Annotated in this window: 47 protein-coding genes and 1 tRNA gene (1 of these 48 running past the window's edge); 19 read left to right on the top strand and 29 right to left on the bottom strand. The window is 35.8% G+C overall.

Features of this window, described 5'->3' with window-relative positions; translation table 11 throughout:
* From polA to QWT87_RS11805, 4 genes are all read left to right on the top strand, one after another.
* A protein-coding gene (gene polA / locus QWT87_RS11820) for a DNA polymerase I (RefSeq protein WP_302716258.1) crosses the window boundary here: on the top strand, positions 1 to 1,663 show its 3' portion. 1,175 nt of this gene lie to the left of the window's left edge; only the last 1,663 of its 2,838 coding nucleotides appear in the window; its start codon lies off the left edge, out of view; its stop codon occupies positions 1,661 to 1,663.
* 161 nt (positions 1,664 to 1,824) lie between these two features.
* Positions 1,825 to 1,974: a hypothetical protein gene (locus QWT87_RS11815; RefSeq protein WP_302716257.1), complete on the top strand. Its 150-nt coding sequence runs from the start codon at positions 1,825 to 1,827 to the stop codon at positions 1,972 to 1,974.
* Positions 1,975 to 2,064: 90 nt separating this feature from the next.
* Positions 2,065 to 2,283: a hypothetical protein gene (locus tag QWT87_RS11810; RefSeq protein WP_302716256.1), complete on the top strand. Its 219-nt coding sequence runs from the start codon at positions 2,065 to 2,067 to the stop codon at positions 2,281 to 2,283.
* Positions 2,284 to 2,448: 165 nt separating this feature from the next.
* Positions 2,449 to 2,799: a hypothetical protein gene (locus tag QWT87_RS11805; RefSeq protein ID WP_302716255.1), complete on the top strand. Its 351-nt coding sequence runs from the start codon at positions 2,449 to 2,451 to the stop codon at positions 2,797 to 2,799.
* An 8-nt stretch (positions 2,800 to 2,807) separates the two neighbouring features.
* Here QWT87_RS11805 and QWT87_RS11800 read toward each other — a convergent pair whose 3' ends face one another.
* The 19 genes from QWT87_RS11800 to QWT87_RS11710 form a co-directional block, all read right to left on the bottom strand.
* On the bottom strand, positions 2,808 to 4,046 hold the full coding sequence (locus QWT87_RS11800) for a hypothetical protein (protein WP_302716254.1): 1,239 nt from the start codon (positions 4,044 to 4,046) through the stop codon (positions 2,808 to 2,810).
* 228 nt (positions 4,047 to 4,274) lie between these two features.
* Entirely contained in the window at positions 4,275 to 4,553 is a 279-nt protein-coding gene (locus tag QWT87_RS11795) for an FEKKY domain-containing protein (RefSeq protein ID WP_456237185.1), read from the bottom strand.
* A gap of 71 nt (positions 4,554 to 4,624) precedes the next feature.
* Positions 4,625 to 4,915, bottom strand: a complete 291-nt coding sequence (locus tag QWT87_RS11790; RefSeq protein WP_302716252.1) for a hypothetical protein — start codon at positions 4,913 to 4,915, stop codon at positions 4,625 to 4,627.
* A 96-nt stretch (positions 4,916 to 5,011) separates the two neighbouring features.
* Positions 5,012 to 5,620: a protein phosphatase 2C domain-containing protein gene (locus QWT87_RS11785; protein WP_302716251.1), complete on the bottom strand. Its 609-nt coding sequence runs from the start codon at positions 5,618 to 5,620 to the stop codon at positions 5,012 to 5,014.
* Positions 5,621 to 5,782: 162 nt separating this feature from the next.
* The gene (locus tag QWT87_RS11780) at positions 5,783 to 6,178 is read right to left on the bottom strand and encodes an immunity 22 family protein (RefSeq protein WP_302716250.1); all 396 of its coding nucleotides are present in this window, start codon (positions 6,176 to 6,178) and stop codon (positions 5,783 to 5,785) included.
* Between the two features lie 58 nt (positions 6,179 to 6,236).
* Positions 6,237 to 6,956, bottom strand: a complete 720-nt coding sequence (locus QWT87_RS11775; protein WP_302716249.1) for a hypothetical protein — start codon at positions 6,954 to 6,956, stop codon at positions 6,237 to 6,239.
* Positions 6,957 to 7,153: 197 nt separating this feature from the next.
* On the bottom strand, positions 7,154 to 7,543 hold the full coding sequence (locus QWT87_RS11770; protein ID WP_302716248.1) for a hypothetical protein: 390 nt from the start codon (positions 7,541 to 7,543) through the stop codon (positions 7,154 to 7,156).
* 45 nt (positions 7,544 to 7,588) lie between these two features.
* On the bottom strand, positions 7,589 to 8,251 hold the full coding sequence (locus QWT87_RS11765) for a hypothetical protein (RefSeq protein WP_302716247.1): 663 nt from the start codon (positions 8,249 to 8,251) through the stop codon (positions 7,589 to 7,591).
* 26 nt (positions 8,252 to 8,277) lie between these two features.
* Positions 8,278 to 9,573, bottom strand: coding sequence for a DUF389 domain-containing protein (locus QWT87_RS11760; RefSeq protein ID WP_302716246.1), 1,296 nt, complete (start codon positions 9,571 to 9,573; stop codon positions 8,278 to 8,280).
* 202 nt (positions 9,574 to 9,775) lie between these two features.
* On the bottom strand, positions 9,776 to 10,444 hold the full coding sequence (locus QWT87_RS11755) for a hypothetical protein (RefSeq protein WP_302716245.1): 669 nt from the start codon (positions 10,442 to 10,444) through the stop codon (positions 9,776 to 9,778).
* Position 10,445: 1 nt separating this feature from the next.
* Complete coding sequence (locus tag QWT87_RS11750; protein WP_302716244.1) at positions 10,446 to 10,925, bottom strand: hypothetical protein; 480 nt, start codon at positions 10,923 to 10,925, stop codon at positions 10,446 to 10,448.
* A gap of 17 nt (positions 10,926 to 10,942) precedes the next feature.
* On the bottom strand, positions 10,943 to 11,455 hold the full coding sequence (locus QWT87_RS11745; RefSeq protein ID WP_302716243.1) for a hypothetical protein: 513 nt from the start codon (positions 11,453 to 11,455) through the stop codon (positions 10,943 to 10,945).
* Positions 11,456 to 11,501: 46 nt separating this feature from the next.
* Entirely contained in the window at positions 11,502 to 13,217 is a 1,716-nt protein-coding gene (locus tag QWT87_RS11740) for a HAMP domain-containing sensor histidine kinase (protein ID WP_214588832.1), read from the bottom strand.
* Positions 13,218 to 13,223: 6 nt separating this feature from the next.
* Entirely contained in the window at positions 13,224 to 14,336 is a 1,113-nt protein-coding gene (locus QWT87_RS11735) for a histidine kinase (RefSeq protein ID WP_087706811.1), read from the bottom strand.
* A 115-nt stretch (positions 14,337 to 14,451) separates the two neighbouring features.
* Positions 14,452 to 15,537: a porin gene (locus QWT87_RS11730; protein ID WP_302716242.1), complete on the bottom strand. Its 1,086-nt coding sequence runs from the start codon at positions 15,535 to 15,537 to the stop codon at positions 14,452 to 14,454.
* Positions 15,538 to 15,548: 11 nt separating this feature from the next.
* On the bottom strand, positions 15,549 to 16,097 hold the full coding sequence (kdpC, locus tag QWT87_RS11725) for a K(+)-transporting ATPase subunit C (RefSeq protein WP_302716241.1): 549 nt from the start codon (positions 16,095 to 16,097) through the stop codon (positions 15,549 to 15,551).
* 101 nt (positions 16,098 to 16,198) lie between these two features.
* On the bottom strand, positions 16,199 to 18,238 hold the full coding sequence (gene kdpB / locus QWT87_RS11720) for a potassium-transporting ATPase subunit KdpB (protein WP_268053280.1): 2,040 nt from the start codon (positions 18,236 to 18,238) through the stop codon (positions 16,199 to 16,201).
* A gap of 299 nt (positions 18,239 to 18,537) precedes the next feature.
* Positions 18,538 to 20,232: a potassium-transporting ATPase subunit KdpA gene (gene kdpA / locus QWT87_RS11715; RefSeq protein WP_302716240.1), complete on the bottom strand. Its 1,695-nt coding sequence runs from the start codon at positions 20,230 to 20,232 to the stop codon at positions 18,538 to 18,540.
* Between the two features lie 684 nt (positions 20,233 to 20,916).
* Positions 20,917 to 22,242: a sigma-54-dependent transcriptional regulator gene (locus QWT87_RS11710; RefSeq protein WP_302716239.1), complete on the bottom strand. Its 1,326-nt coding sequence runs from the start codon at positions 22,240 to 22,242 to the stop codon at positions 20,917 to 20,919.
* Between the two features lie 146 nt (positions 22,243 to 22,388).
* Between QWT87_RS11710 and QWT87_RS11705 the strand changes: the two genes are divergently transcribed.
* Positions 22,389 to 25,256: a M16 family metallopeptidase gene (locus tag QWT87_RS11705; protein WP_302716238.1), complete on the top strand. Its 2,868-nt coding sequence runs from the start codon at positions 22,389 to 22,391 to the stop codon at positions 25,254 to 25,256.
* 31 nt (positions 25,257 to 25,287) lie between these two features.
* On the opposite strand, the gene QWT87_RS11700 is transcribed toward QWT87_RS11705, so the two are convergent.
* Positions 25,288 to 27,426: a S46 family peptidase gene (locus QWT87_RS11700; RefSeq protein ID WP_302716237.1), complete on the bottom strand. Its 2,139-nt coding sequence runs from the start codon at positions 27,424 to 27,426 to the stop codon at positions 25,288 to 25,290.
* 315 nt (positions 27,427 to 27,741) lie between these two features.
* Here QWT87_RS11700 and QWT87_RS11695 point away from each other — a divergent pair, with 315 nt between their 5' ends.
* A complete protein-coding gene (locus tag QWT87_RS11695; RefSeq protein ID WP_302716236.1) occupies positions 27,742 to 28,218 on the top strand; it encodes a copper resistance protein NlpE in 477 nt (158 codons plus the stop codon).
* Between the two features lie 56 nt (positions 28,219 to 28,274).
* Here the strand turns inward: QWT87_RS11695 and QWT87_RS11690 are convergent, their stop codons facing one another.
* Positions 28,275 to 28,922 (bottom strand): MgtC/SapB family protein, encoded by a 648-nt coding sequence (locus QWT87_RS11690; protein ID WP_302716235.1) that lies wholly within the window; start codon positions 28,920 to 28,922, stop codon positions 28,275 to 28,277.
* Positions 28,923 to 29,007: 85 nt separating this feature from the next.
* Here QWT87_RS11690 and QWT87_RS11685 point away from each other — a divergent pair, with 85 nt between their 5' ends.
* Positions 29,008 to 29,709 (top strand): hypothetical protein, encoded by a 702-nt coding sequence (locus QWT87_RS11685; protein ID WP_302716234.1) that lies wholly within the window; start codon positions 29,008 to 29,010, stop codon positions 29,707 to 29,709.
* A 50-nt stretch (positions 29,710 to 29,759) separates the two neighbouring features.
* On the opposite strand, the gene QWT87_RS11680 is transcribed toward QWT87_RS11685, so the two are convergent.
* The gene (locus QWT87_RS11680; protein WP_302716233.1) at positions 29,760 to 32,060 is read right to left on the bottom strand and encodes a T9SS type A sorting domain-containing protein; all 2,301 of its coding nucleotides are present in this window, start codon (positions 32,058 to 32,060) and stop codon (positions 29,760 to 29,762) included.
* A gap of 98 nt (positions 32,061 to 32,158) precedes the next feature.
* On the bottom strand, positions 32,159 to 34,165 hold the full coding sequence (gene ligA, locus QWT87_RS11675; RefSeq protein WP_302716232.1) for an NAD-dependent DNA ligase LigA: 2,007 nt from the start codon (positions 34,163 to 34,165) through the stop codon (positions 32,159 to 32,161).
* 242 nt (positions 34,166 to 34,407) lie between these two features.
* Between ligA and QWT87_RS11670 the strand changes: the two genes are divergently transcribed.
* The 8 genes from QWT87_RS11670 to QWT87_RS11635 all read left to right on the top strand — a co-directional run bounded on the left by QWT87_RS11670 (position 34,408) and on the right by QWT87_RS11635 (position 48,956).
* Positions 34,408 to 37,515: a TonB-dependent receptor gene (locus QWT87_RS11670; RefSeq protein ID WP_302716231.1), complete on the top strand. Its 3,108-nt coding sequence runs from the start codon at positions 34,408 to 34,410 to the stop codon at positions 37,513 to 37,515.
* A 367-nt stretch (positions 37,516 to 37,882) separates the two neighbouring features.
* Entirely contained in the window at positions 37,883 to 38,626 is a 744-nt protein-coding gene (locus QWT87_RS11665; protein ID WP_302716230.1) for a glycerophosphodiester phosphodiesterase family protein, read from the top strand.
* Positions 38,627 to 38,924: 298 nt separating this feature from the next.
* Complete coding sequence (locus QWT87_RS11660; protein WP_302716229.1) at positions 38,925 to 41,888, top strand: SusC/RagA family TonB-linked outer membrane protein; 2,964 nt, start codon at positions 38,925 to 38,927, stop codon at positions 41,886 to 41,888.
* 11 nt (positions 41,889 to 41,899) lie between these two features.
* On the top strand, positions 41,900 to 43,351 hold the full coding sequence (locus QWT87_RS11655) for a SusD/RagB family nutrient-binding outer membrane lipoprotein (RefSeq protein ID WP_302716228.1): 1,452 nt from the start codon (positions 41,900 to 41,902) through the stop codon (positions 43,349 to 43,351).
* Positions 43,352 to 43,439: 88 nt separating this feature from the next.
* Complete coding sequence (locus QWT87_RS11650) at positions 43,440 to 45,023, top strand: calcineurin-like phosphoesterase family protein (protein ID WP_302716227.1); 1,584 nt, start codon at positions 43,440 to 43,442, stop codon at positions 45,021 to 45,023.
* 157 nt (positions 45,024 to 45,180) lie between these two features.
* Complete coding sequence (locus QWT87_RS11645; protein WP_302716226.1) at positions 45,181 to 45,894, top strand: 3-ketoacyl-ACP reductase; 714 nt, start codon at positions 45,181 to 45,183, stop codon at positions 45,892 to 45,894.
* 1,320 nt (positions 45,895 to 47,214) lie between these two features.
* Positions 47,215 to 48,042 (top strand): 50S ribosomal protein L11 methyltransferase, encoded by an 828-nt coding sequence (gene prmA, locus QWT87_RS11640; RefSeq protein ID WP_302716225.1) that lies wholly within the window; start codon positions 47,215 to 47,217, stop codon positions 48,040 to 48,042.
* Between the two features lie 71 nt (positions 48,043 to 48,113).
* A complete protein-coding gene (locus tag QWT87_RS11635; protein WP_302716224.1) occupies positions 48,114 to 48,956 on the top strand; it encodes an SH3 domain-containing protein in 843 nt (280 codons plus the stop codon).
* Positions 48,957 to 49,069: 113 nt separating this feature from the next.
* Here QWT87_RS11635 and QWT87_RS11630 read toward each other — a convergent pair whose 3' ends face one another.
* The 4 genes from QWT87_RS11630 to QWT87_RS11615 all read right to left on the bottom strand — a co-directional run bounded on the left by QWT87_RS11630 (position 49,070) and on the right by QWT87_RS11615 (position 50,584).
* Positions 49,070 to 49,315, bottom strand: a complete 246-nt coding sequence (locus tag QWT87_RS11630) for a hypothetical protein (RefSeq protein ID WP_302716223.1) — start codon at positions 49,313 to 49,315, stop codon at positions 49,070 to 49,072.
* 271 nt (positions 49,316 to 49,586) lie between these two features.
* The gene (locus QWT87_RS11625; RefSeq protein WP_273076889.1) at positions 49,587 to 49,919 is read right to left on the bottom strand and encodes a helix-turn-helix domain-containing protein; all 333 of its coding nucleotides are present in this window, start codon (positions 49,917 to 49,919) and stop codon (positions 49,587 to 49,589) included.
* Positions 49,891 to 50,142, bottom strand: a complete 252-nt coding sequence (locus QWT87_RS11620; protein ID WP_087706855.1) for a hypothetical protein — start codon at positions 50,140 to 50,142, stop codon at positions 49,891 to 49,893. Before QWT87_RS11620 ends, QWT87_RS11625 begins: the two co-directional genes overlap by 29 nt.
* A complete protein-coding gene (locus tag QWT87_RS11615) occupies positions 50,123 to 50,584 on the bottom strand; it encodes a transposase (protein WP_185209144.1) in 462 nt (153 codons plus the stop codon). The genes QWT87_RS11620 and QWT87_RS11615 overlap by 20 nt, the downstream gene beginning before the upstream one ends.
* 500 nt (positions 50,585 to 51,084) lie before the next feature.
* Here QWT87_RS11615 and QWT87_RS11610 point away from each other — a divergent pair, with 500 nt between their 5' ends.
* The 4 genes from QWT87_RS11610 to QWT87_RS11595 all read left to right on the top strand — a co-directional run bounded on the left by QWT87_RS11610 (position 51,085) and on the right by QWT87_RS11595 (position 57,388).
* Positions 51,085 to 53,262, top strand: coding sequence for a beta strand repeat-containing protein (locus tag QWT87_RS11610; RefSeq protein ID WP_302716222.1), 2,178 nt, complete (start codon positions 51,085 to 51,087; stop codon positions 53,260 to 53,262).
* A gap of 117 nt (positions 53,263 to 53,379) precedes the next feature.
* Positions 53,380 to 54,375 (top strand): T9SS type A sorting domain-containing protein, encoded by a 996-nt coding sequence (locus tag QWT87_RS11605; RefSeq protein ID WP_302716221.1) that lies wholly within the window; start codon positions 53,380 to 53,382, stop codon positions 54,373 to 54,375.
* A gap of 19 nt (positions 54,376 to 54,394) precedes the next feature.
* The gene (locus QWT87_RS11600; protein ID WP_302716219.1) at positions 54,395 to 55,279 is read left to right on the top strand and encodes a hypothetical protein; all 885 of its coding nucleotides are present in this window, start codon (positions 54,395 to 54,397) and stop codon (positions 55,277 to 55,279) included.
* 399 nt (positions 55,280 to 55,678) lie between these two features.
* The gene (locus QWT87_RS11595) at positions 55,679 to 57,388 is read left to right on the top strand and encodes a helix-turn-helix transcriptional regulator (RefSeq protein ID WP_302716218.1); all 1,710 of its coding nucleotides are present in this window, start codon (positions 55,679 to 55,681) and stop codon (positions 57,386 to 57,388) included.
* Positions 57,389 to 57,443: 55 nt separating this feature from the next.
* Here QWT87_RS11595 and QWT87_RS11590 read toward each other — a convergent pair.
* Together QWT87_RS11590 and QWT87_RS21265 are read right to left on the bottom strand one after the other, a co-directional pair.
* A tRNA-Lys gene (locus QWT87_RS11590) sits at positions 57,444 to 57,513 on the bottom strand.
* Complete coding sequence (locus tag QWT87_RS21265) at positions 57,496 to 57,615, bottom strand: hypothetical protein (protein ID WP_407933589.1); 120 nt, start codon at positions 57,613 to 57,615, stop codon at positions 57,496 to 57,498. Before QWT87_RS21265 ends, QWT87_RS11590 begins: the two co-directional genes overlap by 18 nt.
* Positions 57,616 to 57,671 lie beyond the last annotated feature (56 nt).

Genomic DNA, 57,671 nt, shown 5'->3' with positions numbered 1-57,671 from the left:
CGGGATGAGTTTTTCCTACAAAAAAGGTTTGTCGTATTATGTTCCTTTATCCGAAGATCAGGGAGAAGTCTTGCAGACGCTGGAAATTTTCAGACCGTTTTTCGAAAAAGAAGATCTGATAAAAGTAGCGCACAATCTGAAATTTGATTATAAAATCCTTAAAAGATACGATATTACGGTAAAAGGAGCCATGTTTGATACCATGATTGCGCATTACCTTTTAAATCCGGACGGAAGACACGGGATGGATTATCTTTCAGAAGTTTACTTAAATTACAAACCTGTTTCCATCGAAACCATCATCGGTAAAAAAGGAAAAAAACAGGGCAATTTCCGTGATGCGGATCTCAGAACCCAGACCGATTACGCTGCAGAAGATGCAGACGTAACCTTCCAGTTGTACGAATTGTTTGCGCCACAGCTTAAAAAAGAAAATTTAGAAGACTTATTCTTCAGTATAGAAATGCCTTTGATGGAAGTTTTGGCAAAGATGGAACTGGAAGGAATTTCTCTTGACGAAAAATGGCTGGCTCAGGAAAGTATTGATCTTGAGAACGATTTAAGACAACTCGAATCTAAAATATTTGAGATTTCGGGGGAAGAATTTAACATGAATTCTCCAAAACAGTTGGGTGAAATTTTATTTGAAAAAATGCAGCTCGACCCGAAAGCGAAAAAGACAAAAACCGGACAGTACGCAACTTCTGAAGATGTGCTTCAAAAATTGTCTTCAAAACACGAAATTATCAAGCATATTCTGGAATATAGAACCTATCAGAAATTAAAATCAACCTACGTTGATGCATTACCGTCTCAGATTGAAAAAACAGACAACCGTGTTCATACCAATTTTTCGCAAACTACGGCTGCAACAGGTCGTTTGGCGAGTGTAAACCCAAATTTACAGAACATACCGATCCGGACTTTAAGGGGTCAGCAAATTCGTGGCGCATTTGTTTCAGCAGAAGGAAAGAAAATTATTTCGGCCGATTATTCCCAGATCGAACTGCGTCTGATTGCCGAAATTTCCGGCGAAGACAATATGATTAAAGCATTTCAGAACGGGGAAGATATTCACGCTTCTACGGCGGCAAAACTGTTCAATATTCCGTTGGAAGAAGTTTCCAAAACACAGAGAAGTCAGGCAAAAACCGTAAACTTCGGAATTATTTACGGACAGGGCGCTTTTGCATTGGCAGAGCAGACCGGACTTTCCAGAACGGAAGCCAAACAAATGATCGAAGCCTATTTTGAAACCTATCCGAAACTGAAAGAATACATGGCGGAACAGGTAAGAAAAGCCCGTGAAGTCGGTTATGTGGAAACACTTTTAGGCAGAAAACGTCATTTAAAAGACATCAATTCCAATAATTTTGTGGTTCGCGGTCACGCGGAACGAAATGCGGTGAATGCTCCTGTTCAGGGAAGCGCAGCAGATGTGGTAAAAATGGCAATGATTAAAATTCAGAAAGAACTGGAAAAGGAAAAACTGCAGACAAAAATGCTGCTTCAGGTGCATGACGAATTAATTTTTGAAGCCCCGATTGATGAGGTGGAAGTTGCCAAAAACATCATTAAAATGGAAATGGAAAACGCCGTTGAAACGCAGGTTCCGCTATTGGTTGAGGTTGGAGTAGGGAATAACTGGCTGGAAGCGCATTAATATTAAAAAATTCTGAGATGCTTCGGCAAGCTCAGCAAGACATCGCTACGAATGAGCCGCTAAAATAAGGCTTTTAGTATTAGAGATGTTGCGCTAAGTTTGTTGAAGCATTTTTTATCAAACAATTACTTTCAAATGTAAAGCTTAGTAAAACTTAAACCGTGAAAAAAACAAAACTATATATTCTTATTGCATCTTTTATTATTGCAATTTCTGCTGTTTTCTTTTTTAACTTACGTGAAAAAGAACATAAAGAAAATGGTTCCGAAGTGAAAAAAAATACTAAGGAAACAAAAGAAAATGTAAAATAAGATTCTCTTATTGTTTTTACAAATTTTGTTAAAGATTTTAATTCTCATAAAGCTGAAAATATCGATAAATACATTGATGCTGATTTAGGGATGATGCTTTTTTATCATGACGGTCCATATCCTATTCTGAGAATAAATTCTACTTTAGAAGATGAAATTGACTGGTTTAATCAGGATGTTTTTGAAAATGTAGATTTTACAGATTCTCCCATGTATTTAGGCGATTTTGAATTTTCTAAAACAGGATTTTTCGTTAAACAAAATAAAGGTGATTTTTCCTTAAGAGATTTTGATAATACATATACATAACATTCAGAATCATTTTTTTAAGAAAACAGAAAACTTGAAACATCCTGTAATTTTTCTGCGATAGGAATTTCAAAAAATCAGGGTGGGACTTATCATTTTTATTTTAGACTTGAAGGAAAAAAACTTACGCTTCTTGGCTTAAGTACAGAATCGGTAAGTGATTATTTGTTTGCAAATCCTAAGGCAGCATTTATTCCGTTTAATAATAAAAGTGATATCGAAAATTATTTTAAAACTCAAAAATTATTCAGAGATAAAGATCAGAATGCTTATATCGACTTTGATAAAAAGGAAATTACTTATTATGATTTTCCGGATGATCCTTTTGTATTTGAATATTTCGAGATTGGCGAAATTAAAAATGATTCTGATAAAATAAAATCTGTAGAATTAATCTTCTACCCTGATAAATCAAACAAAGAAAACGGGTTTTTTACTTATTTTTCGAATAAAGGATCTTTTGTGGTTCCGTCAATGGGAGTGCGACCGCCTTATTTTTATGAACCTGTAAAATAATAGATTTTCTATATCAAACCTTTCCCCTTCATTTCCTGATAAACCAATCCAAGACAGCTTTGTCCTTCCGTATTTTCGTCCCAGTACATATCATGAACTTTGATGCTGTAGAGCATAATAAAATCAATAATGCTGAATTTTCCGATAGGATAAACCTCATAGTTGATATTAAACGGCTTATTGGAAGCTCCTTTAAAAGAGATTTCAGAGTCTCCGGCAATTCCGTCTTTTCTGAAGTTGGAACCTAAAGCATCGGCTGCAGAATACACATTCAACCATTTAAGCTGATCTCCGGGTTGGGTTTGACGATTGTCGTAAAATTCAGGATAATAAGAATTTACAAATTCATAAGGCGTTCCGATGGTAACGATGGCTTCGCAGTATTGTAAAGCGTTTTTAGAGGCTTTTACACCATAAGGAAAGACATAGTCCAACGCAAGAACACTTCCGAAACTGTAGGCGTGAAAATGAATTTTACAGTCCTTTTCATTTTCCGTAATGTAATCTACAAGATGTTCTAAATTTCCCTGAATCAGTTGTTTTTTTGCGCCGTGCTGCAAATAATCGTTGGCGCAGACGAAATTGGTGGCGAGATCTGTGATAATGGTATTGGCGTTTGGAACAAGCAATACCAAGAGCGCTGTAAATAATACGATCATTCGGGAAAGCGAAGTAAAATCAATGTTAATATGATGTTTTTCGGAAAGATCAATAAAAATTCCTTTCATCGAAATATATTTCAGGTCTCCGATGGGAATCTGCTTCCTCAGTTCAGTCATTTTTTCGTTTTCAAGAAACTGACCTGTTGCTTCGAGAACGGCAGGAAACATCAGAACTAAAGAAAGCGATAAAATTAAAAATATGGAGAAAACATACATTAACTGTCCCGGTCTTGAATAGTTTTTGGGGATAAAAATCCGTTTGATGATTAAAGGAAATTTCCTGATAACCAATGCGAAAAGCCAGAGACTTTTGTAAATCAGCGTTCTGCCTTTGAAATCTTCGGTGAGAATTTCGTTGTATTTGAAGTCGTAAAATTTGTAAACGGGATTTTCGGATGATTCTTTTTCGAAAATGCTTACAACAGTACTTTCCCTGCTTTTGCTGTAATGGATTTTTTCGATTATGGTTTCGTACTGGTAACCATTTGTATTGAAATTGATTTCATTTTTTAACCGTTCTGCATAATTTTCAACCGAGTTACTTTTTGAAATTCCCAATCCGGATATATAGATTCCTATTTTCATGGCTGAGCGTTTTTTAAAGAAGTAAAAATTAGATGAAAAGATGAATTAAAAATCCATACTGAATGACGATAAAAAAGAAATAATTTATCCTGAATTTTCAGATAACCGATGTTGAGATAATTTCATGTTTATAGTTTTTAAGGTTATTAAAATCAATTTAAATAGCTGATTGTTAGTTTGTTTTAAATTTAGCAATTTTTTTCTTAGAAACTAGATTATTAATGAAAATTATTTTTGAGTAGATAATTCGGTTAATTTCAGTTTGTTGATTTCATTCTGCATTTTACTTTCCCAGCCTTTTCCATTCCTTTTTTCTAAGTACGGCTTTACTGTTTCGATATATTTTTCCTGAGCTTTACTATCAATTTCGTCTATGGTACAACCTGTATTTTCACTTTTAATTCCATACTTTTTTTGAATGCTGTCAATTTTTACATCCATTTTCCGGTCATTGTTTGATAATTCAAATCCTCCGGTAAATCTAAAAGTAACCTGATCATTTTTAATATCTTCTTTTGCCTGTTGAATGTATTCATTTTCACTTTTCGTAATCGACTTTCGGGTATTAAAGAAAGTGCTTAGATATTATAATAACCTATCCATAAAAGCATTATTCCGCACAAAATGGTGAAAGCCAGAAGAAATCTGTTTTTAGGATTTAAATTCTTAATTCTGACATGGCTTATTAACCATGAAATAAGAATAAAAAAAGCAATAATAAAAAGAAGATAATGCGGCTGACTTTCCGAAATAACGGTCAGGAAATCAAACTTCATCGGATAAAGGATAAGATAATTTCCTAAAGTATAAACAACGATAAGCAGGAATAAAACAGCTATATTGATGCGAAGTAACTTTTTAGAAATCATCTTATTAAGTTATGATAAAGCAAATGTAAGAAAAATCATTTCTGCTCATAAACATGATAAAAACAAAAACTTAATCTATTATATTGAAAATAAAATTTACTTTATAATTCTTATGATGGCAAGATCATCAGTAGGTTTCATTCCGTAATGATGTTCAAGTTTTTTTAATTTGAGGGAAAGCATTTCTTCAGATTCAACATTGCTTTTATCATAGAGAAGATAGTCTTTCGGATTGATTTTTTCGTTGTGATCTGTCTTTTTAATTGGGATGAAAGATGAAATTCCATCTGTAGCAATAGAAACATCTTCAAGCTTACTGAATCGTATTTTCTGAGTCTGATTGCCGTACCATTCTTCGAAATCTTCTTTCAAATGATAGGTAAGATAATCCGGTTTGTTGTCTCTTTCAAATTCTGTTGTTTTTCCATTGATACACACTAAACCGTCTCCGATACACATGATAATTCCTTCGTCCTTTTTGGTGTCGTAAAGAAGAATAATCAATGTTGTAAGAAGTTCTTTTTCATCAAGCATCAAAAGATTTTTGACGGTTGTAAGTTCTTTAAACAAATCTTTTAAAACAGCTTTTAAATCTTCTTCGGGATCAGAATTTTTATCCGGTTCGTATAATTCTTTATAACCTTTTTCAATGCAAATTTTACGCAGGATCTTCCCAAATAGTGCGGAAGCAAACTGACTTTCCATAGCAGTTGAACATCAATCCATTACAGCACAAAGAATCTTATTGCTCCCTATTTTCTTTGTGATGAGAAAATCTTCGCAATGATTAATGTGGTAATCGCCAATCTGAAGAACAGAATAAATGTTCATTAATAATTTGAAAAAGGTTATAAGTTTTTAAATATTTTACGCAGAATATTCAATTCCTCCGATGTAAACCAGAGAGAAAAAATCTGTTTCTACGGAAGTGGGTTTCGGAATCTGTTTATTCAGGAAAATAATGGAATTGATATCAAAATCAAGATTCAGTTCGTTGAGCCTGTTGATTAAAATCGGGAGCCACTGTTCGGCAAAAGAATAGTCTGCAAATTTTTCGTAAATGGTTCTGTTTCCGTCTTCATAGCCATATTCTACAAAATCGTGATCCAGCCAAATCGTATCCTGAGATTCTGCAAATTTTGAAATAAAAACATCATCAGAATCTTCTTCAAGATAAAAGTTTTCATCTTCTTCCACAAATTCATAAAAATCTTCCACGCTTTTGAAATTTCCTACCCAAAAGTCTAATGTGTCTGTAGTCATTTGCTTTTCTAATTTTAAATGTAATAAAGATCAAAGGTAGAATAATATTTGCAGATTTTTAAAACAGATATTTAAGTATTTCGTTGGCAATGGCAGAATCTTTTTTGGGAATTTGGGTGCAACGTGTCTGAAATTCATCACGCGAAATTTCTTTTTCGGAGTATAAATAGTGTTCAAACCATACTTTTCCTTTCGATTTCACAAACTTTTTATCGAGAGCCGGAGCAATTATGTAACGGTATTCTGAATGACAGTTCAAGCAGTTATTTTCATAGAAAACAATTCCGGGAGGAGAACTTTTAGTCTTAAAATTTTCCATCTCAATAATTAACGGCTTCTTTCGGGCAGAATTGTTCAGCTTTAATGTTTTAAAAATATCCAAAACCTGCTGAATATCTCCATTTTTATTTCTCATGTATAAACCCTGCGCAGAATCTGTTATGGGAATATAAACCGAAGCGAAACCTCCGTAATTATTTCGTGAAGTTTCAAAAAGAGCTTCTGTACTGTCAATTGGAATTTGCATGAAAATATGATCTTTCAAAGGTTCTTTGTATATTTTCGGATTATAAGATCCGTATTCTATCCAGATGGTATCTTCATCTTTTGAAAGGTAAGCAATGTAAGAATCGATCCCTTGTAGTTTGGTAAATTTCCAGTCAGACGAATATTCAAAACCTACTTCACCAACATTGAATTTCTCAGTAAAAACAGTTTCTTTTTTAGCACAGAATGTAAGCGTTAAAAGTATGGGAATAAATAAAAGGCGATTATTCATGGTTATAATGGTTTAAATTTTTAGAAATAATCAATTTGATTGTCCGTTTATTAACCTAAAGCTTCGACAGGCTCAGCTTGACATCGCTAGAAATCAAGCATTTAGTATTAGAGATGTCACACTGAGCTTGTCGAAGTGCCTATTATAGATGATTGATTTTCATATCATTGCATAATAATAGGTTGTTTAACGGATATTCAATAATCAATTGATAAAATAAGCATACTTAAAAAATAGTATAATATTGTTGAGCTCAGAACTAAAATACAAAGTATAACATTGAAAGTAAAATAGCCACGAATAATCGGAATGTTTTCCAAGAGAGTGTTAATCCCGAAAAGCATTAAGAAATAGCCGGGAACAGCAAAGTTGATCATCATCAAAAACAAGCAGTTTTCCAAACCTTTATATTCAAAGAAATCGGGAGTAATAATAATGATGTATAAACTTGCCAGAATGGTAATCATGAAAAGTACGGTTAAATATATTTTCAGCTTCAGCTGCTTATTTTCCCTCCTGAAAAATAGAAAATAATGGAAATTTGAAATTCCCAGTAAAGCGGTAAAAGAGATTAAAGTTTCCGGCATATTGAAAGGGGAGTATCAGTATTTAATTCAAGTGTGTAATTATTATTAGTCAAGTTTCTGAAAGTCTGATTGTAGTTTTTCAGAAATCAAATTCTCATGAATTAAATATTTTTTCATCATTTTCAAGAATCTCTTTGACTTTTTGAGAAATTTCTTTTCAAAATGCTCTTCACCGGTTTCTTTAAGATTAAAATATGCGCGATGAATGAAACGTCCTGAACCTTCATAATTTTTACTTGTAAATAAAGTTCCTACTAAAGAAAGGTAAGAAACAAAATTATACTGAAGGTGATTTCTTTTCAGATAATCTGTTGGAAGATTGGCGAATACATATGAAAACTCTTTAATAATATCAATTCCGCCAATTTGTTTTTCTCTTTCTATTACAAAATAATCGTCTGTGATTTCTCCTTCAAAATCGGCTTCTAAAACATAGTAACCTACAGGATCCCAATAACCAGCTTCAACATCCGCTGAATCGTAAAAAATTATTTTGGTATTAATGGTACTTGTATAAAAATGATGGTGAATATTAAATTGATGTCCTCCAAAAAAGATCTTCATTTCCTCTTTCTTGTAACCTTTAAGAAAATCAGGGTCATTTTCATTTTCTATATGAAATAATTTTTCAAAGCTATCGAATGCTTTTTCTTTAAGATGGTGCTTTTTACAAATTTCGACTAACTGTAAAGCAATATTATTTTTCATCTCTTGTATTAACAGTTAAAAATAGTCTATTTTTCGCTTGTATTCATCAAAATAACCTTATTCACTTTCAGCTTGTTTTGCAGCCAGGCTTTTAGTTTATCTTCGTCTATTTTTGCATCGGTCTTATACAAAAAGGCAGTTTCTACGCTTAATGAATCTTTGGTATAAAAATTTTGAAGTCTTCCGACAGCAAACTCTTTTACTTCAGGAAAAAGAATCTGGATTTCTTTATTTAATTCAGGATTATCCATTTTATATTCACCCAGTTCATTTTTCAGCTCCTTAATTTGCAGATCTTTTTCTGAAAAAGTGGTTTTCTGAAGATTGATTTCATTGAGGATTTCCGACTTGAGATCGGAGGTATTCTGTTTGATACTCAGCTTGGTATTGCTGATTCCGAAGTCTTTGAGCGAGTTATTGAGCTTTTTAATTTCCGCACTGTCAAACTTTTTGGTTAAAAATGCCAGTTCAATAGATTTCGGATTAGAATGATAATCTACCTTTTTATAAATAACCGTATATCCGTTCTTAGAAAATTCACTGTTAATAAACTTCTCCACATTCTGAGAATATTTTTTTTCGTTCAGTAAATTATAAGCAAGATAACAGCTTGGAACAATCATAACTACGATTAAAATAGAAATTCCGTAGCGGATTCTTTTTTCAACAGTTTTATCTGCGGTTTGTACCGCCTGATATTTCAGTAATTTAATGATTAAAAAAGTTGAAATACAGATGAAAAAGCAATTAATAGTATAAAGATAAAATGCTCCCGCCACAAACGAAAAATTTCCTGTAGCAATTCCGAAACCCACCGTACAAAGTGGAGGCATTAAAGCAGTTGCAATAGCAACTCCCGGAATAGGATTTCCTTTTTCAACTCTTGTAATAGAAATCGCACCCACTATTCCTCCGAAAAATGCAATTAAAACATCATATATAGTTGGAGCCGTTCTTGCGAGAAGTTCTGACTGTACCTCTTTAAACGGACTTAAATAAAAATAAATTGCGGAAACGGCAAGGCTTACAAAAGTAGCGATCAGAAGATTTTTTAATGATTTTTTCAACAGTCCGAAGTTAAAGGTTGCCAAAGCAAAACCAGCTCCTACAATAGGACCCATTAAAGGCGAAATCAACATAGCACCGATAATTACCGCAGTAGAATTTACATTTAATCCTACCGAAGCAATTAAAATGGCACAGGCTAAAATCCACAGGTTTGATCCTCTGAAGGATATATTATTCGTTACATTTTCAAGAACCAGTTTAGGATTTTCCTCCCCTGTATGAAGGTTTAAGAAATCAGAAATAGTATTTTTCATATCAGAAAGTGTATTTAAGAGACTTAAATTCAACCTGTGAATTGCCGAATTAAATTAAAGGCGGAATGAGTACTGTTTTCATTCCGCCTTTAGCAAATATACATAATTTCATATAATTTAATAATATTCCTGAGTACTTACTGAAATATAACAAGAAGAGATTTGGAGTTTTTTTTCATGAATCTGAAAATCGGATTTGTCATTAATCATCAATTCCATAAATTAAGATCTTATCAATTTCAGGAATATTCAAGTTTTCTTTTTTATTAATTCTGATGAGCTGCTCAGCAAAATATTGAAGTTCTTTTTCTGTATTTTCAATTGCTGTTCTCAACGATTCTTTATCTACTTCAATCTGATTCTCCGAAACCGGATAAGCATAACTTTCTTGGGGCATCGAATGTAAAAAATCGAAAATGATCTTATGTTCCTGTATTTCAACTTTCGGAGAGGGATGTCCTGTATAAAAACAATGATTCCCTTCGTCGGAAACAAGATCTTCCCATTCAGTAATGTGTTTAAGCCTTCCGCAACATTGTGGAAAATAGGTGTCTACATCATTAATCTTTAAAATGTAACCGCCGTCCATAGAACACACCAAATCATCAATTCCGCGATTTTCTTCAGTCTGCTGTATTTCAATTTCTCTGTAAATGATTTTCAACAGATCTGCATCAGAAATTTCACTTATTCTGTAAAAAGAAGAACTTTTAAAATAAGCTTTGAAACTTTCGGAAAAACCAGTCTTTAGATTTGCGGAAATATTATAATTTTCCCACTCATCAGAAAATTCCAAATAGGAACCGGAAGGCATTTCCAGATCCTCATCGTAATTTGAAAATTCAATAACGGGGATAAGTTCTATTTTCATATTAATAAAATCTTCGGCTTTTGCCTTCAAGTGTTTTTTCTAAAATGGAAAACTGTTCTTCAGAAAGATTTTTTAGTATAATTTGGCAGCTTCTGTTCATTAGATGATCAGGATAATAAACAAGTTTAACGCTTTTTTGGTCAATTTTATATTCTCTGAGCAAAACACCTCTTTTTGTATTTTTTCTGTTGGAATTTGAAAAAAATAAATTCGTAGTCCGTCCCGGAATAAAACCGAAACTTTTCAGAAATAAAAAAATTGAATTATCGTTAATCAACAGATCAAATGTACCCAATTCCATTCCCCAACTGAGAGAACCTTTGTCTGTAATTATTGTTCCGCTGATATTTTTAAGCTCAATTGAATTTTCCTGTCTGTAATTTTTAATGGTATTTTTCTTCTGAATGAAATAATAAATACCGACAATGATTGCAGAACAGATTGATGCAATAAAGAAGTAATAAATAGGCAGTTCAAACATATTTTCTAATCATTAAATTACTTATCAAATCGCCAATTATTAAGAACAATGGTAATGATTGGCTGCGGCCACATTTCAAAATTTTTTAATTTTGGTTTTATCGGAATAATAGAGGTTTCAAACCATCCTTTCTTTCCGACAACATTTATAATGGCATCATAATTTAAATTTTTGTCAAAAGGATTACTTACCGAAAGTGTCATTCCTTTGTTCTGTCTGCCAGAAACTTCCTGAGAAAATTCTATTTCTATGGTTTTCAAAGGATTCTTGTTTTCTTTCACAATCTTCATCGTTTGTACCTTATCATCTTTTACTTCTGTTTCAATAAAAAGATGTTCACCCGGATAAATTTGTAAAATATTATCTTTAACGAAATATTTGGATTTTGCAATTTCTTGCTGATAAAACGTAGTAGAATCAACTGCAATTTTTAAGGTAAACGCTTCACGAAATTCATTTTCATTTTGAGCTAAAACAAATTTTGAAATAATTAAAAAGAATAAGAAAAAAAATTTCTGAAAAATGTTCATGAATAGAGTTTTGTCGCAAATATACTAATTCAAACGAAAATTTTATTTAAACCATCGGCAACACAAAATAAAAAGTACTTCCCTGATTTAAAGAACTTTTAACGCCGATTTCTCCATTTTGTTTCTCAATGAAATTTTTGGAAATTGCGAGTCCTAAACCGGTTCCGTTCTGATGTTCTCCCGGAACCTGAAAATAGCGGTCGAAAATCTGTCGCTGGTATTTCTCTTCAATCCCTTTTCCGGTATCGGTAATGCTGAATTTAATTCCCGAATGTTCTTTTTCAACCAAAATCAGGATATTTTCATCCTGAAAAGAATGTTTAATCGCATTGCTTAGAAAATTATTCATTACCCAGACTGTTTTATCAAAATCAGCCAAAACAAAGTCCTTTTCATCCGTCAGAAACTGCGTCTGGATCGAAATGTTTTTCTGTTCCGCCAGTTTTTCCACATTTTTTACAGCAGTCTGTACCATTTCTTTTGGAGCGCAGCTTTCGATATTCAGGCGGATATTTCCGGTTTCCACCTGGGATAAATTCAACAGTTCTCCCGTAATATCAAGCAGCCTTTGTCCGTCTTCGTTAATGCTTTTTAATAATTCTTTCTGCTGATCATTCAGTTCCCCGAATTTTTGATTTTCCAAAAGCTGAACGCCCATTTTTATGGCAGAAATAGGAGTTTTTAATTCATGCGAAATGGTTGCGATAAAGTTGGTTTTTGCAAAATCCAGTTCTTTAAAAGGAGTAATATTTCTCAGCAGAATAACCTTTCCGATGTATTTTTTTTCCTTTTCTCCTGTTTTTGTAATATTGATTGGGATTACATCCTGCTCAAAATAATTTTCCTTATTGTCGGTTACAATTTTAATAGGATCTTTCTGCGGATGATTGATATTTTTCAGAAGTTCCCTTATCAGATCATTGTTTACAGCCACTTCATGAACCGTTTTCCCGATAATTTCATCTTTATTGAGATTCGTGATTTTAAGAGCCTCATCATTAATCATATAAATAAAATGATTTTCGTCCAGACCGATTACAGCATCGTGCATATTATTCACAAGGGTTTCAATCCGTTTTTTATCCATAAGCTGTTCAGATAAAGTGCTGCTTTCATATTCCTGAAGTTTTTCCGCCATGATGTTGAAAGAATTCGCAAGATCATTAAACTCTTCACTTCCCCGGAAATGAACCCTTTCGTTATAATTTTTATTCGCGATCTGACGGATGCTGAACGTAAGCTGACTGATGGGTTCTGCAATCGTCTGAGGAAGATTAAAAACAAGCGTGATCGCAATTAAAAAACAGATGGTTCCGAGACAGGCGATCCAGAACGTTGCATTTTCTGCCGTAATAATGGCAATATCGCTTTTTCGCTCAATTCCTTTCATATTGAGTGACATGATTTTCACCAGATCTTCACGAATCAGCTTTTCCTTTTCCGGTGAAGGATCATTGATGTAGCTGTTGAAATGAAGATTAAGATTCTGGGTAGCTTCCTTCTCTCCGAATTCCGTTAAATTTCTTTCCTGAAGAAGATTGTTTTTCTTAAAATCTTTAATGGCAACGGCGCTGTCGGTTTTCATTTTATCCAGAGCAAGAAGCATATTCTGAGAAAATTCCAGACTGTTGTAATTGGCGATAAGAATTTTTTCCGTATCAGATTTCAGTTTATTGATATAAAAAGACCCGATAACCGATAGCAAAACAATCAGCACAAATAAAAGACCTACTCCGAGGGTGAGTTTCGTTTTTAGTTTCATTGCATTCTAAGATAAAATAATAATGTCGATCTGTCTTTCATTCAGTCGGTTCATTAACGTGTAGATCCAGCTGTAGCCGAAAATTCTCTGCAGAAGATGAGCGTGTGGTTTTCCGATGCATACGGTGGTGATGTTATGCGCAATCACGTAGTCCAGAATTCCTTTATGAATACTGCTTTCCTTCTGCCGGATCACCTTGGCTCCCAATTCCTGAGCTAAATTAAAATTATTAATCAGAAATCGCTGCTTGTTCAGTGCAATTTTTTCAGGATTCTCTGAAGGTTTCTGGATGTAAAGAACGGTCCACGGACTGTTGTAATAACTTGCCAGTCTTGCCGTTTTCCGGATGATATTTTTGGCTATTTTCTCGTTGCTGCTGATGCACGCCAGAAATTTTATGGGTTTAAAATTTTCAGTTTTGATCTCCGTTTCTACCTTTCTTTCAACATGGGTTGCCACTTCTTTTAAAGCCAGTTCCCGAAGCTGCAAAATATGTCCGCTCTGAAAAAAATTGCTTAAAGCCGTTTGGATTTTCTCTTTTTTGTAAATTTTTCCTTCTTTCAGGCGCGTAAGAAGTTCGTCGGCGGTTAAATCGATGTTCACAACCTCATCCGCCAAAGCCAGAATTTTATCGGGAACCCGTTCCGAGACTTCTATTCCGGTGATCTTTTTTACTTCTTCATTCAGGCTTTCAATATGCTGAATATTCATCGCACTGATGACGTTGATTCCATTATCCAGAATTTCCAGAACATCCTGCCATCTTTTTTTATTTTTGGAACCTTCAATGTTTGTGTGAGCCAGTTCGTCCACCAAAACAACTTCGGGATGGGTATTAATAATAGTCTGAAGATCCATTTCTTCCAGATTTTTACCTTTATAAAAAGAAGACCGTCTCGGTATTTCTGGGATTCCGTCTGTTAAAGCGACAGTTTCTTCTCTTCCGTGGGTTTCAATGTAGCCGATTTTTACATCAATTCCGTTTCGCAAAAGAGCATGCGCTTCCTGAAGCATACGGAAGGTTTTTCCTACTCCTGCGCTCATTCCGATGTAGATTTTAAATTTCCCTTTTCTGGATTTCTGGATGAGTTCTAAAAAATCTTTTGCTGAAGAAGACATGGCTTTTATTGTTTTAATTTTATTTTAAAGGATTATCATCGTTATCAAAGTCATTACAAACCTCACAGGTTTTTAAAACCTGTGAGGTTTCCTGCTTTAGACTTAATAATTTCTCTTAAAACCAGGCAGCTAAACTGGTGGTGATGAAAAAATTTCCCTGGCTTAAATTGTCATTTTTTACAAAAATGGCATCTTTAGAAGTAAATCCTCTGGCTTCTGTACGGAAAACCACATTTTTCAGGATCTGATAATCTACATTTAAAGAATATCCGAAAGTCCGAAATCCATTAGGCGTTTCCGTAGCGATGATAACCCCGTTTTTGTCGCTGAAATATTCCACACGTCCCGCAAGACTCCACTGATCGTCAAACTGATACTTCATCAATACGTTTGGAGAATACCAAAGATTGTAGCTTTCACTTCCTTTTTCTTTCTGTTCGGCTCCGATATCAAAACCTAACGTCGTTGAAAAATGATCCGTCAACTGAAAATTTCCGTACAGATCATGGAAGTAGCGCATTCTTTTATCATCCTGCGGTTTATCGTTTCCTATGAATGAACTGCTGTTCAGTGTAATCTTATCGTTGGGTTTAAAAGTTATCTGATGCCCGAAAGAAAGACTTTTATTTCCTTCAGCTTTTGCAATTCTCTGCCATCCGTTTAAAACAAGACCGCTCAGAAACCATTTTCCGTTATCCGAAGTGTAAGAAATTTTGGCTCCGGTCTCGAAATAGGGAGAATTTTCTGCGGCGAGACTTCTGGTAAGATTAACGTTATCTTTTCCAATTGCGCTTTCCCAGCCAATGTGCGACGGCATAATTCCTGCATCAATCCACAGATTTTTTGTCTTGGAAATTTTAATTCCGATATTCGCTTCATTTACATATTTCAGAGCGTCCTGTTCCGCAGCCAGATTATCCTGTGCATAAGTTCCCGCCATCAGAGCGAGATTGGCGCGCATCCTGTCGTTTTCATAATTGGCTTTGATGAAGCCTAAATTGAGGTTAACTTCATTGTGCCTATTGTAGCTGTACAAAAAGTTCTGACGGTTTCCTCCGGAAGGTTCATTGAAATCATAGGTGTAAAAAAGTTCAGCGTAAGCAGAGATTTTCAGCTTGGCATCGGTTTTTGCAGAGTCTGTGTTTTGTGCCTTCGGTAAGAAAAATCCTGCAAGTAAGAATGCCGCAATATATTTTTTCATAAAATTTTACTTTATTTAAGCTGATCCAGAGCAATGTTAAGTTTCAATACATTTACTTTTGACGGACCGAAAATAGATGTTTCTGTTTGATTTTTGATAAGTTGTTCCAGTTTTTCTGAACTGATATTTCTGTTTTTTGCCACTCTTTTAACCTGATAAAAAGCGCCTTCCGGAGAAATATCCGGATCAAGTCCGCTTCCGCTTGCCGTTACCAGTTCTACAGGTACTTTTGCGTTCTGCATTTCGGGATTCATCATTTTTAAAGTGTCAATTCTTTTCTGTACGGTCTGAAGATATTCTTCGTTGCTTGGTCCTTTATTGCTTCCCGCACTTCCTGCCGCATTATAATCTACCGCAGAAGGACGACCGTGAAAATATTTCGGAGACGTAAAATTCTGTCCGATATTGGCGTAAAATTTCTGTCCTTTAAAATTAATAATTTCTGCATTTCCCTGAGTCGGTAAAACTTTAGAACCTGCGTAGACAATTCCTAAATATATTCCGACAATTACAAGCATCACCAATGTAAGTCTGGATGCTGATAAAATATGATTTTTCATTTGAATTAAATTTTTGAGTTGAGTGGATAGAAGATGGAAAAAGGATGACGGAAGTTAAAATTTTACGTTTCATTTCCAGCTTCCAGCTTCAAACTTCCAGTCTAATAAAAAAGACTTATAACTAAATCGATGAGTTTTATTCCAATAAACGGGGCAATAATTCCGCCCAGTCCGTAGATCAAGAGATTTCTTCTCAATAATGCGCTGGCTCCGATCGGTTTGTAAGCAACTCCTTTCAAAGCTAAAGGAATCAGGATCGGAATAATGATTGCGTTAAAAATAATCGCAGATAAAATCGCAGATTCAGGGCTGTGAAGATTCATAATATTCAGCTTCTGAAGTGCCGGAATAAACGTGATGAACAATGCCGGAATAATCGCAAAATATTTAGCAACATCATTCGCAATACTGAAAGTTGTTAACGTTCCGCGAGTCATCAGTAACTGTTTCCCGATTTCCACAATTTCAATAAGTTTCGTAGGATCATTATCTAAATCCACCATGTTTCCTGCTTCTTTGGCTGCCTGTGTTCCGCTGTTCATCGCTACGCCCACATCGGCTTGTGCAAGTGCGGGAGCATCGTTGGTTCCGTCTCCCATCATGGCAACGAGTTTTCCTTCCTGCTGTTCTTTTTTAATGTAGTTCATCTTATCTTCAGGTTTTGCTTCGGCGATAAAATCGTCCACTCCGGCTTTCTCAGCGATAAATTTTGCCGTTAAAGGGTTGTCTCCGGTTACCATTACCGTTTTCACGCCCATTTTTCTTAACCTCTGAAAACGCTCCTGAATTCCGGTCTTGATGATGTCCTGAAGCTCGATAACTCCCCATACTTTTTCATTAACAGAAACCACCAGAGGAGTTCCTCCGTTTTCGGAAATTCTGGTAACGGCTTCCTGTGTTTCGGAAGGGAAAATATTTCCCGCTTTTTCTGTCAGTTTTTTAATGGTGTCATAAGCTCCTTTTCGGATTCTTGTGTTTTCAAAATCGATTCCTGAAGTTCGGGTTTCAGCCGTAAAATCGATATAAACCGGATTGGGAACAAGTAAATCTTCGGATTTTAACTGGCTTAATTCGATGATCGATTTTCCTTCAGGTGTTTCATCCGCAACGGAACTCAGTGCCGAAGCTTTGATGAATTCATCAAGCTGAATTCCATTTGAAGGATGAAATTGGGTTGCTTTACGGTTTCCGATGGTAATGGTTCCTGTTTTATCCAAAAGCAGTACATCAATATCTCCCGCAGTTTCAACGGCTTTACCACTTTTGGTGATGACGTTGGCTCTCAAAGCTCTGTCCATTCCCGCGATTCCGATTGCAGAAAGCAGACCGCCAATCGTTGTGGGAATCAAACAAACGAAAAGTGAGATAAATGCCGCAATGGTAATCGGTGTCTGCGCGTAGTCTGCAAAAGGTTTCAGGGTAACGGTTACGATAATAAAGGTAAGCGTAAAACCTGCTAAAAGTATGGTTAATGCGATTTCGTTGGGTGTTTTCTGTCGGGAAGCACCTTCCACAAGAGCAATCATTTTATCTAAGAAAGATTCTCCCGGTTTGGTGGTTACTTTTACTTTTATTCTGTCGGAAAGGACTTTTGTACCGCCTGTTACGGAACTTTTGTCGCCTCCTGCTTCACGGATAACGGGTGCGCTTTCTCCAGTGATGGCAGATTCGTCGATGGTTGCAAGCCCTTCGATAATTTCTCCATCCATCGGGATCTGGTCTCCGGCTTCGCAAAGGAAAATATCGCCCAGTTTCATTTCGGCAGATTTTTTCATCACGGTTTCTACCTGAAATCCCTGTTTGTTGCTTACGACAACTTTTGCGGGAGTTTCCTCACGGGTTTTTCGTAAAGTATCCGCTTGCGCTTTTCCTCTTGCTTCGGCAATAGCTTCGGCAAAATTGGCGAATAAAACCGTAAAAAATAAGATAACGAATACTAAAAAATTATAGCTGAAACTGCCTTGAGACTTGTCTCCGGTAAGGCTGAACAGGCTTACAATAAGCATGACAACAGTTCCGATCTCTACGAGAAACATGACAGGATTTTTAAACATGATTTTCGGATTCAGTTTTACGAAAGACTGTTTGATGGCTTCGTTTACCAAATCTTTTTGAAACAATGTCTGAGATTGATTTTTCATTTTGTTTTGAAAGTGTTATATCATTGGAAACCAAAATCAACCATTAAAGCAAATTAATATTAAAGAATAAAAATGGATAATATTAGTTGGGTATGGATGAAAATTGAGACTAGTTTTCTTTATATAATCTGCTTAATGGTTTGAATTGATTTTTGAATTAAATTTTTCTTTTTTGAAGCATTAAGATTTATGTAAGGAATGAAGTTTAATTAAGAAAATATGTTTTGAATATTTAAAACTTAATAATTTGACTGACTTAATCTTCTTAAATTCCCTTAACGGTTCAAATTAATTTTTAATTATTTAGAAAAATACTGAAGCTGTTCTGCAATCGGACCTAAAGTAAGGGCAGGGAAGAAGGACAGCGCAGCGATCAGAAGAATAACGGCTAACGTCATAAATCCGAAAGTGGCAGTATCTGTCTTCAGCGTTCCCGAGCTTTCAGGAATATATTTTTTCTGTGCCAGTAATCCTGCGATTGCTACCGGACCGATAATCGGGATAAATCTTGATAACAAAAGCACAATTCCTGTGGAAATGTTCCACCATGGTGTGTTGTCTCCCAAACCTTCAAAACCGGAACCGTTGTTTGCAGATGATGAGGTAAATTCGTACAGCATTTCACTGAAGCCGTGGAAACCTGGATTATTCAGCGTTTTTGCTCCGAATTCAGGCAGATAAGCCGTTAAAGCTGTTCCTACCAAGATCAGAAAAGGATGGAATAAAGCCACAATCATCGCGATCTTCATTTCTTTAGCTTCAATTTTTTTGCCTAAAAATTCAGGCGTTCTTCCCACCATTAATCCGCTGATGAATACGGCAAGAATAATGAAAATGAAATAGTTGAGAATTCCGACACCGCATCCGCCGTAGAAACAGTTGATCATCATGGCAAGAAGCTCATTCATCCCCGAAAGCGGCATCGTACTGTCATGCATGCCGTTTACAGATCCTGTTGAAATAACGGTTGTAGCAATGCTCCAGTAGGCTGAAGCAGCACTTCCAAAACGGATTTCTTTGCCTTCCATGGCTCCAAGATGAGAATCTGTTCCCATTTGGGTAATCAGAGGGTTCCCGTTGGTTTCATTAATAACGTTCGGAACGGTTAAAGCCAGAAAACCAATCGTCATGACAGCAAAAATCGTCCAGGAAAGTTTTCTTTTCTTCAAATAAAATCCTAAAGCAAAAACCAAAGCGAATGGAATAATCATCTGAACAATCATTTCTGTCATATTGGTCGTATAATTCGGGTTTTCTAACGGATGCGCTGAGTTAGCTCCGAAAAACCCTCCTCCGTTTGTTCCCAGATGTTTGATAGCAACAAAAGCCGAAACCGGACCTCGTGAAACATCCATTTTGGCTCCTTCCAGAGTGGTAATATGGTCTTTTCCTTCGAAAGTCATCGGACTTCCGTTGGATGAAAGGATGAAAGCAACCACAATGCTTAAAGGCAATAAAATACGGATCACAGATTTGGTGAAGAAATCGTAAAAATTCCCCAGTTCAGTTGTCGTTTTATCTCTGAAAGCTTTGAATAGAACTGCCATTGCAGCCATTCCTGTCGCAGCAGAGACAAACTGTAAGAACATTAAATACAACTGACTGAAATAGCTGACTCCCGTTTCTCCGGAATAGTGCTGCAAATTACAGTTGACTAAAAAAGAGATGGCGGTATTGAAGGCTAAATCCGGCGACATATCCAGATTTCCGTCCGGATTCAAAGGGAGCCAGGATTGATTCAGCAAGATAAAAAAGGCAAGAATAAACCATACAAAATTGATGGTTAACATCGCAGACATATTCTGTTTCCAGGTCATTTGACGGTTCGGATTGATGCCTGAGATTTTATAGATCAGATTTTCAGCGGGCTGAAAAATTTTGTCTAAAAAGGTTTTTTTGTAGCCGTATACATTAGCAATATATTTTCCGAGAAAAATACCAATCACTAAGGTAATCGTGAACATGGCAATAATGCCTAAAATTTCTGTGTTCATTATTTTTGGTTAAAATTTTTCAGGTTTTATTAATACATAGCAGATGTACACAAAGGCGATAACGGATAGGAAAAATAAACTCCACATAATTTTTATATTTTATCAAAAAATTCAACGGATTTGTAAGAGATCCAGAATAATAAGGCGCTGAGAAGAATTAAAACTATCAACATCATACGGCAACAATTAAGGTTAATAAAGTAAATACTACGTAAGATACCATCAGCAGACTCAGTTTTGAGCGCTCCCGTTCTCTGAACGTTTTTCTTGAAATTGTCATTTTATAAATATTTTATTCAGACTGACAATGCCAAAAGAAGTTCCATTGTTGTTTAGATTAATTTAATTAATTGAAAATGAGCGCTTTGTTTATATTTCATCATGTGCCAAAATACAGAAAAGCCTATCAAAATGATAGGCTCGTTATTAAAATGATAGGTTTTATTTTTTTAACCAATTAAGTTCTTTCTTAAAAAAAACAGACTAAAACTATGTTCCTTTATATTTTTGAAGGCATTTTTTAGCTTAAAGCGAAGCTTCTCTTATATAATCTTAACTTCTAAACTAAAACTTAATGGTTTAATTCTTAATGTATTTAAAATTAATTATAATTAAATGATAATCAATTATTTATTGTTTTAAATAAAATGCTCCAGTATCTACAGCGTGGATTTTAATTAACATTTATCTCAAATGATATTCTTCCAGTTTGCGGTATAAGGTAGCAATCCCGATTTCCAGTAATCTCGCTGCTTCTGCCTTGTTTCCTTTGGTGTATTGAAGCACTTTCTGAATGTGCTCCTTTTCCAGAGATTTTATGCTGAAAGAATCGTTTTCAGAAGAAACTTTTTCAGAGTAACGAGGAAGACTTTCTGCATCAAGGATATGGTCGTTCATTAGAATTAAGCTTCTTTCTACGGTGTTTCGAAGTTCCCGTATGTTTCCTTTCCAGTCGTTTTTTTCCAATGTTTTATAATATTCCGGAGAGATTTCAATATTGGAGATATGAAGTTTTTGAGAAAAAACATTCACAAAATTTTTAGCCAGAGCTTTCAGATCCTCTTTTCTCTCGCGAAGCGACGGAAGCCTGATTTCAAAGATATTCAGTCGGAAATAAAGATCCTCACGGAAGTTTCCCTGCTTTATTTCTTCCTCCAGATCACGGTTTGTTGCGGCAATCAGCCGGAAATCCGATCTGGAAACCTTCGTTTCTCCCATTTTGATAAATTCTTTGGTTTCCAGTACGCGAAGCAGTTTTGCCTGAAGTTCGATCGGCATTTCTCCGATTTCATCCAGAAATAAAGTTCCGCCATTGGCTTCTTCCACCAGTCCTTTTTTATCTTTTACTGCTCCTGTAAAAGCTCCGGCTTTATGCCCGAAAAGTTCGCTTTCCAGAATTTCTTTGCTGAAAGCGGAACAGTTGATGGCTACAAAATTATTTTTCTTTCTGTCGCTGCCTTCATGAATGGCATTCGCAAAAACTTCCTTTCCGGTTCCTGTTTCACCCGTCAGAAGAACGGTTGCATCCGTTAATGCTACTTTTTCTGCCAGTTTTTTTGCCTGAATAATGGAGGGTGAATTTCCGATAATCGTTTCAAAACCTTTTGAAGAAGAACTCTTCTGAATGATTTTCGATTTGTTATCTTTCGCTTTTTCCAGAGATTTATAAACCAGCGGAATAATTTTATCATTATCATCACCTTTCACCAAATAATCGTAGGCGCCGTTTTTCATTGCCTGAACTGCGTCCGTAATATTTCCGAAAGCCGTCATCAGAATAATTTCCAGATGAGGATATTTGGTTTTGATGGATTTTACTAAATCTACTCCGAAAGCATCGGGAAGCCGAACATCGCTCAGCACGACATCAAATTCATACTGTTCGAGCATCGTCATCGCAGAACGTGCAGTGGAAGCTTCTTTTACGTTAAAATTTTCTTGGGAAAGGATCATTCCTAATAGTTTCAGGAGCTTGATCTCGTCATCAATGATGAGGATGTTTCCTTGCATGGTGTTGTAATTTGGAAAACTGATGCAAACTTAAATATAAAATGCGAATCTTAATCATAGATTTTAATATTTATAAAATGGAAGGATTCTTTTTTGATTGCTTACATTTGTATTCATTCTATTTTTAAGGGTGAAAAATGAAGTTTATGATTGATAAAAAATTCAGGGAAGAAATTCATACAGATAAAAATAACTACGAATATATCACGGTTTCCAATGACGAAAATGGAGTAAGAATTTACACTTTAAAAAATGGTTTAAAGGTTTTTCTTGCCCAAAATTCCGATGCTCCGAGAATCCAGACCTATATTCCTGTGAGAACCGGAAGCAATAACGATCCTTCTGATAATACAGGTTTAGCACATTATCTGGAACACATGATGTTTAAAGGAACCTCTAAATTAGGAACTCAAAACTGGGAAAAGGAAAGTGAATTATTAGATCAGATTTCAGATTTATACGAACAGCATAAAGCTGAAAATGATCCTGAAAAAAAGAAAGAAATTTACCGCAAAATAGATGAAGTTTCTCAGGAAGCCAGTCAGTATGCCATTGCGAATGAATATGATAAGGCAATTTCTTCTTTAGGCGCAAGCGGAACCAACGCGCATACATGGTTCGATGAAACGGTTTACAAAAATAATGTTCCGAACAATGAGCTTGAAAAATGGCTGAAAATAGAGAAAGAACGTTTTTCTGAATTGGCTTTAAGGCTTTTTCATACCGAACTGGAATCTGTTTATGAAGAATTCAACAGAGCACAGGATAACGATTCGCGTCTGGTGAATTATGAACTGATGGATGCTCTTTTTCCTACGCATCCCAACGGACAGCAAACGACTTTAGGAAAGGCAGAACATCTGAAAAATCCTTCCATGAAGGCGATTCATAAATATTTTGATGAATATTATGTTCCGAACAATTATGCTATGGTTTTGGTGGGAGATCTTGATTTTGAAGATACGATTCAGCTTGTTGACCAATATTTCGGAACCATTCCATACAGAGAGCTTCCGAAAAAAACGCCCATTATCGAAAAACCGATTACGGAAATTATAAAACGAACGGTAAAAAGTCCCACAACGCCGAGAGTACAATTGGCGTGGAGAACGGAAAGTTACGGCACAAAAGAAGCGATGTTGGCAGATGTAGTGGTAAATATTCTTAGCAATAGAGGAGAAGCAGGATTGCTGGATCTAAATATCAATCAGACTCAAAAATTATTGTGGGGACAGGCGTATTCAGTAGGTCTGAAACAGTACGGATATTTTTCCATCGTTGCCGTTCCGAAGGAATCGCAGACTTTGGATGAAGCCAGAGATTTGGTTCTGGAGCAGATCGAACTGGTTAAAAAAGGAGAATTTCCGGACTGGATGCTTCCTGCCATCATCAATGATTTTAAAATCCAGAGGATGAAAGCGCTGGAAACCGCAGACGGATTGGCAACAAACCTTTACGATACGTACATCAAAGGAAGAACGTGGGAACAGGAACTGAATGAAATGGATCAGTATGAAAAACTGACAAAAGAAGAGGTTATCGCCTTTGCCAATGAGTTTTTCAGAGATAATTATGTGATCGTTTACAAAGAAAAAGGAGTAAACGAAAAATTAATACGCGTAGAAAATCCGGGAATTACTCCTGTGAAAATAAACCGTGAAGCCCAGTCTGAATTTTTACAACAGATTCTGGAAGAAAAAACAGAAGATATTCAGCCGGAATTTGTGGATTATGAAAAGGAAATTCAGAAGGATGTTGTGAAAGGCAAGACCATAAGTTTCGTTAAAAATAAATACAACGATATTGCGCAGGTTCATTTTATTTTTCCGTTCGGAAGTGATCATGACCGCGATCTTGCCATTTCGACACAGGTTCTTCAGTATCTGGGAACTGAAAAATTCTCTCCGGAAGATCTGAAAAAAGAATTCTTCAAAATCGGCGTTACCAATGATTTTAAAACCACCAACGATCAGCTGATTATTTCGCTGAACGGTCTGGAAGAAAACATTGAAAAAGGGATAGATCTTCTGCAGCATTGGCTGTATGAAGTAAAACCGGATCAGGAAATTTACAGACAGTTTACAGAAACTATTCTGGAAAACCGTGCTGCGATAAAGAAGGATAAAGGCAGAATTATGACGGCTCTTACGAATTATACCAAATTGGGACCTTTCTCACGGTTTACGGATGTTATTTCAAAAGAAGAGCTGGAAAGCAGCAGTGTGGAAGTTTTTACAGACCGGATGAAAAAACTGTTCAGATATCCGTATCAGATATTTTTCTACGGAAGAAATTTTGAAAATTTCACTTCATACATCGGAAAATATACTGAAAATGAAAGTTTTGTCATTCCGGAGCCTAAAAACTATCCGGAACCGGAAACCAATGGAAATGTATATTTTACAGATTACGATATGGTTCAGATGGAAATGAGCAAGGTAGGAAGAGGTCGCAATGTCAACACGGAAAATTTTGGTAAAATCAATGTTTTTAATGAATATTTCGGACGCGGTTTGTCATCCATTGTTTTTCAGGAAATCCGTGAAAGCAAAAGTTTAGCGTATTCAGCATACGTTTCTTACGCAGCGAATTCAGAGCTGGATCATCCGGATTACATTACCACCTACATCGGAACGCAGCCGGACAAATTGCAGATTGCGGTGGATACGATGACTGAACTGATGACCGAGCTTCCTGAAGTGAAGGTACAGTTTGAAAATGCAAAAAATTCTGCTTTGAAACAGATTGCTTCGCAACGGGTAACGAGAACGAATATTTTCTTCAATACGTTAAGATTAAGAAAACTGAATATTCATCACGATTTTAGGAAAGATATCTATCGCCAGATTGAAAGCCTGAGATTTGAAGATTTGAAAGATTTTTATGATCATTACATAAAATCCGTTCACTTCAACACCGCCATTATCGGGAAAAAAGAAAACCTGAACAGGGAAGCGGTTGATAAGATGGGAACCTTCAGGGAAGTAAGTTTAAAAGATATTTTCGGACATTAAAAAAGAGGCTTGAAAAAAGCCTCTTTTTAATTTATTTTACAATCTTCATCTCATCAATCAGCCATTTGGAATCTGCAAATTTATCGATGATGAAAAGAATATACTTCGTATCCACCATGATATTTCTGCTGAAACGAGGGTCATAATTAATGTCGCTCATTGTTCCTTCCCATTGTCTGTCGAAATTCAGTCCTACCAGATTTCCGTTGGCATCAAGAGCCGGACTTCCGGAGTTTCCTCCCGTTGTGTGGTTGGTAGCTGTAAATCCTACAGGAACATCGCCGGTTTTATCTTTGTACACTCCGAAATCTTTCTTGCTGTAAAGATCAATCAGCTTTTTCGGAACATCAAATTCATAATCTCCCGGAACATATTTTTCCATTACTCCCGCCAAATGCGTCTGATAATTGTAAGAAACAGCATCTCTCGGAGAAGAACCTTTCACTTTTCCGTACGTTACACGAAGCGTAGAGTTTGCATCCGGAAAGAATTTTCTGTCTTTATCCGTTGCCATTTGCTGCGCCATATAAGTCTTCTGTAAAGCATCAATTTTCGTCTGCATCGACGTAAACTGAGGATCAGCTTTTGTGATGTAGGTATCTCTCATGGATAAATAAGTCAGATAAACAGGATCTTTTTTCAATGTTTTGATCAGTTTGTCCTGATTGGAGAATGCCTTTTCAATATCCTTGCTCAGAGAAGCTCCGTTTACTTCAGTTCTTCCTGTAATGATGGAGTTTTTAGAATCTTCTTCAATCGTCTGAAGATTTTGCGCTTCATTTTTATATTTTTCAAATCCTGCAGGTAAAAATTCAGGAGCCGTTTTATTGGCATAAAGAGCCAGTAATTTTGCCGTAACTTTTGCATCAAGCTCTGCATTGTAATCTTTGTAGAAAGAAGTCAGCCTGTTTTTAAAGGAAGTGGTTCCTTTTTCGTCTATTCTTCCGGCTTCAACCGCAATAACATAGTTGTAGAAAAGATTGGCAAGCGTTAACGTTTCTGCATTTCTGATGGTTTCAGAATAATATGCGTTGTTTAATGCATAAGGAGCCTGATCGTTGTACAGTTTGTTCAGTTGATCTAAAGTCGTTTTAATGTCTTTATTTTTAGCGATCAGAGAATTTTCGTACTGTACTTTTTTCTCTACCGCGTTAGATTTTTTCAGACCTTCTACTTCGCCGATCCATTTTTTCCAGTAATTGGCTACCGAAGCGTATTTTGAAGCATACTGAATTCTTGTGGCATCATCGGTACGCATTTTTTCGTCCAGTGTTTTCAAAGCAACATCTCTCACTGCAATTTTCGCAGGGTCGGTGTCTTTCATAATTTTTTCAACTGCGATGGCAGGAAGATATTCTGTGGTTCTTCCCGGAAATCCGAATACAAACGTGAAATCATTCTCGTTTTTATCTTTAATGGAAACCGGAAGATAATGTTTCGGAACGTAAGGAACGTTGTCTTTAGAATATTCCGCTGGTTTGTTATTTTTATCAGCATAAATTCTGAACATGGAGAAATCTCCTGTATGTCTTGGCCAAACCCAGTTGTCTGTATCTGAACCGAATTTTCCGATGCTTTGAGGCGGAGCTCCTACCAGACGGATATCTTTGAATGTTTCGATAGTGAAAGCATAGAATTTATTCCCATAATACATGGATCTTACAGAAATCGACTGATAAGGTTCTGTTTTCTGAGAATTTTTGTAAATCTCAATATTTTTGGCAATCTGTTTAGAAAGTTCAGGTTCCTGAAGTTTATCCGTACCTTCTAAAATCTGAGAAGTCACTTCTTTGATATCAACAATAAAGTCTACCGTTACTCCCGGATTCGGAAGTTCTCCCTGAGGATTTTTTGCCCAGAAACCATTTGATAAAAGATCATTCTGTACGGTTGAATGAGACTGAATCTGTCCGTATCCACAGTGATGGTTGGTAAGCAATAACCCTTTTGGCGAGATAATTTCCGCGGTACAGCCTCCGTTGAACTGTACTACCGCATCTTTTATGCTTGCTTTTTGCGGATTGAAAATGTCTTTTGCAGAGATTTTCATTCCCAAATCTTTCATTTCCTTTTCATTAAGCTCCGTTGGAATCCACATTCCGCCGTATTGCTGTGCAAACGTCATTACAGCCGGCAAAAGAAATACAGATAGAAGTATCTTTTTTGTCATAATCAAAATTTTGCCCCAATTTACAAAGAAAAAGGGAGATTTGGATTAAAATTGGCTGATAGTTGATTGTTTTTTTAGAAGCTGTTCAAATTTAATATTTTATGATTCTTTTATTTTTAAAAGCAAAATTTTAATTCAGCATAACGATTATTCTAGAAAAGTAAAAACAAATAAAATTTTTGTATCAGGATTGATGATAAGATTTAATCTTTAATCAGTTCGATCTATCAACCATCAACAAGAAACCATCAACGAGAAACTTTCAGGCGGCTTAATTTTTGTTGCTGAAAAAGCATTCACGCTAAATCATTTATTATGAAAAAAACAATTCAGATTCTGGGAATCGCTCTTGTATCGCTTGTGGTTTCCTGTACACAAAAAGACAAAAATCCTGAAGTGAACCCTAAAACAGATCCGATGGCGATTCAGACTCCGGTGGACAGTACAAAAATGAATTCCGTTGCGGGTGCTGATAATTCAGAAAATTCTTTGGACTGGGACGGAACGTATGAAGCCACAGTTCCATGCGCAGACTGCCCTGGAATTAAAACTACTCTTGTTTTAAGTAAGGATAAATCTTTTAAAATCACAGAAGAATATCTGGAAAGAAATTCTAAAAATGAAGATACAGGCACGTTTGCATGGGATTCTTCCGGAAGCATCATTACATTAAACGGAAAAACTTCAAAATACAAATATAAAGTCGGTGAAAACACACTTACACAGCTTGATATCGAAGGAAAACCAATTGACGGACCGAATAAAGCCCTGTATATTTTTAAAAAGAAATAATCGTATAACTTCCAAAATCCCTCATCTGAAGGGGTTTTTTATTGACATCGATGATATTAAAACTGATAGGCAATTATTTTATCATCTTCCATCAGGTTTTTCATTAAAATTTCATGATTGGTATTATTGCCTGTAACCATCCATGTTGTCGATAAATTTCCCTGTGTGTACTGCTGTTTTGCGAGGGTGAATTTCAGATTATTTTTCTTAAAAAGCTCTTCACAATGTTGAATATCATGGTAATTGACTACCGCAATTTTATATTCCCGGATTTTATGGTGTCTGTCTATAAATTTTTCAAAATAGGTTAAATAATTTAAAACCAATAAAATAAGAAGCGTTCCGAGAAGGGAAAGATATACATATCCGGATCCGACTGCCATTCCGATGGAAGCGGTTGCGAAAATAGTTGTGGCGGTTGTAATTCCGTCTATTTTGCTGTCTCCTTTAAAAATAACGCCTGCTCCAAGGAAACCAATTCCCGTAATGATATTGGCAGCCAGCCGATCCGGATTGGCAACTCCGATTTTAATAGAAAGTATCGTAAACAGGCAGGATCCGAAACAGACCAGAATAAAAGTACGCAAACCTGCCGATTTATTCCGGTACTCGCGTTCTGTTCCGATGAAAATGCCGAGAAGAACGGAAATGAAAATCAGCAGAAGCTCATTCTGGATGACGTAATGATCTTTTAAAAATTCCATTTTGAAGATTTTACTAAATAAAATTACAATAAATCTTTTGATAAAAATTCAAATGAGGTATATTGTACCCTAAAATGCTAAACCATTGAATGAAAGTCTGAAAGATTCCGTTGAAAACCTATATTCTATTTTTTCAAAATATGAAATACGGTCTTTTATAGAGGGATGCCCCTATTGCGTTTCGGATCGTGACAAAGAGAAAATTCATAGTAAGGAACTCAGAGAACTCGAAGAAGAGGATCTTTCCCGATATGCTTTCAAAGCAATGACAACGTGGGGAAATGTGGATGATTTTAAACATTTCCTGCCGAGAATACTGGAACTTTGTATCGATCATGATCTGGGAATCCATCCGTTTGGTATTTTCGGAAAACTGAAGTACGGAAAATTGGAAATCTGGGAATATGCCGAAAAAGAAGCGGTTACAACTTTTCTTTTGGAATGGTGGAAGTATTTCTTAGAAAATAGGACTTTTTTTGATGATGATCTGTTTTTCGGGATCTATAATGCGACGGGTGAAATGGAAAAATTATTAGACTGCTGGAAAGTGGATATTGCCCAAAACAGCTTTATGATTTATGTGGATTTTATCCGGTATTATTATCAGGATTTTGTCAACGAAAACCTGAAAAATAAAAGTTTGAATGAATCGGATCATAAAAAATTTCTGAAATGGATCAAAGAAAATGCGAAAAGTCTTGAAGAAGGTTTTTATTATTTCGAAAAGAGGAATGAAAGTTTTGCAAGGGAAATTTCGGATGCTCTGTATATTTTGGAACATAGCTAAAAAAAGACTGCCTTTGAAAGACAGTCTTTGGTAATAGTATTCAGATCAGTTTAATTTTTAATGAATTTCTGAACGAATGTTTTATCTTTTGTGGATAATTTAATGATATAATTTCCTTTGGCAAGTTCAGAAACATTCATTGAATTTCCTTTTACCGATGCTGAACTTAATATTCTTCCTGAAGCGTCGTAAATTTCAGCTTTTACAATTTCATTTTTAGACTGAATGTTTAAAACTTCTTTTACAGGATTCGGATAGATCGAAACTTCATTGTTTTTTGATACCATTTCGGACGTCGACAATACGTTTTGAACAGTTGTTATGTAAGTATTGGTCACAATCGGAGCATTATAATCAAAATAAATTTTTGCAGTATTACTGAAGCTGTCTCCAATATTTAATGTAGATTTTGTTTTAATTTTAAATGAAACATATCCGCCATTATTTCCTGCCGCGTAAGGAAGCTGAATATTTTCGAAAATAAATTCTACGGTATTCGGATTGATAGTTCGGGTTATAAAGTTATGACTGCTGTTTAACGGAATTAGTGTGGACAGATCAAATTTCGAGGTATCAATCTCATCTTTTACGACAATGTTTTGCGCATTTGCAGTTCCGGTATTCTCAAATCTGATCACATAATGAACATAGTCGCCCACTTTTGCCTGTGTAATGGAAGTTCCTTCCAGACACGTTTTATCATTCGGATCGAAAGAATTGACAACAGTCTGATTTAACGTAAATGTATTATCCAAAGGAGTTTCGTCCGTTGCTCCATTAATTTGAGTGGTATAATTAAGAACCGCGCCACCATTTAACGGAGGAGTTTGCGTAGGAGTATTTAAAGCAAAAGTAATTGTAATTTCTCTGGTTTCAAAAGGATTCAGGTTGCTGAAATTCCAGTTTAAAAGTCCGGTTGACTGAGAATTTACCGTGACGGATGAGCTTGAGAAATCCATCAGGATATCATTGTAATTGAAAGATAAAGTTCCGGATTGTGTTCCGGTTCCTTTATTTTTATAAACGATTTTGTATTTTGCACTGAAGCCTGGTCTTGCCGCAGTAATCGGAATAATTACCGCTTCAAGATCATTGTGTGTTCCATTGGCTGAAAGGCAGAAGTTTTGTATTAATGGGCTCGTTTGCGTTGGAAAATTTGCTGTTAAGCTTGTGGGTGAAATATTGAAATAAGAAGGATTCTCAATAACCGGAGTTATTGTGTGAGAACCAGCGCCTACGGCAATTGAATGATTTCCTGATGCATTCGCAATTAAGCTTCCCGAAACTGTTCCGTTGGTAATATTGAATTTCTGAAAAGCTTTATTACTGTCATTAACATCACAACCGTTATTGTTACCATCATATTTTGTATTTCCCTGAATGGTATAATTTACTCCACCCGGTGTAAAAGAACAGTAAGAGTTTATCACGCAGGAACTTCCAGATGGTAATAAAGCGCTTACATTCGATATTTCTGAATCATCGGCACAAATGTAAACAAGATTAGGAGTGTTGGAAAAAGTTGAATTACTATTTGGGGTAAAATTGTTGATACCATTCTTTATAAACAATGATTGAAGATAGGGATTTGAATCGCATAAAAAAGTCGCCAGATTTGGATTTTGGGAAAAATCAATGCTTGTAAACTTATTAGTCGTACATCTAATCCCTAAAAGTTGTGGAAAAGAGCTGAAATCCTGCGTTGTAAATTTATTATTAAAAATATTTAAATATTCTAAATTAGGTGTTTGGTTTACGGGAAGTGACTGAAGATTATTCACTGCCAGATTTAATGAATTTAGATTAATATTATTATTTAAATAAATGTTATTAAGTTGTGATAACTGAATATCAGCACTATATAAATTTGTTAAACCGGAAAGATTAATAGAAGGAAGGTTTGCCATGAAAATATCAAGATCGTATAATTGGCTGCAACCTTGGATATTAACTGATGAAAGTGCATAACATTGGGAGATGTCAAGTTTATATAAGTAGATGTTATCACTAATATCAAGAGATGTTAAAAGAAGAAAGTTATTAATCCTAAGACTCTCAAGTTTGGTAAAACTTTTAATACCTTCCATTGAAACGATGTTATCAAAATAATAAGAGGAATTAGGGATCATCATTTTATCAAAATTTAACGACTTTATTTTTGCAGCTTCGGTCACCTGAATTTCTCCATCATGATTAGTATCAATAACTGTAGGAAAATCGTTGATATTCAATGCGAAAGATGTAGAGTTAGTGAGTAAAATGTTTTTGAAATTCGCATCCGGAATATTCACAATCTGTGCCTGAAAAACAGCACATAAAACGATACAAATGATTAAATAGATTTTTCTCATGTATTATTAGTTGTTAGTTTATTTTTTTAATTAAAAGCAAAAATAAACCATTGAAAATTAATCTCAATGGTTTATTATGTTAAATATTTTTATAATTTTTACTGTTTTTCTACCAAATCCAAAAACTGCTGTTCATCCAGAATTTCAATTGTTCCGATGTCCTGTGCTTTTTTCAGTTTGCTTCCTGCTTTTTCGCCAACGACAAGGAAATTAAGGTTTTTGGATACTGCCGAAATATTTTTTCCGCCGTGTTTTTCCACCATTTCTTCTGCCGCTTCTCTTGTAAATAATGATAATTTTCCGGTAAAAAGGAATGTTTTACCTTCCAGAACATTGGATAAAACTTCGTTCGTGCTTTCGCCTTTTTCCAGTTGTACTCCGTAAGATTTTAACCTTTCGATCATCAAAATATTTTCGGAATTTGCAAAAAACTCAACGATGCTTACCGCGATTTTGGTTCCAATATCTTCTACTTGGCAAAGCTCTTCCACCGTTGCATTTTTCAGATCTTCGATGGTCGGGAAATTTTTTACCAGTTTTTTGGCAACCGTTTCTCCGACGTGTTTTATCCCGATTCCGTACAGTACTTTTTCAAACGGAATTTCTTTGGATTTTTCGATTCCTGAAATGATGTTCTGTGCCGATTTTTCTGCCATTCTTTCAAGCGGAAGAAGCTGCTCTTTTGTTAAGACATAGAAATCTGCCGGATTTTCAATTAATCTTTCTCTGTAAAGCTGTTCGATGGTTTCACTTCCCAGATTATCAATATTTAAAGCTTTTCTCGAAACATAATGAATCATTCTTCCTACAACCTGTGGCGGACAGTGAAGGTCATTCGGACAGAAATGAATTGCCTGATCTTCAATTTTTACAAGCTCAGTGCCGCATTCTGGACAATTTTTGATGTATTCAATTTCCTTGCTTTCTTCCGTTCTTTTTTCGGTATTGACGCCGACAATTTTTGGAATAATTTCACCGCCTTTTTCTACATAAACGAAATCATTTTCATGAAGATCAAGTTTTTTAATAATATCTTCATTGTGAAGTGAAGCTCTTTTCACAATTGTTCCGGCTAATAAAACAGGTTTCAGATTCGCAACCGGAGTGATGGCTCCTGTTCTTCCGACCTGATAAGAAACACTTTGCAGTTCGGTTTCCACTTTTTCAGCCTTAAATTTATAAGCCATAGCCCAGCGTGGAGATTTTGCAGTATATCCAAGCTGTCTCTGCTGTTTTAAAGAGTTGACTTTTAAAACGATACCGTCAATTTCAAACGGTAAATTATGTCTTTCAACATCCCAGAAATTAATAAATTCCTTCACCTCATCCAAAGTCGTACACAATTTTGCCTGCTGAGAAGTTTTAAAACCCCAGCTTTGCGCTTTCTGAAGCAGTTCCCAATGCGATGCTGCAGGAATATCTTCTGAAATAAACTGATACAGAACCGATGAAAGCCCGCGTTTTCTCACCTCACCGCTGTCCTGCATTTTAAGACTTCCGCTTGCTGTATTTCGGGGATTCATGAAAGGATCAAGACCTTCTTCCTCACGCTGTTTATTGATTTTATCGAAATTTTTCCGGGTTAAATAAATTTCTCCGCGCATAAAGAAATGTTCAGGGAAATCACCTTTCAGTTTCAGAGGAATATCCGAAATGGTACGAACGTTTGCTGTAATTTCATCACCCTGAAATCCGTCTCCACGGGTTACTGCCTGAACCAGTTTTCCGTTTTCATACAAAATGGAGATCGAAGCACCATCATATTTCAGTTCGGCAACAAATTCTACCGGTTCGTCAATGGTTTTAATAATTCTTTTTTCCCAGTCTTCAAGATCATCAAAATCATAAGAATTATCTAGAGAATACATTCTGAATTTATGCTGAACCGTAGGAAAGACTTTGGTAATTCCTCCGCCGACACGAACAGTAGGAGAGTTTTCATCATAAAATTCGGGATATTGGGCTTCCAGATCACGAAGTTCTTCCAGCAACATATCAAAATCATAATCCGAAATCGTCGGAGTATCAAGGAGATAATAATTTTCGTTATGCTGATGAAGCTCTTTTCGCAGATCTTCTATTTTCTGTTGTATGTTTTCGGACATCGGGTTTTTATCTTTTCAGCAAAAATAAATAAAAGAAATTCCAATTTAAAAAATAAGGGAATTAAATATTCCGCGAAAATTAAAAAGTTGTAACATATTTAAACCCACTGATTATCCACCAGATAAAATCGGGGTTAAAATTCAGGTAACATAAGGTTCCCATATAATTTAAAAAATGTTAAAACTCCCTTAAACAGAGGATCCTGAAAGTCAAAATACATTTGCAAAGCTAATTTGTAGATATGAGAAAAGTAAAGATTGTATTGGGACTATTGTTCCTGAGTTTTGGAACGCTTGCGTATGCGCAGACCACTCAGGCTTCTATTGTAGGAAAAGTTACCGGAACTGGAAAAGCTCCGCAGGAAAAGGTAAAAGTAACCATTGTAAATGAATCGACAGGGTTTAAAACGGAAACGGAAACCAATTCGAAAGGGGAATATATTTTCAAAGAAATTCCTTTGGGCGGCCCTTACACGGTATTCGTAAATGATGAAAAGAGAGAAGGATACAACGTAAATTTTGGAGATCAGGTAACGGTAAACGTAGATCTGGGAAGAGAGAAAAGCATTGAAGAAGTGGTTGTTACCGGAAATTTAAAAAACAAAATCGGGAATTTAGGTGCTGCAACAGCCATCACAACCAAAAATATCGGAATTTTGCCTGTAAACGGAAGAAACTTCAACAACCTTGCTGAACTTTCACCTTTGAGCGGTAAAAATGGAAGTATTTCCGGACAGTTGGGTTCTTCCACTAATTTTACCATTGACGGAATGACAGCGAAAAATCCTACATCTGCAGGTTCTACCACAAGCAGAAGTAATGCTCCCTTTTCTATTTCCATCGAAGCGGTTCGTGAATTTAAAGTAACCACCAATCAATATGATGTCACATTGGGAAGAAGCGGAGGAGGAACCGTAAGTGCGGTTACAAAATCCGGAACGAATACATTCTCTGGAAGTGCATGGGAATATTTAAGAACAAACTGGCTTTCCAGCAAATACGACATCAGGGGAAATAAAATCAACAACGATTTTTCTACTTCCCAGTTTGGGTTCTCTTTAGGCGGGCCGATCATCAAAAACAAACTGCATTTCTTCGTTGCATGGGATCATCAGTTGGATTCAAGACCATTGCAGATTGCCGATATCAAATCTCATGACGACGAATTGAGGTTAAATACCACAACAGCTACTTTAAATAAATTCCTTGACATTGCCAGAGCAAAATATGGCGTTGGAAATACACCGCAGTTCGGAAGTTTTGATAAAGTGAGAAATTCTGATGCCGGATTTTTGCGTTTAGACTGGCAGATTAACGATAAAAATTTATTAACTCTAAGAAATAACTTCACCTACGATCTGAACAAAAACGGTTTAGGAGACAACACAGCGATCAATGCATTTGAATCGTATGGAAATGATAAAAATCTGGATAACAGTTTGCTTTTGACTTTAAGATCCAACTTAAAACCGAATATGACGAACGAACTGAAGGCGCAGTATCTTTACACGTTTCAGGACAGTTATCAGAACGATCAGCTTGGTCATCCCGTTCCGAGAGCCATTGTCGAAAATATCGTAACCAATATCGACGGAAAAGATAAGGCAACCAATATTCAGATCGGAGGTCACCGTTTTGCGCAGGAAAGTTTCAGGAATAATGTTTTCCAGATCGTAGACAATTTATACTACAATACGGATAAAATCAAATATACATTCGGAGCAGATTTAATGTACACGATGGCAAAATCGTTGTACGGAAGTGAAGTGAACGGAAGATTCCACTTCAGGGAGAATCCTACAGCCAACGGTGGAGATAATTTATTTAATTTCAATAATCTTGTGGCGTACAGATTTTACAGAGAAGTTCCTTTAATGCAGGATCCTTCTGTAAAGTCCAATATTTATAATTTGGGAGTTTACGGACAGATTCAGACAAAAATTGCAAAAGGTCTGGATTTAATGGCGGGTTTAAGATTGGATTACGGCGGTTATCCCAAAGCAGGCTTCAACCAGAAATTATATGATGAAATGGGAATCCGGACAGATAATCAGATCAAATCATTCATCATTCAGCCAAGATTCCAGTTCGATTGGAATATTAATGAAGGAAATAAAGACTTCCTGAAATTTGGAGCCGGAATTTTCTCTTCAGACATCAACAATTATATGATTATCAATAATCTGGTGTTTGACGGAAGACATTTGGCAACAGTGGATGTAAATCCTTCACAGATTGGTCTTAAGCCGGATTTCATAAGTTACAGAAACGATTACGGAACGGTTCCTACTTTAGCACAGTATCAGCTTCCTACCATTAACTACACAGGAAAAGATGCAAAAATTCCGATGGTTTATAAAGCCAATGTTTCTTATACGCACTTCTTCAACGAGAGATTCAGAGCGGGAGTTGCGGGTTACATGACGTTGGGAAGAAACAACTATTTCTACTACGACAGAAATATGGTGGCAAATCCGTATTTTACGCTGGATAATGAAGGAGGAAGAGGCGTTTTTGTTCCTGCAGCAACCATTGCAGCCAACGGAACACTGAACTGGAAAGATGGGAGAATCAACAAAAATTTTGGAAGAGTTCTGGAATTGGTGAGTGATGGAAAAGTCAATCAGTTTTCATTCGTATTAGATACAAGTTACCGTTACTGGAAAGACGGAGAAATTACAGCAAGTTACACTTGGGCGGACATCAAAGACAATACTTCGTATAACGGAAACGTAGCCAATTCTGCAACACTGTCTACCATGGTTTCGGGAGATCCGAGAAATTTAAGAATGACGTATTCGGATAACCAGTTCAGAAACAAAGTCGTGATTTATGGTAATTCACCAACGATTGCAGGATTTACTTTAGGAGTCCGTTACGCAGGAATCGGCGGAACCCGTTTCTCTGTAACGGCAGGAGGAAATGTAAACGGAGATTTCGTAGACACGAACGATTTAGCTTACATTTTCCCGAATCTTACGCAGACTTTAATTGATAATCCTGAAGTGGGACAGGCTTTGAAGAACTACATTACAGATTACAACAACAAAGTTGCAGAAAGAAACGGCGGAAAGAACGGTTTCTACGGAGTTTGGGATGTTCGTGTAGCAAAGAAAATCAAATTTGAAAAAATCGGAGCCTTTGAACTTTCAGTGGATATTTTCAACGTTGCCAATTTACTTAACAAAGAATGGGGCGTTAACAAATCTTATGGAAATACGGCACTGTACAGAATTACAGGATTTGATCAGGCGACAAAACAGTTCAAATACAGCCTGAATACAAGCGGACTGGAGCCACTTTCCGGAAATCCTTACCAAATCCAGATCGGAGCGAAATATTCTTTCTAATCTAAAAATAAGTTTAAACTCATTTTAAATGTAACCGCAAAAGAGACAAAAGACTTTGTTGAGTTTATTTAAAGTATTTCAAAAGTCTGCAAGAGAAAAATCTTAGATTTTTTTAACTTATGTGCTCTTTTTTACATCTAAGTACTCAACTTAAATAGCTAAAGTGTTAAAATCTTTTGCGGTAAAAAAGTTTAGACAAGTTTAATGTAAAAAATGTAAATGGTCAATTTTGCTTTGCAAGTCAATTGTTAATTTTAAATAACTGATCATTGAAAGCGAAGGATTCACAATTGACGATTCACTTAAATAAATTTATATACCTTTATCTGAAAGTTGAAAGACTTTCGAATACTATTCAAATTATATTATGAAAAATTTTATCTTAGGGTTAGCAGTTTTAAGCACAGTTGGAATGAAGGCACAAACCCAGATCGTAGCACACAGAGGATATTGGCAGACGCAGCCGCCCACGACAGAGAATTCTCTGAAATCGTTGGAAAATGCGCAGAATTTAAAGATTTACGGATCTGAATTCGATGTGAGAATGACGAAAGACGGAGTTTTGGTGGTAAACCACGATGAACATCACGCCAAAATGGAAATTTCCGAAACAGATTTTAAAGAACTGGAAAAAGTAAAATTATCCAACGGTGAAGATTTTCCCACTCTGAAAGACTATTTAAAACAGGGTAAAAAAGATAAATCGCTAAAACTGGTGGTTGAAATAAAGCCTGACAAAACCAAGGAAAAAGAAGATGAACTGACGGCGAAAACCATCAAAATGATCAAGGATATGAAGCTTGGAGCGCAATGCGATTTTATTTCTTTCAGCTTAAATATCTGTAAGGAAATTAAAAGACTGGAACCCACTTTTAAAGTTCAGTATCTGAAAGGAGAGCTTTCTCCGCAGCAGATCAAGGACGAAGGTTTGGACGGAATCGATTACCATTACAGCATTTTCCAGAAAAATCCTACATGGATTGCAGATGCAAAAGCTTTGGGACTGATCACCAATGCATGGACGGTAAATGACGTTGCCATTGCCGATGAATTAAAAAAACAGGGAATTGGTTTCATCACTACCAATATTCCGGATCTGCTTAAAAAATAAGATCATATCATCTTTATACAGAAAGTCTGTCTCTTTTGAGGCGGACTTTTTTGTTTTAAAATTCAGCCAACTTTGTGGTATCCCTTATTTACTCAGGAAAAGACAATAAAATTAGGGAAATAAATCAGCTTTAAAATATTAAAAATTATTCATTCGTTTAACCTCTTGTTAACCAGTTGGCTGTACAATGTTATTAAGGTTTAATTAATATGGCGTTTAATAATTCTTTAATAAATGTTAAAATAGTATTAAAATCCTACTCATAATATCGTTTTAGTTTTGCGCAAACAAAAAGGATATGCGTAAAGAGACACAAAAAGTACTCATTTTATCATTACTAGGATTTGTCAGTGTAAATCTGGCAGCTCAGCAAAAAGTGAAAAGAGATACCATTAAGAACATCGACGAAGTTGTGGTAACCGCTTTGGGAATCAAGAGACAAGACAAATCTTTAGGATATGTTGCCGAAAAAGTAAATTCAGACACTTTTGAAGAAACTCAGAACAACAACTGGGCTCAGTCTATGGAAGGAAAAGTTGCCGGACTGAAAGTTCAGACGGCTGGAGCGGGACCGCTTGCCAGTTCCAGAATTACTTTAAGAGGTGAAAAGTCGATGGTATTGGATAATAATTACGCATTGATCGTTGTAGACGGAATTCCTTTGGGAAATTCCACCACAGGAACCGGAACTCCGGCCTACGGAGCGGGTTCAGGAGGTGATGTTCCGATTGATTTAGGAAACGGACTGAACAGCATCAATCCCGATGATATTGAATCGGTAACCGTTCTGAAAGGAGCTTCTGCAGCCGCATTATACGGATCCCGCGCTGCGAACGGAGCTTTGATGATCACTACAAAATCAGGAAAAAGTAAAAACGGAAAAATTCAGGTAACCTTCAATTCCTATTCAAGTTATGATACGGTTTTGAAATGGCCGGATTGGCAGTACGAATACGGACAGGGAACTTTAGCTAAAAATACAGCAGGGCAATTCTATTATTCTTACGGTGCTTCGGCAGACGGCGTAAGTACCGGAGGAACGAGCAGTGCTTTCGGACCGAAATTCGCGGGACAGTATTATTTTCAGTATGATCCTACCGTTGGCGGACAGAGCAAGGAAAGACAGCTTTGGAGAGCTTATGAAGACAACATCAAAGGATTCTGGAGAACAGGTTCTACTTATTCTAACAGTCTTTCGGTGGAAAGTTCCAATGATAAAACCAATTTCAGAACATCGCTTACCTATCTTAATAACGAATGGATGATGCCGAATACAGGTTTCGACCGACTGAATTTTGCTTTGTCGTTCGCGCATCAGTTAACCAAAAAATTAAAAATTTCCACCAAATTTACTTTCAATAAAACATCAAGTGACAATCTTCCGGCAACGGGATATAATAACCAGTCGATTTCCTATTTCATGATCTTCCAGAATCCGAATGTGGATCTTGCATGGTATCAACCCATCTGGAAACCGGGACAGGTGCAGATCGATCAGATTCACCCTTTCAGTACGTTTATCGACAATCCTTACCTCATCGCTTACGAAATGCTGAACGGAGTGGATAAAAAAACGATTTTCGGAAACATTACGGCAGATTATCAATTCAATAAAAATTTCAGTCTGATGTTAAGATCCGGACTGGAAGTGCTGAACGAAAAAAGAACAACAAAACGTCCGTGGAGTTCCGCCAATTATGCAAAAGGATTCTACAGAGAACAGTACATTAAAAATCACGAATACAACAACGATTTTTTATTTTCGTACAAACAAAGCTTTAATAAATTCAATATTTCTGCATCTGCCGGAGGAAGCATCCGTTACAATCAGTATGTGATGAATGATTATCAGGCAAACGGATTGAAAATTGCCGGAGAATACAATCTTACCAATGCGCTTGGAATTGATGTAAAATATCCGAGACCGGGTGACGAGCAGGTAAACAGTGTCTATGGTTTGGTAACATTGGGATACGACAATAAATTCTTTGTGGATGTTACCGGAAGAAACGACTGGAGTTCCACACTTCCGAAATCCAACAGATCATTCTTTTATCCTTCCGTAAGTACGAGTTTCATCCTTTCAGAAATTTTTAAATTGAAAAGCGACCGTTTCAATTACTGGAAACTGAGAGCTTCGTGGGCAAAAGTAGGAATCGACGGTTCTCCTTACCAGTTAGATACCTACTACGATACCAGTTCCATCACAGGAAGTGTGGTAGCGAGAAATATCTTCAACAATCCGAATCTTAAGCCTGAAAAAAATGCCAACGTAGAAGCTGGGATGGATTTCAGCGTATTAAAGAACAGGTTGAATTTTAATTTCACACTGTATCAGAACATGAGTGAAAACCAGATTATTCCGGTTTCTCTTCCTTATGAAAGCGGTTATTCCCAAAGAATCATCAACGCAGGGAAAATCCGAAACAGAGGTATGGAATTATCTTTAAATACGACACCTTTTAAAACCAAAAGCTTCTCCTGGATGATCGGAGCCAACTGGTCTGCCAACGAAAACAGAGTACTTACCACGTCCGAAGGCTTCGACGGAATTATTTCAACCGTGGGAGGAGTGGTTTTTTATAAAGCCGTTGTAGGAGGTTCTTTGGGCGATATGTATGGTTTCAAACTGGTAAAAAACAGTCAGGGACAGGTTGTTTATGACAACGCAGGATTGCCTTTAAGACCTGCAGAAATAGAAAAAGTAGGAAACGCATTCCCGAAATGGAGAGCCGGTCTACAGAATGATTTTAAAATTAAAAATTTCACCGTAAGCTTCTCATTCGACGGTCAGTACGGTGGTGTTGCGTATTCGCAGTCGCATCACAAAATGTCGGAACAGGGAAAACTGAAATCTACACTTCCGGGAAGAGACAATCCGAACGGAATGATCGTAGGAGAAGGAGTTGTACAGAATCCGGACGGTTCTTACAGCCCGAATACAAAAGCGGTTACCGTATCTGCTTATTATGCAGAATACTACAGAAGAGCCAACGTGGAAACGAATACATTCAGCACAGATTTTATCAAACTGAGAGATGCAAGAATTGCCTATTCTTTCCCGAAAGAAACCATAAAATCTTTAGGACTGCAGGATCTTACCTTAGCTATTTTCGGAAAAAATCTATGGATGTGGACGAAGTTCCCGATGTTTGATCCTGAAGTAGCCACTTTAGATAACGCCACCATTACTCCCGGAGTGGAAATGGGGCAGCTTCCAACCGCCAGAACCGTTGGATTTCAGTTAAATCTTAAATTTTAAATCTTAAAAAAATGAAAAAATTATTCATCAACATAGCTTTGGTTGCTTCACTTTTTATTTTCAATTCTTGCGACAGAAATTTTGAAGAAATCAACACAGATACCAGTAAAATTCTCAATCCGTCTGTAGGAAGCCTTCTGGCTCCCATTCAGTACGAAATGGCAAACTACGGATACAGCAGAGCTAATGATTTTACTTTCGATATCATGCAGATCGGTCTGGATTTTCCGAATGAAGGAAATACGTACAGCAGATATTATATGACGGAAGGAAGCGGAAACGGTGTCTGGAACACCTCTTACAAATGGCTGAAGCAGGTAAATGACCTGAGAACTTTTGCCAAAAAAGAGCAGAACAACAATTATCTGGCGATTTCCATGGTCTTGAATGCGTGGATCTACTCCAATCTTACCGATGCTTTCGGAGATGTGCCTTTTTCTGAAGCGGTAAAGATCGATCAGGGAATCATTACCCCGAAATACGACAGCCAGAAAGATATTTACGTTCAGCTTTTAAATGATCTTAAAACAGCAAACAGCTTATTCGATACGACGAAAACATTAACGGAAACGGATCTTTTCTATAATGCCAATAATAATGTGACGGGAATCGTTAACTGGAAAAAGTTCTGTAATTCTTTGTCATTAAGATTATTAACAAGAATTCTTAAAAGAAACGGAGAAGTAAATGTTCATGAAAGAATTCAGGAAATTGTAAGCAATCCTGCCACATATCCTATTTTCCAGAACAATACAGACAGCGCTTTATTAACCATTTCCGGAATTTCACCCTATCTTCCGCCGATCGCAAGACCGCAGGATTTTACAGCGTACCGTGCCGCAGGAGAATTTTTTGTGAATGCCATGAAAAACAATAATGATCCGAGAATGAGCATGTTCTTCACACAGGCAAAAGATCTGGCAACGAATGCAAACATCGGTTACAAAGGCGCTCCTTCAGGATATGCTTTGGGAAGTTCTTTCAATTATCAGCCTTCGAATTTCAATCAGAATCTGGCAAAAGCGCCGTTGAAAGATTTAATCATGACGTATTCTGAGGTTCAGTTTATCCTTGCAGAGCTTTCTTTTAAAGGGATTATTACAGGAAATACCCAGACTTATTATGAAAACGGAGTAAAATCGATTATTGAACAATGGGGAGCCACAGTTCCTTCCAATTATTTTACCAACGCTAATGTGTCTTACAACGGAACTTTTGAAAGAATTATGCTTCAGAAATACATTTCCTTATTCTTTGTAGACCATCAGCAATGGTACGAATACAGAAGAACAGGATTCCCGGTTTTACCGAACAACGGCGGGCTTCAGAACAATGGACAGATGCCGGTAAGATTTATGTATCCTACCCAGACCAAAGTGATGAACACTGCTAATTACAATGCAGCAGTTCAGGCAATGGGTGGAGACAATATCAATGTTAAAATGTGGTGGAATAAACCATAAACTTATCCGCAGGATCGGGCTTTAGCCCGATTTTTAGAAAAATAATCAGATTGGCTTCAGCCAAAACTTAAATGTAAATATCAATACAATGAACATAAAATTTTTAATGCCTTGTCTTTTAATTTCAGCAATGGCATTTTCACAGGCTTCTGTTTCGGGATATGTGTACGAAGACAGCAACAAAAATCAGAAGAAGGAAAACAAAGAAAAAGGAATTGAAGGAGTGGCGGTTTCCAACGGAGCTCAGGTTGTGTTAACCGATAAAAACGGAAGATACAGTCTTCCTGTTCAGGACGGACAGACCATTTTTGTTATCAAACCTTCCGGCTATATGACTCCTCTAAATGCAAATAATCTTCCTCAATATTATTATCAGTACAAGCCAAAAGGTTCTCCCACAGATTTTAAATACAAAGGTTCTGCACCTACAGGCGAACTTCCGAAAGAAATTAATTTTGCCTTAAATAAACAGAATGAAAGCAAAAATTTTGATATTCTGGTTTTCGGAGATCCGCAGCCTTATACGGAAAAACAATTGGATTACTTTCGAAGAGCCATTGTAAACGAAGTGAAAAGCACGAAGAAAAATGCGGTGTTAGGAATCAGTCTTGGAGATTTGGTGGGAGATAATTTAAGCCTGCAAAAACCTTACGCAGATGTGATGAAAGAAATCGGGCTTCCTTGGTATAACGTGATGGGAAATCATGACATGAATTACGAAGCGAAAGAAGATATGCTTTCCGATGAGACTTTTGAATCCAATTTCGGACCAGCAAATTATTCCTTCAATTACGGAAATGTACATTTTATTATTCTGGATGATATTTTGTACCCCGATCCGCGCGACGGAAAAGGATATTGGGGAGGTTTCCGTGAAGATCAGATGCAGTTTATCGAAAACGATCTGAAACTGGTGGATAAAAATAAACTGATTGTTGTTTCTTTCCATATTCCTCTGGAGCATAAAAATGAAGATAATTTCAGAAATGCAGACCGCCAGAAATTGTTTGATAACCTTGCGCCGTTTAAAAATGCTTTGTTGCTTTCGGCGCACACTCACGTTCAGCAGCAGCTTTTTTACGGAAAAAAAGCAGGATGGAACGGTTCAAAAGATCTTCATGAATACAATGTAGGAACCACCTGCGGCGACTGGTGGTCCGGAACTTCGGATGATTTGGGACTGCCGACTTCCACGATGAGAGACGGAACAGCAAAAGGATATTCTTTCATCAGTTTTAACGATAACGAATATAAAGTAAAATATAAAACTGCCGGAAAGCCGGAAGATTATCAGATCAATTTATATGTTCCGAAAGTAGTTCCTTTCCCTTCAAAAACTTCTGCTAAAGTTTTGGCAAACTTCTTCATGGGAAGCAAAAAAGATAAGGTAGAATACAGAATAGACGGCGATAAATGGGAAGAAATGCAGTATGATGAAACCGTAGACCCAAGTTTTGCGATGTCGGTTTTCAAATGGGACACTACGCAGAATATTTTCCCCGGAAGAAGACCTTCCAATCCGGAATCTTCAAAACACATCTGGACTGGAGATTTCCCGAAAAAACTTTATTTAGGAAAGCATAAAGTTGAGGTAAGAGCAACGGATATGTATGGAAACCAGTTCTCTGCCACAGAAGAATTTGACGTTCAGAACCAGATTATTATTCCTTAATTTTCATTTATTACTATACTTTCAAAGAAACCGGCTCTACTTTGGAGTCGGTTTTGCTTTAAACATAAGCGGTTATTTATAAATTAATCATAATACGGATTTTTAGCTCGGCTAATGTTTCGTAAATTTGCATCAACGAATAAAAAATTCTTTAAAAATGAATATAAACGGAAAAAATGCCATCGTTACAGGAGGTGGAAGAGGATTGGGAAAAGCAGTAGCTTTAGCTTTGGCAAATGAAGGAGTAAACGTAGCTATCACGGGAAGAAATGAAGAAAACCTTAAAATGGTAGTCGATGAAATCCAGAAACTGGGAGTAAAATCGACTTATGCGGTTTTCAGTATTGATAATGAAATCCATGTAAAAGCAGGAATCGATTCTATTGCCGAGCAATTGGGAGGTGTTGATATTTTAATTAACAACGCAGGGATCGGAGATTTCGGTTCTATTGAAGAAATGCCTTCCGAAACCTGGGAACAGGTAATTAAAACCAATCTTTTCGGAGTATATTATGCGGCAAAAGCAGTTTATCCTTTCATGAAAGAAAAAGGAGAGGGAGATATTGTAAACGTAGCGTCTACAGCAGGTCTGAAAGGCGGGCCGAATATGTCGGCTTACGCAGCATCCAAAGCAGCAGTAGTTTCCCTGTCTCAGTCGATGATGGCAGAATGGAGAAAACAGAATATTCGTGTGATTACCTTAACACCGAGCACGATTGCTTCAGATATGTCGATTCAGGGCGGTTTAACAGATGGAAATCCTGATAAAGTTCTTCAGCCGGAAGACTTTGCAGAGTGGGTAAGAGATATTTTAAAAATGAACAGAAGAGCGTTGATCGCAAACGGTTCTATTTTCTCTACCAATCCTTAATTGGTTTAAAGTTTAAAGTTTAAAATTGAAAGTTTAATGTTTTGAGTTCTGGATTTTTTCGGACTCAAGATATGAAACTATTGTAAAAAGCGGACTTCGGTTCGCTTTTTTTCTGCGGGAAATCTGTCATTCTGAACGGGAATGAAGTGGGAGTGAAGGATCCCTAATCAATAAACAACAGATTTTTCTTACGTCAGAAATAGAGAGTCTTCCTTCGTCAGAATGACAAAGTAACTGTATCATCTTTGCTGAGTGAAACGCCCTTGCGAACGAAAAATATTCTCAATAATTTCAAATAAACCTTTGCGTGTATTGCGTTTAAAAAGAAACCATTAAGAACATTTAAGCAGTTAAGAAAGATTAAGAATTTGCAGGTAAACTGAAGTGTATGCTTAAAAATAATTAGGATGTAATAAAAATTTCTCTGTGTGCTTATTTAAGTGAAACGCCTTAGCGAACTTAAAAATATCCAGTAAGTTTTGAAAGAAAAATCTTCGCGGACTTTGCGTTAAAAACAAAACTAATCGAAACCAGCAATATTCCAGAAATAAAAAATAGAGATTCTTCCTTCGTCAGAATGACAAAGAAAACCATTAAGAGAATTTAAGCAGTTAAGAAGAATTAATAATTTGCAGGCAAACTGAAGGATAAGTTAAAAAAATGCTTTGCGTGCTTATTTAAGTGAAACGCCTTTGTGAACTTAAAAATATGCAGTAAGTTTTTAAAAGAAAATCTTCGCGGACTTTGCGTTAAAAACAAGAACAGCAATATTCCAGAAATAAAAAATAGAGATTCTTCCTTCATCAGAATGACAAAGTAAACGTGTCACCTTTGCTAAGTGAAACGCCCTTGCGAACGAAAAATGTTTTCAATAATTTCAAATTAACCTTTGCGCTTATTGCGTTTAAAAAGAAAACCATTAAGAACAGTTAAGCAGTTAAGAAGGATTAAGAACTTGTAGGCAAACTGAAGGATAAGTTTAAAAAAATGCTTTGCGTGCTTATTTAAGTGAAACGCCTTAGCGAACTTAAAAATATGAAGTAAGGTTTTAAAAGAAAAATCTTCGCGGACTTTGCGTTAAAAAACAAAACCAGCAATATTCCAGAAATAGAAAATAGAGATTCTTCCTTCGTCAGAATGACAAAGTAACTGTATCATCTTTGCTGAGTGAAACGCCCTTGCGAACGAAGAATATTCTCAATAATTTCAAAGATATCTTTGCGCCTATTGCGTTAAAAACAAAATCAAAGTGTCAAAAACAAAAGAACAATATTCCAATAAATCAAAAAAGTAGTTTTATTTTTGCAACAAATTATTCACATGCAAAATTATTTAGAATTCGATTTCAAAATCACACCGCTTCAGCCGTGGAACGAAATATTAATGGCAGAACTTATTGAGATAGGTTTCGACAGTTTTACGGAAGAAATCAATGGTATTTTAGGATATATTCAGAAAGAATTATTTAATGAAGAAGAGCTGAAATCTCTGCCGCTTTTTCAGAATGATGAGGTGAAAATTGAATACACTTTTAAGGAAATGCCGAACATCAACTGGAATGAAGAGTGGGAAAAGAACTTCGAACCGATTAATATTGATGATAAAGTACTGATCAGAGCAGAGTTCCATGAATCTGTTCCGGGAATGCACGAAATTGTTATTCAGCCGAAAATGTCTTTCGGAACTGGGCATCATCCGACAACGCATCTGATGATTCAGCAGATGATGGATATTGATTTTAACGGTAAAAAAGTGCTGGATATGGGTTGCGGAACATCGGTTCTGGCAATTTATGCAAAACAGATCGGAGCCGGAGAAACCAAAGCGATTGATATCGATGAATGGTCGGTGGAAAACTCCAAAGAAAATGCAGTAAGAAATAATGTGGAACTGGATATTGAGCTGGGAACTGCAGAAAATTTAGGCAAAGAACATTACGATATTATCTTGGCAAACATCAACAGAAATATTTTAATTTCAGATATTCCGACGTATGTTTCGGTATTAAATGAAGGTGGAAAATTACTGCTTTCCGGATTGTGTTTCTTTGATGTAGATGACATTCTTGAAGTGTGTAAGGAAAACGGTTTAACGCTTACAAAAAAACTTCAGAGAGAAGAATGGGTAAGCTTGCTGCTTGAAAAATAAATAATCAAATTTTCATCTAGCCTAAACCTCAATCTTAGCCTTAGTCTTAACCTCAGTTTTAACCAAGTCTTATGAAAACCTTTTTCACCATTCTGTTTGTATTCGTTGTTCAGATTTTTTCTGCGCAGGAAGACGATTACGTGTACGCAAACGGAGTTTTCGATTTTGAAGAAAATAAAACACAGAAAATATTCACGGACTGGACGAGGATAAGACAGTCTCCGAATATTACTTCTCCAATTTTAGATTCTTTGCAGAGCAATCAGCAGATTTTAATTATTAAAAAAGACGAAACGATCCTGAAATTAGGTGAAAGAAGAGCAAACTGGTATAAAATTTCTTACCAGAAAGGGGATACAACTTCCGAAGGTTATGTTTGGGGCGGAAATCTGTGTATAGGATACAGAAATAAGAACGGCTATGATTTTCTTTTCGGTCTCACCAAAACATTAGCAAAGAAAAATCCGGATTTTAACGGAACCATTCAGCAGAATTACGCTTCTGTAAAAGTTATGGAAGGAAATACACTGATTGATGAGGTTTCTTTTGAAACAGGTTCGGGAGAAAGCTTAAGCTACGGAAGTTTTGCAACGGAAAGTAATCATAAGCTGAAAAACGTTGAACTGACTTTAAAAGCTACTGTTTCGGGGGAAGCCTGTGGAATTCCAAGTTATGACCAATATATTTTGTTTAGAAATAAAAAGCTGATAGCTTTACCTCAGTTAATGAGCGTTGGTGATGCCGATGTTTATTACCATTCTGAAGAATTTGTCTTCCCGAATGACAAAGGCGGAATTCCCAATGCTTTCATCTTTAAAATGAAAGAAATGGAAAAGGATGAAAAAGACCGTGAAAAGAAGAAAAAGGCTACTAAAACGTACGTTTGGGACGGAAGTTTTTATCGCTTGAAGTAAAGTCAAATAGGTTGTCTCAAAAATCAAACTATTTGACTTTTGTCATTCTGAGAGCAGCGAAGAATCTCTAAAAATCAATTAATTAAGATTCTTCACTATATTCAGAATTTACTTTATTTGTTTAAGGTTATAATGTAACTGTAAGCTATTTTTAATCTCTCATTGCAATATTCCATAATTATTTTTTCTTCTTTTTCATAAAAAGATGGAAATAATGATTTGCAAATTTGTATAGATCCCCATATAATTTTTAAAACTCTTGAGAAAGTAATTGCTTTTTGTCTTTTTTTTAAATTATTTTCCTTTATAAGTTTTTGTATTCTTTGTTCTACATAAAGTTTTACTTTTTTCTTTGTCATAAATTTATTTTATTTATTTCACAAAGATTTAGCTTTTAATTTATTGTCTATCAGAGTGAACTGAAAAAAAATAAAAATATAATTATCAATTTATAGTGTGATGCTAAGAAATTTTAATAGGGTGTAAATTAAAAGAGGACTGAAATGGATCAGTCCTCTTTTGGTTTTTAATTGCAACTTTTAGGTTGAATTAATTTGTCCCGCTGTTTCAAAAATCATTTATTGATCAACAAATCAGGACGCTGTTATATATGAAGTGTTTTTTTATTTTTTATCGGATGAAATTTATTTCCTTTATTTTTTTCCATTTTGTAACGGTATTTCTGCTCATTTTAAAATGACTGGCAAGCTGGCTATTGTTGAGTTTATTCTTTTTTTGATATTCAAGAATCTCAGATATTGTTTTTTTGTCGTAGGAACGGTATTGCTGATTAAAAGCTTCATTGTTCTTACCGAATATAAGCTCATTCAGTCTTATAATGTCTACAAAAGACAGATGTTTTTTGGAAAGCAACTTTGTGCATTTTTCCTTTTTCTCGGGATATTTTTCAGACAACAGATCATTGTAAATTCTTTTATAATTCGGTTTTTTTAATTCTTTCATACCAATAATAATATCTTTCTACTGTAAAACTTACCTTTTCATTTTCAAAATACACATACAGAACTTTCTTCATTATTTTTTTTCTTTCTACATAAATCCACAGATCTTCTTCAGAATGGTCTAAATTTTTTTCTCCTAGAAGATGAATGATTTCCTGTTTGCTTTTTTCTTTAAGCTGATGCCGCGTAATATGGTCTGCATTTTTATGTGATTGATGTTTCATTTTGCCTGATGAGACTTTTATCATGTTTGTAAATCCATTTATATAAGGTGGTTTTAGGAATATTATACTGATCCATAATTTCATTTTTAGACATTTTTCCGTTATTTACCTTTTCCAGAATAAACTCAATAATCTCTTTGGTATAGATGTTTTTCCGGAATTGTGGTAAAGACGAGGTTTTCCCAGAAGATCTTTTGTTATAATTTACATTTCTCTGGGGCGCATGCAAAATCAGGTGCTGCGAGTAAATCCTGAAAAAATCATATTCTAACAGTTTAGACCATTTCAGCAGATCTTCGCATCGGATGTCTTTACTCTCAAAATGTTTTTGAATTTGCTCTTCACAGCACTTAAAAAAATGTGTAATTCTCTTCATATCCATATTGCTTTCTTTTACCCTCTGATGTATGAGCATGCCAATGTGAATAGATTTATAAGCCATAATTTGTGTTTTCTAATAATAAAGAAACAGAAGTTCAGTAAAAAACTTCTGATTTTTTTCTTCTGAGAACCTTGGAAATTCTCATCATAATGTTAAATGATCTTTTTTGATTAACTCTGAAATTACTTTAAATAGTTTAATAAAAAGAGTGAGCTTTTAACCGAAGCAAATTTCTTTAAAAAGATTAATTCTTAAAAAAAATGTATTCCATTAATTCGGATTTTATGGAATATTCTGAAATTTTCAGGTCTTTTTTACTCCGAAAATACATGGAGAATAAAAAATTATATTGATGGGTTTAAGTTGTTGATTTTCAATTTTTTGATGTTGTTTTTTTATTATATGAAATCGTAATTTGTTGAATCATTCGTTTATTTTGAAGAACGATAAATGATAATTTTGCCCAACTTTTAATTCTTCTACATCCTCTCAGCTTACTTGTTGATACTATCGGATCTCAATCAAATTATTTGAATTAAATAAGGAAATCATAAAAAAACATGAATAGAAAAATTGTACTCGTAATGGTATTATCCATGACCGGAATTTTAACAAATGCACAGACATCTCCCGGAAAAGTAGGGATCAATACCACATCCCCCAATGCAACATTGGACGTTGCTGGAAATCCAACAGACGTAAATGCTGCAGATGGAATTCTTGCTCCACGTCTTACAGGAGATGAATTGAAAGCAAAAGACGCTCTGTATGATACTCCACAAATAGGAACCTTGGTGTATGCAACAGCAGCAGCAAATCCTACTACGACAAAAACAATAAACGTAACCTCAGAAGGATATTACTATTTCGATAGCAATAAGGTTTGGCAGAAAGTAGTCAATGGAACTGGTGTTGCCAATGGAAATTTCTGGGCACTTACTGGGAATTCTGGAACCAATCCTGTTCCTTCTGGAACTCAATTTTTAGGAACCACAGATGCTCAAGATTTTCAGGTTAAAGTAAATAACAGCGAGATTATGCGTGTAAAGAACAGCAATGGTCACGTACATTATGGAAATATCCTAGACAGATCTGCATCGCCCAATGTTCAAGATGCTGATAGAAACTGGACTGGAGGAACAGCTACACTTTCGACTAGTTATCAAAACCTTCCAAGCAGTTTTGCCGTTGGGAACGAAATTACCAGTATTCCAGCTGGAAATTCAGGAACGGCAAATGTACGCTTCAACTCGGTTGTAACAGGAGCTGTCAATAACAATTATTTTGGAACGTATTTGTTTGACGTCCTTCGTGGTGGAGGAACAGCTCCCATAAGAGGTCTTTTTCAAAATTTATTTTTAGATAATGGAGCTACATACAGCGGACAAACCATTAGTGGTAATGCAAGTACAGTTACTATTCGTACAACAACTACTACTGCAACTCCAGGTCTTTTTACCGCTGCTTATGATGGAACTTTTAATAACGCAGGAACTGTATCTGGATCAGGCTATGTTGCGGGATTAAAAGCACAAGTTGGGGGGGCAGGAAATTTTTCTGTTCCCAATATTTATGGGGTAAGAGGTCTGCTTACTGGAGGTAATATCTCTGGCAATGGAATTGGTGTAGAGGGTTTTATTTCATCGGGGACTTATGGTACAGGTACTCAATCCATAGGGTTGCGTTCGGAAGTTTCTGCTTCTCAGGTTAAGAATGGTTACGGTTTGTACATTGGTACTATAAACGGTACAGATTCTCAATATGGTATTTATCAATCAGATGCAGACAACAACATTTTATTTGGGAATACCAGAATTGGGAATACTACAAACCCTGTAGCTACATTAGATGTTGCGGGTACAGCAAGGGTATCCAATACTACGGCAAGTACTGCTACAAAAGTCTTGGGAGCAGATGCAAACGGGCAATTGAATGATATTACACTGGGATCAGGATTGGGATTATCTGCCGGAACATTATCAAATACAGGTGTTACGGGTTTATCTGCAACAGCTCCCATCACAGTAAGTGCTTCTACAGGAACAGCCACAATCGCTATCACCAGAAATGATCTTAATACAGGTACAAGCTCTTCCACGGCTACAAATCCGGTAACCATTACTAACGGAACAAGTGCTGTTGTAAACGGAGCAAATACTTCGGTTACGGTAAATAATACGGCTCCTTTATGGAATGCCAATCAGTTGCAGGGAGCCAATGTAAGTACAGCCGTACCCACAGATAAACAATACCTCAAATATAATGGTACAACTTCGCAATGGGAACCTACAACAGTGGATAAATCCGGAGCATCGTCAACCAATACAGGAACACAGAGTTTTGTGATTACTGCCGGAACTTCTTCTACCACACAGATTGCTTTAAACAATAAAACATTCGGGGGGAAAGTGGCAGATAATTTAAATGAATTTGATATTTCCACAGGGAAATTTACAGCAAAAGGCGACGGAGTAAGAGTTTTTTCTATTGCGTATAATTTTACGAGAAGCGGAACGGGAGCCACACCGGTTATCAGTTTTGCCATAAACGGAGTTTCAGGATCATCACAGTCTATCAATACTTCGGGAACCACAATTACCGGAACCTATATTTTCGCAGCCTATTTAACGAACGGCAGTACGTATTATCCGGAAATTAATATTACACTGGGCGGATCTACCAATCAGACCTATACTTTTACTCCAAACAGCAACTTTTTTGTAGTAACACAGCCTTGATTTTTCTGATGTTTTGAAACTTTCTGAATTTAAAACAGAAACAGAATAATCTGTAAAAAAATGTAACATTCTTGATTTTAAGAAATTATAAAACAGAATTTTTTTAAAATAATTTTTATGAACAAAAAATATGTATTCGTACTTTTAGTATGTTCTTCACTAGGGTTTGCCCAGCAGACACTGAAAACAGAAAATTACGAAAAGTACGCCACTACAAAAACAACGAGTGGCAAGATCGCTAAAAGCATAAACGAAGGGCTTTTTGCGGAAAACCTGATGGCATATCCGGGTTATGGAACTACGCAAAAACACTTTGTAATAGGGGAATTGGGAGCTTTACAAAACATTTACACCAACGTTTCCAAAGAAGAAAATACCTTGCTGGTTTCTTTTATCCTTAACCTTTCGAAAATTGATGAAAAAAAAGAATTTCATCTTCTGGATCTGAAGATACCAACTTCCATGTATAAAGGAAACAGTTTTGTACAACTGGCGGTAAAAAATGTGGGAAAACAATTTGTATTCACTTTAGCAGACAGTAATAATCCTGAAAACAAAGCATATCCTGCAAATACTTTTAATTATAATGAAGATCATTTGGTAGTATTAAAAATAAGCAATTTTAACACGACAAAAGCTGCCTGCGAATTATTTACCGATGAAGACATTACGAATTTAAAAGGAAGTATTGCAAAACTGCAGGATCTTAAATTACCTGCGAATAAAGAGCATGAAAACGGTAATGGAATTTTGTTTACCGCAGTACTACATCAAAGTAATAAAACATCTTCAACAGAAGGAAAAGTTGGTCTTCTGAAAATAAGCAGAGGAAAAGAGAAAGATATTCAGGATTTGGTAAATACAGAAACTACCAAATTAGCAGCTTCACAGGCAAAGCAGGGGATTCTCCAGCTATCTTCAAAAGAGTCTTACAAAAATGCTGAGGTAAAAATTTATAACGCAGCAGGAAATGTAGTTCAGCTTCTTTCAAACATTAGTACTGCCGGTAGAGGAGTACAGGAAATCAGAATCAATCCTTTGAATCAGGGATTATACATTTTTACAATTAAGGATGCTCAAAACCAGTATCAAACCAAGTTTATCGTTAAATAAAATAAAAATCAAACAAAAAATGAAGAAATTATTTATCATTGCAGGTGCATTTGCACTATCATCAGTATCTCATGTAGAAGCTCAGTCGGGAATAGCTGTGGAAAAAATTGCAATAGGTACAGAAGCAGTATACAACAGTGGACTGGATGATACTAAAATTGCCTATTTTCAAAATCAGCCTTCAACCGGCAATGGTACTTTTATCCATAACAGCGGATCTGTTACCATCGGAGATAAAAATACAGAAAACAGCAAAGCGCTTTTAGAATTATCTGCTACAGATAAAGGTTTTTTACCTACAAGACTTACCTCGGCACAAATCAATGCTTTGGGAGCATCTGCTTCAGAGCGCGGTATGATTGTATATGATACTACCAAAAAATGTCTTTCCCTGTTTGATGGTTCAGCATGGAACTGTGTAGGAGGTTCAGGATCAGGAGCTGTTTTTGTTGATTATAAGATTGTGGGTGCAGGAGGAATATTTAATGCCAATAATAATCAGGCAGGTTCCTCTCCATATATCGTTAAATCTGATGATTATCTGATTGAATGGCAGGCAAAATCTACCAATGCGCTTGGTTTTAATGTTTCCGTAGGAAATGCAACGCCTTACACGCTTCCTTTAGGAATCAATGCAGCAGCTAATTTCATCTTGCCGGATCCTGCTACATGTAAAGGAAGACAACTGAAAATTTACAATAATTCTTATGAAGCCAACTATCCTTCCGGAGCATATACTTATATCTGGACAAATTATCCGATTTATAATACAGCCAACAGCGGACAGTTTGCTTACGGATTACCGGCAGTTACCAATTATCAGATAGCTTGGGGAGCGAATCTTAATAAAGTTACCATTACAAGTAACGGAACGTATTGGGTATCGGATAATTACAATAATTAATATAAGATCTTTACTAATTAATCAGAAAAGATTATGGATTTCATCCTATATCTAAGAGCGAAATTTGGGAAAAGAATGTTTTTTTAATTCTGAACAAATTTCAATAACAATAAACGGGTTGTTTTTAAAAATATTATTCCGCGAAATAAAATGTTGGAAAGTATCTTAATCGTTTTATTTTCGTTGATGTCAGAAAGGCAAAAAGCCAATATTTAATTTTAGACAGCCTCGTTTTTTAGAAATAATTTTGATTAGCGCCTCAGATTAATTTGAGGTGCTTTTTATTTATGTTTGATATAATTTAAAAAAAATATTCATAAAACATATCATATCAGTATTTTAATCATAGAAAATAAGCATACTATACAACTGAAATGTTATTTTTGTATAAACCTAAGAATGATGAAAAGCTTCTTCCGTAAAAAAATATTCATATTATTTCTATACTGTATTCCTGTGTGTGCCATAGCGGGACAAAAAAATATTCAGAAGAATGCAGATTCTTTACAAAAATATTCTTTGGGTGATCTCATCAGAAAATCTTATTCTGAAAAAAATCCTAAAATCTATTGTGATGAGATGGCAAAAAGAAATTTGTCCGACAAAGATAAAATGAAATATTATAGAATCTGTGGAGAAAAGTATTATCTGGAAATAATGAATAACTTCGATAAATCACTACAGTTTATAAAAATTTCTAATTTTTACGCACAAAAAGAAGAGGATTTTACAATGTATGCCAACAATTTGAATATGATAGCGTTAATATATGCTCTTCAAAATAAGAATGATTTGGCATTGTCCTGCCTGAAAAAAAAGAGAATGTACGAATCTAAGGATAAGTCTAACATTCAGGAATTGATTTTTGGAGGTGATGAAGGTTTGGTGTATGGAGTAATAGGTGATTTTGACAAGAAAATAAAAGGCTACATAAAAGCAGTAAAAGATTTGGATGATTATCTGGCTAATCAAAAAAAAATCGCACCGGAAATTTTTCTAGAAATAAATCGTGCTAAGCGGGAAAAATATAACAGTATTGTAGACGCCTATCTGCTGCAGAAAAAATTAGATTCTGCAGCTTTTTATCTAAGAAAAATCAAAAGTTTACCTTTGTCTTTAAGTGATTTGGATAGCGAAGGAGTACGTGATAGTGAAATTCATTACGCTATTTTATCGGGAAATCTCGATGATGCTATTGAAAAGGCAAATAAAGATTTAAATGAGTTTAGAGATGACAAAGTAACAGTTTTTTACGACTCGTACTATTTAGCACAGGCTTATCTTCTCAAAAAAAAATATAAAACCTCATTGGCTTACTGTGAACAGGCACTTAAATCCAAACAAATAAGTTTTGGATTTATCAACTACGAGCTTGAACTTTATAACATCGCAATGCAGGCAACTGATAAAATGGGAGATGAAAAAGCATATCTTAAATATTCTCGGCTTTATGAGAAGGCAAACCAAAAGTTTGATTACAATTCAAAGGCAGATTTCATTGCCAAACTCTATAATTTAGACCAAATACAACCTCTTGAATATGAATTGAACCATACAAAAAGCTTTATGAGCTATCTATGGATAGCTGTTTTAGTGTTAGGATTGCTTACTGCTTATTTAGTCCATCGTTTTTTTACGCTGAAAAAATATAAAAAAAGATTTATGGAAATTAATGCGCATTTAGAAAAGCAAATTCCAGCCCCGATAAAAGATGAAAACAATACCAAGTCTAATAAAAATAATCTTTCTGATGAAAAGGAAAACGAAATTCTGGATAAACTGAATAAGTTTGAACAAAAGAAACAGTTTTTATCCCCTTCGATGTCTTTAAGCGTCCTTTCTGCGCAGATAGGAACGAACACGAATTATCTTTCATCCATTATTAAAAAGCATAAACAAAGCAATTTTAATAGCTATCTGAACCAGTTAAGAATCGACTATATTGTTATGAAGTTAAAACAGAATCCCGAATATCTGAATTACAAGATCAGCTATCTTGCAGAAGAATGCGGATTTTCTTCTCACACCGTTTTCAGCAGAATTTTTATCGAAAAAATGGGGATTCCTCCTTCAAAGTTTATTGAATATCTAAAAAAGGAAAGAGGGTAATATCTTTGGGTTATTATAAACAAAAAACTCACAACAAAATTGTGAGTTTTTTAAGTGAGCGCGAAAGGATTCGAACCTTTGACCGTCCCGATTAAAATCGGGATGCTCTATCCGGCTGAACTCTCAATTAGCTTTTGAATTTTGGAAGTGCTTTTCCATGACTTTATTTCCCTTTCTCTTTTATAAGCTTCAATTTTAAAATCAAAACTTTCTGAATAAACAATCATCCAGTCTTTAGCTTTCGAAGTAAAGGCATTATGATCCGATAAATGTTTCCTTAATC

It is taken from the genome of Chryseobacterium urinae, from assembly GCF_030518295.1.
Lineage (GTDB): Bacteria > Bacteroidota > Bacteroidia > Flavobacteriales > Weeksellaceae > Chryseobacterium > Chryseobacterium mucoviscidosis.
This window is presented reverse-complemented; position numbering and strand designations above follow the sequence as displayed.

Coding starts and splice junctions, on each gene's coding strand:
- QWT87_RS11810 (WP_302716256.1), top strand. CDS start 2,065: ATGATGCTTTTTTATCATGACGGTCCATATCCTATTCTGAGAATAAAT.
- QWT87_RS11800 (WP_302716254.1), bottom strand. CDS start 4,046: ATGAAAATAGGAATCTATATATCCGGATTGGGAATTTCAAAAAGTAAC.
- QWT87_RS11790 (WP_302716252.1), bottom strand. CDS start 4,915: ATGATTTCTAAAAAGTTACTTCGCATCAATATAGCTGTTTTATTCCTG.
- QWT87_RS11785 (WP_302716251.1), bottom strand. CDS start 5,620: ATGGAAAGTCAGTTTGCTTCCGCACTATTTGGGAAGATCCTGCGTAAA.
- QWT87_RS11780 (WP_302716250.1), bottom strand. CDS start 6,178: ATGACTACAGACACATTAGACTTTTGGGTAGGAAATTTCAAAAGCGTG.
- QWT87_RS11775 (WP_302716249.1), bottom strand. CDS start 6,956: ATGAATAATCGCCTTTTATTTATTCCCATACTTTTAACGCTTACATTC.
- QWT87_RS11770 (WP_302716248.1), bottom strand. CDS start 7,543: ATGCCGGAAACTTTAATCTCTTTTACCGCTTTACTGGGAATTTCAAAT.
- QWT87_RS11765 (WP_302716247.1), bottom strand. CDS start 8,251: ATGAAAAATAATATTGCTTTACAGTTAGTCGAAATTTGTAAAAAGCAC.
- QWT87_RS11760 (WP_302716246.1), bottom strand. CDS start 9,573: ATGAAAAATACTATTTCTGATTTCTTAAACCTTCATACAGGGGAGGAA.
- QWT87_RS11755 (WP_302716245.1), bottom strand. CDS start 10,444: ATGAAAATAGAACTTATCCCCGTTATTGAATTTTCAAATTACGATGAG.
- QWT87_RS11750 (WP_302716244.1), bottom strand. CDS start 10,925: ATGTTTGAACTGCCTATTTATTACTTCTTTATTGCATCAATCTGTTCT.
- QWT87_RS11745 (WP_302716243.1), bottom strand. CDS start 11,455: ATGAACATTTTTCAGAAATTTTTTTTCTTATTCTTTTTAATTATTTCA.
- QWT87_RS11740 (WP_214588832.1), bottom strand. CDS start 13,217: ATGAAACTAAAAACGAAACTCACCCTCGGAGTAGGTCTTTTATTTGTG.
- QWT87_RS11735 (WP_087706811.1), bottom strand. CDS start 14,336: ATGTCTTCTTCAGCAAAAGATTTTTTAGAACTCATCCAGAAATCCAGA.
- QWT87_RS11730 (WP_302716242.1), bottom strand. CDS start 15,537: ATGAAAAAATATATTGCGGCATTCTTACTTGCAGGATTTTTCTTACCG.
- kdpC (WP_302716241.1), bottom strand. CDS start 16,097: ATGAAAAATCATATTTTATCAGCATCCAGACTTACATTGGTGATGCTT.
- kdpB (WP_268053280.1), bottom strand. CDS start 18,238: ATGAAAAATCAATCTCAGACATTGTTTCAAAAAGATTTGGTAAACGAA.
- kdpA (WP_302716240.1), bottom strand. CDS start 20,232: ATGAACACAGAAATTTTAGGCATTATTGCCATGTTCACGATTACCTTA.
- QWT87_RS11710 (WP_302716239.1), bottom strand. CDS start 22,242: ATGCAAGGAAACATCCTCATCATTGATGACGAGATCAAGCTCCTGAAA.
- QWT87_RS11705 (WP_302716238.1), top strand. CDS start 22,389: ATGATTGATAAAAAATTCAGGGAAGAAATTCATACAGATAAAAATAAC.
- QWT87_RS11700 (WP_302716237.1), bottom strand. CDS start 27,426: ATGACAAAAAAGATACTTCTATCTGTATTTCTTTTGCCGGCTGTAATG.
- QWT87_RS11695 (WP_302716236.1), top strand. CDS start 27,742: ATGAAAAAAACAATTCAGATTCTGGGAATCGCTCTTGTATCGCTTGTG.
- QWT87_RS11690 (WP_302716235.1), bottom strand. CDS start 28,922: ATGGAATTTTTAAAAGATCATTACGTCATCCAGAATGAGCTTCTGCTG.
- QWT87_RS11680 (WP_302716233.1), bottom strand. CDS start 32,060: ATGAGAAAAATCTATTTAATCATTTGTATCGTTTTATGTGCTGTTTTT.
- ligA (WP_302716232.1), bottom strand. CDS start 34,165: ATGTCCGAAAACATACAACAGAAAATAGAAGATCTGCGAAAAGAGCTT.
- QWT87_RS11670 (WP_302716231.1), top strand. CDS start 34,408: ATGAGAAAAGTAAAGATTGTATTGGGACTATTGTTCCTGAGTTTTGGA.
- QWT87_RS11665 (WP_302716230.1), top strand. CDS start 37,883: ATGAAAAATTTTATCTTAGGGTTAGCAGTTTTAAGCACAGTTGGAATG.
- QWT87_RS11660 (WP_302716229.1), top strand. CDS start 38,925: ATGCGTAAAGAGACACAAAAAGTACTCATTTTATCATTACTAGGATTT.
- QWT87_RS11655 (WP_302716228.1), top strand. CDS start 41,900: ATGAAAAAATTATTCATCAACATAGCTTTGGTTGCTTCACTTTTTATT.
- QWT87_RS11650 (WP_302716227.1), top strand. CDS start 43,440: ATGAACATAAAATTTTTAATGCCTTGTCTTTTAATTTCAGCAATGGCA.
- QWT87_RS11645 (WP_302716226.1), top strand. CDS start 45,181: ATGAATATAAACGGAAAAAATGCCATCGTTACAGGAGGTGGAAGAGGA.
- prmA (WP_302716225.1), top strand. CDS start 47,215: ATGCAAAATTATTTAGAATTCGATTTCAAAATCACACCGCTTCAGCCG.
- QWT87_RS11635 (WP_302716224.1), top strand. CDS start 48,114: ATGAAAACCTTTTTCACCATTCTGTTTGTATTCGTTGTTCAGATTTTT.
- QWT87_RS11630 (WP_302716223.1), bottom strand. CDS start 49,315: ATGACAAAGAAAAAAGTAAAACTTTATGTAGAACAAAGAATACAAAAA.
- QWT87_RS11625 (WP_273076889.1), bottom strand. CDS start 49,919: ATGAAAGAATTAAAAAAACCGAATTATAAAAGAATTTACAATGATCTG.
- QWT87_RS11620 (WP_087706855.1), bottom strand. CDS start 50,142: ATGAAACATCAATCACATAAAAATGCAGACCATATTACGCGGCATCAG.
- QWT87_RS11615 (WP_185209144.1), bottom strand. CDS start 50,584: ATGGCTTATAAATCTATTCACATTGGCATGCTCATACATCAGAGGGTA.
- QWT87_RS11610 (WP_302716222.1), top strand. CDS start 51,085: ATGAATAGAAAAATTGTACTCGTAATGGTATTATCCATGACCGGAATT.
- QWT87_RS11605 (WP_302716221.1), top strand. CDS start 53,380: ATGAACAAAAAATATGTATTCGTACTTTTAGTATGTTCTTCACTAGGG.
- QWT87_RS11600 (WP_302716219.1), top strand. CDS start 54,395: ATGAAGAAATTATTTATCATTGCAGGTGCATTTGCACTATCATCAGTA.
- QWT87_RS11595 (WP_302716218.1), top strand. CDS start 55,679: ATGATGAAAAGCTTCTTCCGTAAAAAAATATTCATATTATTTCTATAC.
- QWT87_RS21265 (WP_407933589.1), bottom strand. CDS start 57,615: ATGATTGTTTATTCAGAAAGTTTTGATTTTAAAATTGAAGCTTATAAA.